We start from the raw sequence: 56733 nt of genomic DNA on the forward strand, positions 1-56733 counted from the left end.
CCGCCGCTGGAGCGGGCGCTGCGGCTGTCCGGTCGCGATCCCCTCTGGCGGCCGTGACGCGGACGCCGGTGCGACGAGCGGCTACCCGCCCGTGCCCGATCGGCATCAGGCCGGAGACGACCAGGACCTCGTCCCCCTCGGCCTGCTGACCGGTACGGGGTCGGCTCTGCCGGCGGACTCGCGCTCGCGTGGTGCACCGGGGTGCTCGTCGTCTCGGTCGGCGGCCTCCTGGGTGTTCCGGCACCGCACCCGGCGCAGCTGACGGCGCGTCCTCAGGCGAGCCGGTCGAACGGCCCCTCCACGAGGAAGGTGCACCCCGGGCCCTGCACGTTGGCGAACAGTGCGCGGCCGTCGGGAGCGAAGACGGGGCCGCAGAACTCGGTCCGCTCCCCCGCGACGTCACAGCGCGCCAGCGGGTACACCTCGCCGGCCTCGGTGGCGCCGAGCAGGTGGACGGCGCCCAGCCCGTCCTCGGCGATCAGCACCCCGCCGTGCGGCGAGAGCGTGATGTTGTCGGGCCCCTCGCCCGGGGCGTCGGCGTCCACCGCCCGGGCAAAACGCAGGCGGAGGGTCAGCGTCCCGGCGCGGGGGTCGAGGAACCACACCTGGCCGTCGTGCTCGGTCGCGCTGCCGTCGTCGGCGCGGGCGTAGGACGACACGACGTACGCCCCGCCGTCGGCCCACCAGGCGCCCTCCAGCTTGTGGGCGCGGGTGATCCGGTCGTCGGCGAGCTGCCGCCGGACCGGGGTGGTCACCGCGTCCCGGTCGGGCACCGGCACCCACTCGACCCGGTAGGCGGTGCCCGGCTCCGTGGCGGCGGAGAGGTCGGGCACGTGCCGCCCGTCGTCCGTGGTGGCGCGCAGCGCCTCCAGCACCCCGGCGTCGGGCGCCAGCCGCCGCAGCGAGCCGCGCCCGAGGGGCCGGGCGTCGGCCGGCGCCACCCAGCGGTAGAGCGATCCGTTGGGCTCGACGGCGTCCTCGGTGAGATAGAGGACGTCGGCCTCGGGGTCGACGACGACGGCCTCGTGCGCGAACCGACCGAGCGCGGCGACCGGCCGCGGGTCGCGGTTCGCCGCCGGGTCGAAGGGATCGACCTCGAACACGTAGCCGTGCGGCTTCCCCAGGATCTCCTCGGTCTCCTCGCAGCTGAGCCACGTCTCCCAGGGGGTCCGGCCGCCCGCGCAGTTGGTGCGGGTGCCGGCCAGGCTCACCGTGTGCGATCGGACCTCGCCGTCCGGGCCGAGCAGCATCGTCGTCGTCCCGCCGTAGGCCGCCTCGTCGTAGACCAGCCCCGCGACGTGCGGCACGGGGTGCGGCTCGTCGCCGCCGACCTCGTGGTTCACCACCAGCACGGTCCCCTCCCCGTCGGAAGCCGCGAAGGCGGCCGCGCCGTCGGGGTCCGAGGGGGCGGGCTCGCCGGTGTCCAGGCGGGTCTCGCCCTCCCGGGCCAGGACCCGGTAGCGGAACCCGGCGGGCAGCGCCAGCAGGCCGCGGGGGTCCTCGACGAGCGGCCCGTACCCCGGTGCCGCCGCTCCCCCGGTCGCCGCTTCCCCGGTGGCCGCCGACGAGGTCGCTGCCCGGCCCGGGTCGCGCGACGCGCCGCAGCCGACCAGCAGGACCCCGGCGCCGGCCGCCGCTCCGGCCAGGAAGGACCGCCGCGACAGCGCCGGGCCGGTGGCGTCGGACGACCGGGACACGGCACCTCCGTCAGCTCAGCGACCGCGGCGGCGAGGGTAGCCCGGTCCGGTCGGTGCGGGGGTTGGTCCGTCGTCGCTGGTTCTTGGCAGCGGCTCGTGCCGCGACAGTCTTGGGGATAACGGTTACTGCTTGCGCGGCGACGGGAACCGGTCTGGGACCCTGGGCAGCGACCAGAGCCGGCGTCCGGAGGGAGAACCGACCGTGGAGGTCCTCGGCCGGTTCTGGGCCCGCGTCACCACGCCGGTGGACGAGCTGCCCCCGGAGTGGGTGCTGCTCGCCGCAGCGCTCGCCCTGCTCGTCGTCCTCTCCCCCGCGCTCTGGCGTCCGGCCCGCGGCGTGCTGACGATCGCCCACGAGGGCGCGCACGGCCTGGTCGCGCTCGTCGTCGGCCGACGGCTGGCCGGGATCCGGCTGCACTCCGACACCTCCGGGCTGACCGTCTCCGCCGGGCGGCCGTCGGGGCCGGGCATGGTGGCGACCTGCGCCGCCGGCTACACCGGCCCGGCGCTGTTCGGCCTCGGCGCCGCCGCGCTGCTCGCTGCCGGGCACGCCGTCGGGCTGCTCTGGGCGCTGCTGGCCCTGCTCGGGCTCCTGTTGGTGCAGATCCGCAACTGGTACGGGCTGTGGTCGGTCCTCGCCACCGGCGCGGCGGTGTTCGCGGCGACCTGGTGGCTGCCGCCGGCCGGGCAGGCCGTCTTCGCCGCGGCCCTGACGTGGTTCCTGCTGCTGGGCGCGCCGAAGGCCGTGCTCGAGCTGCAGCGCACCCGGCGGCGGCGGGGCGCCCGGGACTCCGACGCCGACCAGCTGGCCCGCCTCACCGGCCTGCCGGCCCTGGCGTGGGTCGGGGTGCTGCTCGTCGTGGACCTCGCCTGCCTCGCCCTCGGCGCCTGGTGGCTGCTCCGCTGAGGGCAATTCCGCGCTTCCGCCCCGGGGCAATTCCGCGCTTCCGCCCCGGGGCAATTTCGCGCTTCCGCCCCGGGGCAATTTCGCGCTTCTGCCCAGCTTGGCGCCGTCGCGCCCCTCGGGTCAGGCGCGCGCGCGGCGGCGGGGGGCCGCGCCGGGCGGCTGGCGTACCGGCGTCACCTCGGGCGCCGGCGGGATGTCCAGGACGCAGTCGCCGTCGCCGATGGTGATCCGCCGTCCGTGGTGGTGGACGTCGAGCGGCTCGCCCTCCACCAGCCGGTAGCTGGTCTTCTCCGTGCCGACCTCCACCTCGAGGATCCGGCCCTGGTAGACCACCCGGAACCGCAGCCGGGTCAGCCGGGGTGGCAGCCGCGGGGCGAACAGCAGCCGCCCGTCGTGGTCGCGCATCCCCCCGAAGCCGGCGACGGCGACGGTCCACCCGCCGGCCATCGAGGCGATGTGCAGGCCGTGCCCGGAGTTGCCGTGCAGGTTCTGGACGTCGGTGAGGGTGGCCTCGGCCCAGTAGTCGTAGGCGAGCTCGAGGTGCCCGGTCTCGGCCGCCACCACCGCCTGCTGCGCCGCCGACAGCGACGAGTCGCGGACGGTCCGCGCCTCGTAGTAGGCGAAGTCGGCGGCCTTCTCCTCCTGGGTGAAGGCGTCCCCGCGCAGGTGCAGGGCCATCACCAGGTCGGCCTGCTTGATCACCTGCTTGCGGTAGATCTCGAAGTACGGGTAGTTCAGCAGCAGCGGGTAGCTCGACGCCGGGGTGGTCTCGAAGTCCCACTCCTCGTGGTGGGTGAAGGCGTCCGACTGCATGTGCACGCCGAGGCGGGCGTCGAAGGGGATGCGCATCAGCCGGGCGGCCCGCTCCCAGACCGCCACCTCGTCGTCGGTGACCTCCAGCCGGCCGGCGACGTCGGGCTGCCGGGCCACCGCCTTGGCCGCCTCCCGCAGGTTCCGCTGCGCCATGAGGTTCGTGTAGACGTTGTTGTCCACGACCGCCGTGTACTCGTCGGGCCCGGTGACCCCGTCGATGCGGAAGCCGTCCTCGCTGTCGAAGTGCCCGAGCGAGGCCCACAGCCGGGCCGTCTCGATGAGCAGCTCGGCCCCGAAGTCGCGGTCGAACTCCTCGTCCCCGGTGGCGTGCCAGTACCGGACGACGGCGTCGGCGATGTCGGCGTTGATGTGGAAGGCCGCCGTCCCGGCCGGCCAGTAGCCGGAGGTCTCCTCTCCCCGGATGGTCCGCCACGGGAACGCCGCGCCGTGGCGACCGAGCACCCGGGCCCGCTCGCGGGCCAGTTCCAGGGTCGAGTGCCGCCAGCGCAGCGCGTCCCGGGCGGCGTGCGGCGCGGTGTAGGTCAGCACCGGCAGCACGTAGGTCTCGGTGTCCCAGAACGTGTGCCCGTCGTAGCCGGGCCCGGTGAGGCCCTTGGCGGGGATGGGCTGCCGCTCGGCGCGCAACCCCGCCTGGAGGACGTGGAACATGCCCACGCGCACCGCCTGCTGCAGCTCGTCGTCGCCCTCCACCTCGACGTCGGCCTGCGCCCAGTACTCGTCGAGCACCTGCTTCTGCTCGCTCAGCAGGCGCTCGAAGCCGGCCAGCTTCGCCGTCGCCAGCGCGCCCTCGACCTGGTCGCGCAGCGCCGGGGCCGAGCGCCGCGAGGACCACCCGTAGGCGAGGTACTTCACCAGCTTGAGCCCGCGGCCCTGCGGCAGGCGGGCGGCGAGGGTGAACCGGGCCAGGTCCTCCCCCGCCTCCATGTCCTCGGTCGCGGTGTCGGGGACGTCGACGACGTGGTCCATGCCGGCGGCCATCCGCAGCCCGCTGCGCGAGGTCCGGTGCACCAGCACCGCGCGCTGACCGCGGCCCACCGCCAGCTCCGAGACCAGCGGCCGGCGCAGGGCCGCGGCGGCCCGCGGGTCCTCGCCCTCGGAGCCGCTGTCGACCGGCTCGTTGGCCAGCAGGTCCGACTGCAGCGCCACGTACAGGTCGCCCCGGTCGTCGGTGCACTCGACCGCGTACTCGATGGCCGCGATGGACCGCCGGCTCAGCGACACCAGCCGGGTGCTCGTGACCTTCACGGTGCGCCCGTTGGGCGAGCGCCACTCGGTGACCCGGCGCAGCACCCCGCGGCGCAGGTCGAGGGTCCGGCGGTGGTCGACGATCGTGCCGTAGGCCAGGTCCAGCGGGGTGTCGCCGACCAGCAGCCGGATCAGCTTGCCGTCGGTCACGTTGACCACGGTCTGGCCCTGCTCCGGAAAGCCGTAGCCGGCCTCGGCGTAGGGCAGGGGACGCTCCTCGAAGAAGCCGTTCAGGTAGGTGCCCGGGACGACGACGGGCTCGCCCTCCTCGAACGACCCGCGCATCCCGATGTGCCCGTTGGCCAGCGCGAACACCGACTCGTGCGTGGCCAGCGAGGCGTGGTCGAGACCGATCTCGGTCAGCGCCCACGGCTCGATCGGGAAGGTGGCCCGGCCCTCGGTCACGTGCGGTCCTCCGTCATGGCCGGTCCTCCGTCGGTTCCGTCGAGCAGGTCGGCGAGATCCTGGACGACGACGTCGGCGCCGCCCCGCCGCAGCGCCTCGGCCTGCCCGACGCGGTCCACCCCCACCACGTACCCGAAGGCCCCCGCGCGGCCCGCGGCGACCCCGGCCAGGGCGTCCTCGAAGACGACCGCCTGCGCCGGTTCCACCCCCAGCGCCCGCGCGCCGGCGAGGAAGGTGTCCGGGGCCGGCTTGCCGCGCAGCCCCTCGGCCGCCGCGACCACGCCGTCCACCCGCGCGTCGATCAGGGGACCGAAGCCACCGGCCGCCACGACCTGCTCGCCGTTGGCCGACGCGGTGACGACGGCGGTCGCCAGGCCCGCGGCCCGCGCGGCCTCGAGGAAACGCAGGGAGCCGGGATAGACGTCGACGCCGTGCTCGTCGAGCTCGCGCAGCAGGAGCACGTTCTTGCGCTGGCCGACGCCGTGCACCGTGGCGGCGTCCGGGCCGTCGTCCGCCGTGCCCTCGGGCAGCGTGATGCCCCGGCCGGCGAGGAAGTCGCGGACGCCGTCGGCGCGCGGCTTGCCGTCGACGAAGCGGTTGTAGTCGTCCTGGCTGAACTCCCGCGCGCCCGGATCCCGGGCTCTCAGGAACTCGTCGAACGTGCGCTTCCACGCGGCCATGTGGACGGTCGCGGTCCTGGTCAGGACGCCGTCCATGTCGAAGAGGCAGGCCCTGATGCCGTCCGGGAGTCCGAGCACGCTGCGACGCTACCGGCGCGCCCGACCGCGTGGCGGGTCGAACCGATCCGACCGCGACGCGACGACGCGCGCGCGGGCTCCCGGCTCCCTATCGTCGGCCGGGGACGACCCGGCCGATCCCGGCGTCCGCACGCCGACCTGCGAGGAGAGGACCCCCATGCCCGACCGCCCCGTGCCGCCCAGCCCCTACGACTTCCTGCCGGCGGTGCCGTCGTTCCAGGTGACGAGCACCGACGTCCGCGACGGGGAGTCCCTGGCGATGCCGCAGGTCAGCGGCGTGATGGGCGCCGGTGGCGAGGACCGGTCCCCCCAGCTGTCGTGGTCGGGCTTCCCCGAGGGGACCCGCGGGTTCGCCGTCACCGTCTTCGACCCCGACGCCCCGACCGTCAGCGGCTTCTGGCACTGGATCGTCACCGCGATCCCCGCCTCGGTGACCTCGCTGCCCTCGGGCGCCGGCAGCCAGGACGGCGCCGGTCTGCCCGCCGGCGCGTACCAGCTGCGCAACGACGCGGGCTTCCGCTGCTACGTCGGAGCCGCTCCCCCGGCCGGCCACGGGCCGCACCGCTATTTCGTCGTGGTGCACGCGCTGGACACCGAGGACCTGGGCGTGCCGGCCGACGCCTCACCGGCCTTCCACGGGTTCACCCTGTTCAGCCACACCCTGGCCCGCGCCACGCTCGTCGCGACCTACGAGCAGTGACGGGCCCCGCCTAGAGAGGCAGGTCGGCGACGCCGGTCGTGCCGACCCACGCGAAGCCGACCCGCTCGTAGACCCGGGCCACGTCGTCATCGCCGGCGGTGAGGAACACCAGGTCTGCGGTCTCGCGGGCGTGCTCGGCCAGCGCCGACGTCAGCCCCGCGCCGAGCCCGCGGCCGCGCAGCCGGGGCAGCGTGGCCACCCCGGTGATCTCGCTGGTCTCGGTGCCGTCGAGGTCCAGCGGGTGGTGCGAGCCGACGGCCACCGGCTCGCCGCCCTCGACGGCGACCATCATCACGGTGCGGCCGGTGGCGATCCGCTCGCGCAGCACGTCGGTGCGCGGGTTGGCCTCGACGCGCTCCTCCACGACCGTGGCGCCGCCGGACGCCGAGGCCGGGGTGGCGAAGGCGAGCTCGGCCAGGCGCTGGTAGCGCGGCAGCTGCGGGTCCTCGGCGCCGACCAGGTACAGCCGGACGCCGTGCGGCAGCAGCAGCTCCACCGGGTCGTCGAGCACCAGCAGCGGCAGGTACTCGACGGTGAGGCCGGCGCCGCGGGCGGCAGCGGCCGTCCCGGCGGACCGCTCCCAGATCCACTCCAGGGCCACCGGCAGCCCCGACTCCGCCTGGAGCGCCATCGCCGCGCGGACGTCGTCGACGGTCACCGCTCCCCCGCCGGGCCGCGGGCGCGCCGGGTAGGGCCACGTGGGGCCGACGACCGGGACGTCGAGCCCGCCCACCGCCTCGATCCGCCCGTCGTGCAGCGGCGCGGCGGCGTGGTACTGCTCGATGCAGTCGACCAGCCCGGAGCTCCGCACGCGGCCGACAGTAGACGCCGGGGCGCGCGCCGGGGCCGGTCCGCACCCGTCCGTGCGCGCGGCCCCACCCCCGTCGGGTGACCCGGCGCGCGGGTCCCCCACCGGCGGACGGCACGATGAGTGGCGTGACGGCAGGAACGCGGGCCATCTCGCCCTACGCGGTGTTCGACCGCGCCTCGTGGCGAGCGCTGGCCGCAGGCTCGGCGCTCCCCCTCGACGAGCGCGAGCTCGCCTCCCTCAAGAGCCTCGGCGACCGGATCGACCTCGACGAGGTGGCGACCGTCTACCTGCCGCTGGCGGGGCTGCTGAACCTGCACGTGGAGGCCAGCCGCGGGCTGTGGGAGGCCCGCAACCGGTTCCTCGGCGACGCCAGCGCCAAGGTGCCCTACGTCATCGCGGTGGCCGGCAGCGTCGCGGTGGGCAAGAGCACCACCGCCCGGCTGCTGCAGACCCTCCTGGCCGCCGGGCCCGGCGCCCCCCGGGTCGACCTGGTCACCACCGACGGCTTCCTGCTGCCCAACGCCGTCCTGGAGGCCCGCGGGCTGCTGGGCCGCAAGGGCTTTCCCGAGAGCTACGACCGGCGCGCGCTGATCCGCTTCCTCTCCGAGGTGAAGAGCGGTCGCGGCCGGGTGAGCGCGCCGCTGTACTCGCACTCCTCCTACGACGTCGTGGACGACGCCACCCAGGACGTCGACCGGCCCGACATCCTCGTGCTCGAGGGGCTCAACGTGCTCCAGGCGGGCCGCCGCGCCGACGGCCGGGCCCCGGAGGTCTTCCTCTCCGACTTCTTCGACTTCTCCGTCTACGTCGACGCGGCCGAGAGCGACATCCAGGAGTGGTACGTCGAGCGGTTCCTCGCGCTGCGCCGGACCGCGTTCGCCGACACCAGCGCCTACTTCCACCGCTTCGCCGACCTCAGCGACGAGCAGGCCCGGCAGACCGCGCTGGAGATCTGGCGGTCGGTCAACGTGCCGAACCTGCGGGAGAACATCGTGCCGACCCGGTCCCGGGCGCGCGCGGTGCTGCAGAAGGCCGCCGACCACTCGGTGCGCCGGGTCCTGCTGCGCAAGATCTGAGCGGCCGCACCGCCGTCGCGGCCCTCCCGCCGTCCCGGCCGTCCCGCCGTCCCCACCGCCTTGCCGGTGTTCTCCGGTCGTTGCGGGCGCCGCAGGACCCGCAACGACCGGAAGGCACCGGCAGGGTCCCGCGTCGGCGCCTCCCTCCTCCACGTTTCCGGAGCCGCCGGCCGCTCCGCGGCGACACTGTTGGGGATAACGGTCGACCACCGGGCGCACGGCGGCCCCGCGGCATGGTCCGCGTGTTCCGCCGCGTCGCGCCATGGCAGGTGTCGACGACTCGGACGGGTGACTCCGTCGGCGCGCTCCCGTCCCTCCGAGAGTGATCGAGGGCACACTCATCCGTGTTCGGTCACCGACCGGACACGAATCGTCACCACCGGCCCCACGGGCCGCTGACCGGGAGTGCCTCCCCATGTGCCATCACGTATCTCCCTGCCCCGACGCCGCCAGCGACGACCGCGACCTCGCCGCGGTGGTCAGCAGCCACCCCGAGCAGGGCTGGAACCTGCTGTGCAACGGCGTCGTCCTGTTCGACGACGACGGCGAGCTGCTGCCCGACGGTCGTGCCGTCGCCCACCACCGCGACTTCGTGCCGGTGCTGGCCGCCGCGGGCTGAGCCCTGCGGACCGGCCCGGGCGGTCGCCGAGCACCGCGGGCCGGACGACGCCGTCTCCGGGTGGGACGGCCGACCCCGGCCGCCCCACCGCACGGGACCCGGAGTCAGGCCCGGGCGGCGCCGACGACGTCCTCGGTGGTGCCGAGGTCGTCCGGGGCGCCCTCGCCGCGGCCCGGCACGCGGCCGACCGGGGCCGACGGCGGCTCGGGCTCGGCGAACGCCTCCGGTGACGGGCAGGAGCAGACCAGGTTGCGGTCGCCGTAGGCCTGGTCGATGCGCCGCACCGGGCTGAGGTAGCCGCGGCCGGCCAGCCCCGGAACCGGGTACACCGCCGTCGACCGGGGATACGGCCGGCCCCACTCCCCCGCCACCATCGCGAGGGTGTGCGGCGCGTTGCGCAGCGGGTTGTCCTCGCGGTCGTACTCGCCGGACGCGACCTTGTCGATCTCCGCGCGGATGGCGACCATCGCCTCGACGAACCGGTCGAGCTCGCGCTTGTCCTCGCTCTCGGTGGGCTCGACCATCAGCGTCCCGGCCACCGGGAAGCTCATCGTCGGGGCGTGGAAACCGAAGTCGACCAGCCGCTTGGCGATGTCGTCGTTGGTGACGCCGGTGGCCTTGGTGAGCGGCCGGATGTCGAGGATGCACTCGTGGGCGACCAGCCCGTCGCGACCGGTGTAGAGCACCGGGAAGTGCTCGCGCAGCCGCGCGGCGAGGTAGTTGGCGCCGAGGATCGCGTGCTCGGTGGCGCGCTGGAGCCCGTCCGGGCCCATCAGCCGCAGGTAGGCCCAGGAGATCGGCAGGATGCCCGCCGAGCCCCACGGGGCGGCCGACACGGCCGGTCCCTGCGCGCCGGTGTCGACCAGCGGGTGGCCGGGGAGGAACGGCACCAGGTGCTCGCGGACGCCGATCGGCCCCACGCCCGGGCCGCCACCGCCGTGCGGGATGCAGAAGGTCTTGTGCAGGTTCAGGTGGCTGACGTCGGAGCCGAACCGGCCGGGCCGGGCGAGCCCGACCATCGCGTTGAGGTTGGCGCCGTCGACGTAGACCTGGCCGCCGGCGTCGTGCACCGCGGCGCAGATCTCCTGCACCTCGGTCTCGAACACCCCGTGCGTCGACGGGTAGGTGATCATGATGGCGGCGAGCCGGTCGGCGTGCCGCTCCACCTTGGCGCGCAGGTCGGCCAGGTCGACGTTGCCTGCCTCGTCGCAGGCCACGACGACGACGCGCATGCCGGCCATGACCGCGCTGGCGGCGTTGGTGCCGTGCGCGGAGCTGGGGATCAGGCAGACGTCGCGGAAGGCCTCTCCGCGGGCGTGGTGGTAGCCGCGGATGGCCATCAGCCCGGCGAACTCGCCCTGCGATCCGGCGTTGGGCTGCACGCTGACCGCGGCGTAGCCGGTGATCTCGGCCAGACCCTCGCAGAGCTCGTCGATGAGCCGGCGGTACCCGGCGGTCTGCCCGGCCGGGGCGAAGGGGTGGATGCCGGCGAACTCGGGCCAGGTGATGGCGGCCATCTCGACGGCCGAGTTGAGCTTCATGGTGCACGAGCCCAGCGGGATCATCGTGCGGTCCAGCGCCAGGTCCTTGTCCGACAGCGAGCGCAGGTAGCGCATCAGCGCGGTCTCCGAGCGGTGCGCGGAGAAGACCGGATGGGTCAGGAACGGGGTGCGGCGGCGGAGCCCGGCCGGCAGGGCGTCCGCGCCGTCGTCGTCCCGCGCGGCGTCCGGGTCGCCCGGTACCCCGAAGGCCTCGGCGACCAGCGCCAGGATCTCCGGCGTCGTCGTCTCGTCGCAGGCGACGGCGACGGTGTCGGCGTCCACCAGGCGCAGGTTGATCCGCCGCTGCGCGGCGGCGGCGACCACGTCGGCGGCCCGGCCCGGGACCGCGACGGTCAGCGTGTCGAAGAACGCCTCGTGCGCGACCTCGAGGCCACCAGCCCGCAACCAGCCGGCGAGGACGACGGCGCTGCGGTGCACCCGCGCCGCGATCGCCGTCAGGCCGTCCGGGCCGTGGTAGACGGCGTAGGCGCCGGCCATCACGGCCAGCAGCACCTGGGCGGTGCAGATGTTGCTGGTCGCCTTCTCCCGGCGGATGTGCTGCTCGCGGGTCTGCAGGGCCAGGCGGTAGGCGACGGCGCCGTCGGCGTCGACCGAGACGCCCACCAGCCGCCCGGGCAGCTGCCGGGCCAGGCCCTCGCGGACCGACAGGTAGCCCGCGTGCGGCCCGCCGAAGCCGAGCGGGACGCCGAAGCGCTGGGTGCTGCCGCAGGCGACGTCGGCTCCCCACTCCCCCGGCGCCTCGAGCAGGGTCAGGGCCAGCAGGTCGGCGGCCACGACGACGGCGGCCCCGGCCTCGTGCGCCGCGGCGGCCAGGGCCCGGTGGTCGCGGACGGCGCCGCCGGCGCCCGGGAAGGAGAGCAGGACGCCGAAGGCGCCGGCCTCGGGCAGGTCGTCGGGCCAGCCGCCGGAGAGGTCGGCCACGTGCAGCCCGATGCCCAGCGGCTCGGCGCGGGTGCGCAGCACGGCGAGGGTCTGCGGCAGGGTGTCGGCGTCCACGACGAAGACCGCGTCCGCCTTCGCCCGGCCGGCCCGGCGCACCAGGGTCATCGCCTCGGCCGCGGCCGTGGCCTCGTCGAGCATCGAGGCGCCCGCGACCGGCAGCCCGGTGAGGTCGGCGACCATCGTCTGGAAGTTCAGCAGCGCCTCGAGCCGGCCCTGGCTGATCTCGGGCTGGTAGGGCGTGTAGGCGGTGTACCAGGCCGGGTTCTCGAGGATGACCCGCTGGATGACCGCAGGCGTCACCGTGCCCGAGTAACCGAGGCCGATCATCGAGCTGAAGACCTCGTTGGCCTCGGCCCGCTCGCGCAGTGCCGCGAGGACGGCGGACTCGTCGGCCGCGGCCGGGAGGTCCAGCGGCCGGCGGTCGCGGACGCCCTCGGGAACGGTGGCGTCGACCAGCGACCGCAGCGAGTCGTGGCCGATGGTGGCGAGCATCTCGGCGGTCTCGGCCGGGCGCGGGCCGATGTGCCGCGCGGCGAACGAGCCGGCCGGGCTCAGCGCCCGGAGCGTTGGGAGGGGGCCAGGAGCAGCGTCCGCCATTGCAGCGACGCTACCAGCGGCCGGTCGTCGTCCCACGGCGCTGCGGAGCGTCCTCCCACGGCGCTGCGGAGCGTCCTCCCTCACCGGGGCGCGTCCTCCCCCACCGCAGGACGTGAGGGAGGAGGCGCGGGGATCAGGTCACCTGATCCCCGGGGGAAACGGGTTCTTCCCTACCCCGCGGCGCGGCGACGGCGGCGCAGGGACAGCTCGTCGTCGGAGCTCATCGGCGCGCCGTCGAGCCGCTCGGCCGGGAGCTCGGCGAGCTCGCCGGACAGCTCCCGCAGCGCACCGGAGACGGCGATGCCGAAGACGCCCTGACCGCCGGCGAGCAGGTCGACGACCTCCTCGGCGGAGGTGCACTCGTACACGGTGGCGCCGTCGGAGAAGAGGGTGACGTTGGCCAGGTCCTTGATCCCGCGGTTGCGCAGGTGGTCGACGGCCTTGCGGATGTTCTGCAGGGAGACCCCGGTGTCCAGCAGCCGCTTGACGACCTTGAGCACGAGGATGTCGCGGAAGGAGTAGAGCCGCTGCGTGCCCGAGCCGGTGGCGCTGCGCACCGAGGGAGCGACCAGGCCGGTGCGGGCCCAGTAGTCCAGCTGGCGGTAGGTGATCCCCGCGGCGGCGCAGGCGGTCGGGCCCCGGTAGCCGACGAGGTCGGTGTCGACCTCGTCGTAGGAGGGGGCGCCCACCGCGGCGTCACTGAAGAGCTGACCCTGGGAGCCGTTGCTCTGGTCGCTCACGTCGGCGTCCCTCCTCCGTGTCCCGCCCCCGGTCGGGGCGGCGACCCCGGCGCTGCACCCACTGACCTCAGGTGTCACACCGGTGTTGTTCGTGCAACGTAAGCCGGGCCCTGGGGCGGGTCAACTGAGCGGGGCGGCGTGTCGCCCCGCAAGACCCGGAAGGAGGGTATCGGCGCCCGGGCGTCGGCACTCAAGCCGTCGCGGGACTCCTGTGACCGGCGGGAAGACTGAGGCGCACGAGGTCCCACGGGCCCCGTCCGGCGACTCGCGCCCGGCGTGCGGGGCGAGGCGTACCCGGTCGGTCAGCCGCCGGAGCCGGAACCGGCCCCGAAGTCCTCCGGCGAGATCTGGTCGAGGAACTCGCGGAACTTCTCGACCTCGTCCTCCTGCTCGTCGGGGATCTCGATGCCGACCTCGTCGAGCAAGGACTCGGCGCCGAAGATCGGCGCACCGGTCCGCACCGCGAGCGCGACCGCGTCCGACGGGCGGGCGCTGACGACCCGGTCCTCGCCGAGGACGAGCTCGGCGATGTAGATCCCGTCCCGCATCTCGGTGATGTTGACGGCCTCCAGCGTCGCGCCGAGCGCGCGGACGACGTCGCGGAGCAGGTCGTGGGTCATGGGCCGCGCCGGCCGGACCCCCTGCTGCTCGAACGCGATGGCGGCGGCCTCGACCGCCCCGATCCAGATCGGGAGGTACCGCTCCCCCTGCGTCTCCTTGAGCAGCAGGATCGGCTGGTTGCCGGGCAGCTCGACCCGGACCCCGACGACACGCAGTTCCTGCACGGAGACTCCTCGGCTGCTGTACGGCTGGATGTCGGCTCCCGGCAGGGCAGTCGGGTCGGCGCGATCCGGCGGCGCCCCGGGGATCCGGTGCGTCCACCGTACGCCCGACCTACGGGCGGAGGAGGTCCCGGAGTCGCGACTCCAGCAGGGCGGTGTGCAGCTGCGCCGACAGCCCCGCCAGCTCGCGCAGCTTCTCCGTGGCACGGCCCCGCGCATCGTCCGAGCGCGCCCGCAGCACGGGCGTGACCAGCTGCTCGACCAGGCCGGCCTCCCGCTCCGCCGCGGTCCGGTACACCCGCAGGTGCCGCGGCTCGAGGCCGTGCCGGGCCAGCCCCGCGGCGGCCCGGGCCACCGCCAGGTCCGCGGCGGGGTGCCGCCCCTCGGCGTCGGTGGTGAGCAGGCCGAACTGCACGCAGTCGGCGAGCTGGTCCAGGCCCATCCCCGCGGCCTCGGCGAACTCCTCGGGGCCCATCGTGCCGTCGCCGTTGCCGGCGACGGCGGACTGCGCCGCCTCCGCGGCCTCGGCGACCGGCCCGGGGCCGCCGGGCAGCGGAAGCCCGCTGTCCAGCGCCGCCAGGTGCTCCTTGATGACCCGCAGCGGCAGGTACTGGTCCCGCTGCGCGGCCAGCACGTACCGCAGCCGGGCGACGTCGGCCGTGGAGAACTTGCGGTACCCCGACGCCGTCCGCTCGGGGTGCACCAGGTCCTCGGACTCCAGGTAGCGGATCTTGCTGATCGTCACGTCGGGGAAGTCGTCGCGCAGGACGCTCAACACCTCCCCGATGGTGAGCCGGGGGGTGTGCTCGTCGGCGGCGTTCCCGGACGCGTGCCGGCGCGCTCCGGGCACGGGTCAGCGGGCGGCGGGCTCGCCGGTGCGCGGGCCGGCGAGGTAGACCAGCCGGAACTTGCCGATCTGCACCTCGTCCCCGCCGGCGAGGGTGGCGACGTCGACCGGCTCGCGGTTGACGTACGTGCCGTTGAGGCTGCCGACGTCGTGCACGGAGAAGCCGCCGCCCTCGCGGTGGAACTCCACGTGCCGGCGGCTGACCGTGACGTCGTCCAGGAAGATGTCGCTGTCGGGGTGCCGACCGGCGGTGGTCACGTCCTGGTCGAGCAGGAAGCGGCTGCCCGCGTTCGGGCCGCGCTTGACGACGAGCAGGGCCGAGCCGTCCGGGAGCGACTCGACGGCACCGGCGTGCGCGTCGGCGGCGCTGTCGACGGCGACCTCGGCCACCTCGCCCGAGTCCTCACCGCCGACCTTGGGGATGACGCTGGTGGACTCCCCGATCCGCTCGGGTGCCAGGGCCGAGCCGCACTGCGCGCAGAAGCGACTGCCCTCGGGGTTGTTGTGTCCACAACGAGTGCAGTGCACGTCTGTCTCCTCCGGTGCAGGGGGCACCGCCGCGGGCCTCGGGAGGTGGCCACGGCGGCCGGCGGACGACGGACCGGTCAGTCCGTCGCTGGTCGGCCGCCGCGCAGGGCACGGCGGGCCGTTGGTCATGGAACCAGCGGTGGACCCGAGGGTCAACCGGAGGTCCAGGGTCACGAGCGCGGCCGCCGGAGGTCCCGGCGGTGCGTCGTGGGTCGAGCATAGTGAGCCGCCGGGCGGATGGGCGCGGCTCCCCGGGCCGGGGCGCGGCGCGTGCCGCCGCCGGTCGGATCAGCCCCCGGCCGGGGGGATCAGCTCCCGTCGACCAGCGCCCGGTAGGCAGCGGCGTCGAGCAGGGCGGCCGTGGGGTCGCCGGAACCGCCGTCCACCCGGATGTCGACGAGCCATCCCTCGCCGTAGGGGTCGGCGTTGACCGTCTCGGGCGTGGCCTCCAGCGCACCGTTGACGGCGACGACGACACCGGCCACGGGCGCGTAGACGTCGGAGACGGACTTGGTCGACTCGACCTCCCCCATCGGGTCACCGGCGGCGAGCTCGGCGCCCACGTCGGGCAGCTGCACGAACACGATGTCGCCCAGCGCGTCCTGCGCGTGGTCGGTGATGCCGACCCGGACGACGGGAGCCCCTTCGTCGCCGTCCCGCACGAGCGTCCACTCGTGCTGGTCGGTGTAGCGGCGGTCGTCGGGGATGGCCATGCGGCAGGTCTCCAGGAGGTTGCAGGCCCCGTCCTCCGCACGCCCCGCGAGCTCGGCGCGAACCTCCGGACGGGCCCGGAAGGGCTAGTTGTCGGGCTCAGCGTATTGAGGCGTCTCCAGCGGTCGCAACGCGTCCACCAGGACGCGGTCGGACTGCGCGATGACCACCGCGCCGCCGCGGCGGTTGATGCTGTCCACGACCCCGCCGGGGATGTTCATCGCCGTCTCCAGGTCCTGCGGCGAGCCGATGACCACGATCTCGTACGGGCTGGTGATCGGTTGGTCGTCGATGCGCAGGGCACCCGGCTGGCCGGTGACGGCGGAGCTCACCCCGATGCGGATGCCGTCGACCTGCATCGTCTCCGCACCCGCGCCGCGCAGTTCCTGGATGGCGCCGAGCACGTCGGCCACGCGGACCTCGCCCTCGGGATCGCGCACGGTCATCAGCAGCCCGGGCCCCTCGGCGGCGACGGTGCCGTTGAGGATGGCGAGGGCGTCGGCCTGCTCCCGGGCCGCCTCGAGGGCCGCGTCGGCGCGACTGTCGGAGTCGTTGAGGTCACGCAGCGCCGCGCGCTGGTCGGCGAGCTGGCCGCGCAGCCGCTCCTCCTCCGCCTCCAGCTCGTCGAGGATCCGGACCAGGTCCTCCTCCCGGGCGCCGGTGAGCGCCTGGTCGGTGTCGGTGACCCGGACCTGGACGGCGAAGGCGAAGCCGAGCAGGAGCGTGAGGACGCCGATCAGCGCCGCGGCGACGGGGTCGCGGCGGCGCCGGCGCCCGGGCGGTGCGGGCTGCTCGTCCGGGGCGTTCGCCTCCCCCGCCGCCGACGCGGCCGGCTCCCGGGCCTCGAGCTCCTCGGCCGCCGGGGCCCCCTCGGCCGCCGGCTCGGTGGCGACCCCGGCGGCTCTCGGCTCGGCCGGCGGGGTCGGCTCCGCGGCCGCCTCCCCCGGCGCCGGGTCCGGCACGGGGTCGGGCGTCGGATCCGGCACGGGATGAGGCGCCGGGTCCGGCATGGGGTCGGGCATCGGATCCGGCACGGGGTCCGGCGCCGGGTCCGGGTGCGGGTCGCCGGTCATGCCCGGAACACGTGCCGGCGGATGGCCGCGGCGTTGCCGAAGATCCGGATCCCGAGGACGACGACCACCGCGGTGGACAGCTGCGCGCCGACGCCGAGCTGGTCGCCGAGGAACACGATCAGCGCCGCGACGACGACGTTGGACACGAAGGAGATGACGAACACCCGGGCGTCGAAGACCCGGTCCAGGCGCGCCCGTGCCCCGCCGAACACCGCGTCGAGCGCCGCCACGACGGCGATCGGCAGGTACGGCTGCAGCGACAGCGGGACGGTCGGCTCGAAGACCAGCCCGAGGACCACCCCGACGACCAGCCCGAGAACGGGGATCACGGGTCGGCCTCCGGGGTCGGTCGAGGGGTGCCGCCGGTCGGGCCGGCACCGGGATCGGCGGGCAGCTCGGTGCCCGGCGGGACGGTGCCCGGCACGGGGGTGCTCCCGGCCGGGGCGCCGTCGGGAACGGCCGTCGCCGAGCGCAGCTCGGGCGTGCGCCCCGCGGGCAGGGACAGCGACTCCCGTTCGCCGAAGTCGAAGCGCAGCCCGAAGGAGTCCGACGCGCCGGCGAGGGCGATGACCTCGGGCACCGTGAGGAAGCGCGAGCGCAGCGTGTCGGGATCGCCGATGGCGCTGATCTCGTAGGGGTTGGTGACGGGGCGGAAGTCGACGAGCACCGCCTCGCCGGCGAACCGGATCGCGGTCGTGGGGCTCAGCCGCTGCCCGTTGATGCTCACCGCCTCGGCACCGGCGACCCACAGGGCGTTCACCACGACCTGGATGTCGTCGTCCCGGATCCGGTTGCGGGGGTCGGGCTCGGCGTCGCCGCCGACCGGGTCGTCCTCCGCGTCGGCCTCGGCGTCGGCGAGCGTGACCAGCAGCCCGGGGCCGGTGACCGGCACGGTGCCGGCCATCTGCTCGGCCTCGTCCAGCGCCCGCAGCGCCTCCTGCCCCTCGTCGGAGGCCGCGAGCGCCGCCTCCCGGGCGCTGTCGACGTCGGCGCGCGCCTGCTCGAGGTCGGCGACGAGCGCGTCGCTGACGTCCTCGGCGTCGCCGATGTCGTCGACCAGCGCGGCGCGGATCTCCTGCCGCCCCTCGGCCCCGGCCGCCGTCAGGTGGTAGGTCACCGCGGCGAGCAGGCCGGCGGCCACCATGACCAGCGCGACCGCGACCTGGCCCGCCCTGCGCCGGCCGGGCCCGGGCTCCGGGCGGCCCTCCCGCTCGCGGGCGGCGCGGGTGTAGGCGGGGTCGAGCGTCTCGGCCAGCACCTGGTCGAGCAGGGAGGCACCCGCCGACCGCAGCCCGCCGCTGCCCGGGGTGGCGGTGGTCACCGTGCTGCCCGCGGGGCCGCCCGGCGCTCGGCGGCGACGATGCCGAGCACCTGGACGACGTACAGCAGCCCGGCCACGACGTAGAGGACGCCGCCCCAGATGGTGAGCGCCCAGGCGATGGGCTGGCACACCGCCGCGAGCGTGCCGTCGCCGTCGGCCAGCAGGAGGCCGGGGAAGGCGTACAGCAGGATGAACGTGGCGGCCTTGCCCAGGTAGTGCACCTGCAGCGGCGGATAGCCGTAGTGGCGCAGCACCAGCAGCATGACGCCCAGCACGAGCTCCCGGCCGACCAGGACCGCGACCACCCAGAGCGGGACGACGTCGCGCAGCACGAAGGCCACGAGCGTGGCCACGATGTAGAGCCGGTCGGCCGCCGGGTCCAGCAGCGCACCGAGGCGGCTGTACTGCCCGAGCTTGCGGGCGAGCGCTCCGTCGGCCCAGTCGGTGACGCCGGAGAGCATGAGGACGACGACCGCCCAGCCGTCAGCCTCGGGCCCCAGCAGCAGCCACAGGAACAGCGGGACGCCGAGCAGCCGCAGCACCGACAGCGCGTTGGGCAGCGTCCACACCCGGTCGGGCAGCTCGTTGCGGTCGACGGCACGGTCCACGGCCGGCACCGGGGACGACGACCCGTGCGACGACGTCACCGAACCCTCCCCCGACAGCGCGCTGGACACCCTGCCCGAGGCTAGTCGACCGGCCGCCGGCCCCCTCACCGCTCGCGCGCTCTGCGGCGAGCTACCGACCGAAGACCGACGACGCGACAGATCCGGGAACGGCTACGCGGGAACCGCCACCAGGGAGGCCGGCGCCGGCTCGTAGCCCAGCGGGGCCCGGGTGAACGAGCCCGTGCCGTGCGAGACCGACCGCAGCGCCCCGGCGTAGGTCAGCAGCTCGACCTCGGGCACCTCCGCGCGGACGGTCGTCGCGTCCCGGTCGGGATCGGCGTCGGTGCCGGTCACCCGGGCACGACGCGCCGACAGGTCGCTCATCACCGCGCCGACGTACTCGCCGGGCACCACGACGGCGACCTCGCACCAGGGCTCGAGCACCTTCGTGCCGGCCGTGGCCGCGGCCTCGCGCAGCGCCAGCGCGCCGGCGGACTGGAAGGCGGCGTCGGAGGAGTCCACCGAGTGCGCCTTCCCGTCGACGAGGGTGACGTGCACGTCGACCAGGGGCCGGTCGCCGGAGACGCCGCGGGCCGCCTGCGTGCGGATGCCCTTCTCCACGCTGCCGTGGAACTGGCCGGGCACCGTGCCGCCCACGATGCGCTGGTCGAAGACGATGCCCGTGCCGGGGGGCGCGGGCTCGGCCTCGACCACGACCACCGCGTACTGGCCGTGCCCGCCGGACTGCTTGACCAGCCGGCCGGTGACCCGCGCCGGACCGGCGAGCGTCTCCACCAGCGGCACCCGGACCGGGGCGGTGGTGACGGCGACGCCGTGCCGGCTGCGCAGCCGGTCCAGCAGCACCTCCGCGTGCCCCTCCCCCACGCACCAGAGCAGCAGCTGCCCGGTGTCGGGCCGGCGGTCGACGCGCACGGTCGGGTCCTCGGCGGCCAGCCGGGCCAGTGCGGTGGCCAGCCGGTCCTCGTCGGCCCGGGAGGCCGCCTCGACCGCGACCGGCAGCTGCGGCACCGGGAGCTCCCACGAGGCCATCAGGTACGGGTCCTCGCAGGCCGACAGCGTGTCGCCGGTCTCGGCCGAGGTGAGCCGCGGCACGGCGCAGACGTCCCCCGCCGGGCACGCGGCCACCGGGCGCAGCACCGCACCCAGGGGGCTGGAGAGGGCCCCGATCCGCTCGTCGACGTCGTGGTCGGGGTGCCCGCGGTCGGCGCCGCCGTGGCCGGAGACGTGCACCGGCGTGTCCGGCCGCAGCGTGCCGGAGAAGACGCGCACCAGGGAGACCCGGCCCAGGTAGGGGTCGGTGGTGGTCTTGACGACCTCGGCGACCAGCGGCCCGTCGGGATCGCAGGTCAGCGCGGGTGCGGGGCGGCCGTCGGGGCGGGTCACCGGCGGGCAGCCGTGCTCCCGGGGGCAGGGGAAGGCGGCGACGAGCAGGTCGAGCAGCTCGGGGACGCCGATCCCGGTCAGCGGCGCCACGCACAGCACCGGGTGGAAGTGGCCGCGCGCGACCGCGGTCTCCAGGTCCGCCACCAGGTCGGCCACGACCAGCTCCTCGCCGGCGAGATAGCGGTCCATGAGCGTCTCGTCCTCGCTCTCGCCGATCACCGCCTCGATGAGCTCGGCGCGCAGCCGGTCGGCCTCGGCCACGCCGGCCGCCTCGGGGTGCGGCTCCAGCAGGGACACCAGCCCGCTCACGCCGCCGTCGGGGGCGCGCTGCACCAGGTGCAGCGGGAACACCCCCTCCCCCAGCATGGTCTGGCAGGCGCGCACGGTGTCGTCGACGTCGGCGCGCGAGCGGTCGAGCTGGGTGAGGACGACGGCGCGCGGCAGCCCGACGGCCGCGCACTCCTCCCACAGCTGCACGGTGGCGGCGTCGACCCCGCCGGCGGCCGAGACCACGAACAGGGCGGCGTCGGCGGCGCGCAGCCCGGCCCGCAGCTCGCCGACGAAGTCCGGTGAGCCGGGGGTGTCCAGCAGGGTGATCCGGTGCCCGGCGTGCTCGACGGTGGCGACGCCGAGACCCACCGAGCGCTGCTGGCGGACCTCGACCTCCTCGCTGTCCAGGTTGGTCGTGCCGTCCTCGACCCGGCCGGCGCGCGGCAGCGCGCCGGTGGCCACGAGGAGGGCTTCCGCGAGGGTCGTCTTGCCCGCGCCGGCGTGGCCGACGAGGGCGACGTTGCGCACCCGCTCGGCGGCTCGCGGCTCCGGCGCCGGGACGGTGTCCTTGGCCATGTCGCGGCCTCAGTCGTGCTCGTGGACGACGGTGGCGGTGCCCGCGGGATAGAACAGGCCGGTGTGGCCGTCCGGTTCCCACTGCACCCGGTAGGGCGGTCCTCCGTCGGGTTCGTGGCACTCGAGCACGCGGCCGGTGCGTTCCGGCTCTCCCGTGTGCGTGGAACGGACGACGATCCGGTCTCCGACGTGTGCCTCCACGGCTGCCTCCGGCGCTGTTCGGCTCGCGAGTGGTGTGCGTCACACCCTGCCCGCAGCCGGATCGCCGGACAAGACCCCAGCCCCCCCGTCCCCGGAACGCACCGCGCCGCCGGACCCGGGTGGGTCCGGCGGCGCAGGTGGTCGAGCGGTGGGCGGCTGGAGGGGTCCTCAGTCGACGACGCGGGGGCCGTTGCCGCTGTCGCGCAGCGGCAGGCCGATGGCCTTGATCTCCAGGTACTCCTCGAAGCCCCAGTGGCCGTTGCGCCGGCCGAGGCCGCTCTGCTTGTAGCCGCCGAGCGGGGTCTTGAGGCCGAAGTACGAGCCGCCGTTGACGACCATCGTGCCCGCGCGCATCTGCAGCGCGACCGCGAGGGCACGCTCCTCGTCGGCGCTGGCGACCTCGCCGGAGAGGCCGTAGATGGTGTCGTTGGAGATGGCGATGGCCTCCTCCTCGGTGTCGTACGGGGTCACCGTGAGGACCGGCCCGAAGATCTCCTCCTGGCCGATCCGCGACGTGGGGTCGACGTCGACGAGCAGCGTCGGCTGGGTGAAGTAGCCGGGCAGGCCGTCGGGGGCCTTGCCGCCGGTGACCAGCCGCGCGCCGGACTCGACGCCGGCCTGGATGAGGCCCAGCACCTTCTCCTGCTGCGTGCGGCTGATCTGCGCACCCTGGATGTTGTTCACGTTCCACGGGTCGCCGAACGGCATCATCTCCATGGCGCCCTTGAGGATCGCGATGCCCTCCTCGTACCGCGAGCGCGGGAGCAGGATGCGGCTGGCCAGGGTGCAGCTCTGGCCGGAGTTGAAGCAGGCGGTGCCGGCGGCCACGGGCAGGACCGACATCAGGTCGGCGTCGTCGAGCACGATCAGGCTGGACTTGCCGCCGAGCTCGAGCATCACCTTCTTCACCGTCGAGGCGCCGGCGGCGAGGATCGACCGGCCGACCGCCGTGGAGCCGGTGAAGGTGACCATGTCGACGTCGGGGTGGGCCGCGAGCGCGCCGCCGACCTCGTTGGACTCGCCGACGACGACGTTGAAGATGCCCGGGGGGATGTCGGTCTTCTCGGCGATGATGCGGCCGAGCTCGGTGCCCATCCACGGGGTGAGCTGCGCGGGCTTGAGCACCACGGCGTTGCCGGCCATCAGCGGCGGCACGGACTCGGCGATGTTGAGGTACAGGGGCGTGTTCCACGGGGTGATCGCCGCGACGACGCCGATGGGGTCGTACTGCACGATCCGGCGGGAGGACATGCCCATGGCCGAGTCGACGCCGAGCTCGCGCAGGTACTCGAAGTTCCGGCCGAACTCCGGCCAGTGGGCCGACTCCTCGACCGGGTGCGCGATCTGGATGCCGTAGGTGGCGGCCAGCGGCGTGCCGGTCTCGGTGACGACGATCCGGCGCAGCCGCTCCTGCTCCTCCTTCAGCGCCTCGTGCAGCTGCATCAGGCAGTGGTGGCGGAACTCGACGTCGCGCCGCCAGTTGGTCTGCTCGAAGGCGCGGCGGGCGGCCTTGACGGCGCGGTCGACGTCCTCGACCGTGCCGTCGGTGCACCGGCCGGCGACCTCGCCGAGGGCGGGGTTCTCCACGTCGAAGAAGGCCCCGCTGGCCGTGTGCTGCAGCTCCCCGTCGATGAGGATCCGGTCGTCGCCGGCCAGGACGCCGGTCTCGCTGTCCACCGCTGTCATCTACTAGCTCCCACAGATCGAGACGCGGGGCCGGTCGGGTCGCGACGCTCGACGCGCCGACGGACCGTGGTCGGCTCCGCGCTGCCGAGCCGCGCCGGGGGTCCCGGGCCGCGATCCGTCGACAGTTCGGCAAGTCTGTAACAGTGATCACAGGGTGACAAGGGGAGTCCCCGTTCTCGGTCCGGTGCGACCGCGCGGGGTCGGGGCACGCACCGCGTCGTCCTCACGCGGGCTCCCCCGGGACGGCGCAGGGGCCGCCCCGGGAATCCGGAGCGGCCCCTGACGTGCCTGGTCGTCGGGTCAGACGTGCACGTCCTCCACGTCCTCACCGTTGACGACGTCGGTGATCCAGTCGATGAGCAGGGTGCCCCCGACCTCGGCCTCGTAGAGCTCGTCGCGGGCGGTGACCACGTGCGTCGTCCCCGCGCCGACCCACGTGTCGAGCTCGACCCCCGCGGACTCGATCTGCGCGGTGTTGCCGTCGATCAGCTCGACGAGGGGGGTGCCGGAGAAGCCGATGAGGTCGGCGAAGCGCCGCTGCACCTCGTCGTCGGCGGTGTTGATCGTCGCCAGCCGGATGCCGGGGACGTGCTCGGCGGTCTGGACGAACAGCCCGGGTAGGGACCACGCGGTGGGCGGGTCGCCCGCGGCCTCCGGCCAGTCCGGCAGGCCCGCGGCGATGCCCCACAGACCGCCGACCACCGTCGTCAGCGCCTCGTCGCCGGGGTAGGCGGCGGACGCGTCGGCGAGCACGGTCACTTGCGCGTCGGGGAACCGGTCGGCGGCGAGGCCGCCGTAGAGCGCGGCCGAGGCCGACCCGGCGCTCTGCCCGAGCACGATGACCTCCGAGGCGTCGGGGAACTCCTCGGCCAGGGTGTCCAGGGCGGTGGTCGCGTTGACGCTGCCCTTGTGCTGGACGACGACGCCGTTGCCGTAGTCGTGGCTGGTCGTGCCCAGGTGCAGGTCGCCGGTGCAGTAGGGGACGTAGACGACGCTGGCCCCGGCGAGCGGGTTGTCGGGGTTGTCGAGGTCGAGCAGCCCGCCGTCGACCACGCTGCCGTTGGCGCCGGGCCCGTCGGGCGAGTCGTCGGCGAGGGACGTGCTGTAGGTCGCCGACTCGCCGGGGGCGCAGGTCTCGGCGCTGAAGCAGGCGCCGCCGCCCTCGAGGAAGAACACCACGCGGTCGGTGTCGCCCTGGTGGATCCAGTAGTGGTACTCCGACGCGTCGCTGCACTGGCACTCGGCGGGGGCGGTCACCTTCTCCCAGGTGATCTCCTCGGCCTGCCCGGCCTCGGTCTCCGCCGCCGAGGACGACGCGGAGCCGTCGCCGTCCGCGGAATCGGAGCCGGAGTCGTCATCGGAACAGGCCGCGAGCCCGGACAGGGCGAGGGCGGCGACCACGGGGGTCAGCAGGCTGCGACGGAACATGGCGGGATCGTAGGGCTGTGCCCGGCCTTCCGCGCGAAGTCGTGACCCGCCGGTAACTTCGCCGTGATCCCCGGGTGTCTAGAAGAGGTTCTCCCGCTGGAGCAGGAAGGTCGCCCACCGGCCGGGTGCGCCCTCGAGGGTGAGGACGGCGGTCACGAGCGAGCCGTCGACGCGGACGTCGGGGTCGCCGAGCAGGTCGGCCCAGGGCCGCCCGGTCGCCACGCTCTCGCCGGAGGTGACGAGCTCCTCCACCGACGAGGCGAGCGCCTGCGCGTCGGACCCCGAGTCCGTCGACCAGGCCAGCACCACCCGCGCGGCGCCGTCCCAGGCGAGGCCGATGCCGACGGCCTCGTAGGTCAGGTCGCTGCCCTCCGGGCGGGGGGTCAGCTGGGCGGCGAGGACGTCCTCGGCGTCGAGGGCGCCGGCGACCGCGGCGAGGTCCTCGTCGTCGGCCAGGCTCTCCCCGCCCCGCGCGGCGTCCGCGAGGGCCTCGATGCCGTCGTCGTCGGTGGCGTAGAGCAGGGTCTCCTCGTCGGGCAGGCCGAGCCGGCCGGCGCTGCCGATCGGCGACAGCGCGGTGACCTGGTCGAAGTCCGTCTCGTGGTCCTCCCGCCAGCGCAGCACCGGGACGCCGCCGACCTCGACCTCCTCGACGTCGACGGCCACCGGGCCCGACCGCGTGGCCTCCCCGATGGCGTCGACGTCGAAGTCCCCGCGGGCGGCGGACACCACCTGCGGCGGCAGGCCGGCGCTGACGTCGGCGGCGACCGCCTGCGGGGCGAAGCCGAACTCCTCCTGGGTCGACGCGCTCGCGGCGGTGCGCAGGTCCAGCAGGGCGCTGGCCGGGGCCAGTCCGCCGTCGCCGGTACTGAGGGCCACCAGGTAGTCCAGGACGGCGTCGCGGTCGGCACCCGCGGGCGGCACCGGCACGCCGTAGGCCTCCGCGGCGGCGTGCCACCGGCTCACCGTGACGATGCCGATCTCGTCGTCGTCCATCGGTGGGAGCAGCGCCAGCATCCCGGCGACGGAGTCGTCGGCCGCGGCGCCGCCCGGCGCGGTCGGCAGGCCGCCGCCGTCGTCGCCGTCCGCGCCGCATCCGGAGACCAGCAGCGTCGTCGCCACGACGACGGCGGGCAGCGACCGGGTGGCACGGCAGAGGGAAGGCATGGGGCGGGATCCTGCCGGATGCGCGACGGTTCCACGCCTGCGCCCCGGAGCGCTGGCCTCACTCGCCGGGGAACCGGTACCCGCATCCCCGCAGGACCAGGTCGACCACCCCGTCGACGTAGTCCGAGGACTCGGCCAGCATGCGCTCGCGCAGGACGGATGGCGTGACCAGCACGTGCATCACGATCGCGCCGAGGATCGCTTCGATGACCTGCGTCGGGGACGTCGTCGCGGGAAGCCGGCCCGCCGCCATCGCGTCGCGGATGACCGAGCGCATCCGGTGCAGGCCGGCCACGGAGCGCAGGCGGTGCGAGGCCCCGGTGAGCTCCGGGTTGTCCGGGGCCTCGATGAACAGCCGCAGCGAGCCGCGCCCGGTGCCCTCGGCGAAGTCATGGAAGTACACGGTGGCGACGGCGACCAGGTACTCGCGGAGGTCGGCGCCGGGCGCCACCGCCGTCTGCTCCGCGAAGGTCCGCTCCATGGCGGACAGCAGGAGGTCGACCCGGCTGGTGTAGCGCCGGTAGATCGCGTCCTTGCTGACCCCCGCCTCCCGCGCGACGACGTCGAAGTTGAACCCCGCCCAGCCGCGTGCGGCATAGACCGCCCGGGCGGCGCGGTGGATCCGGTCGTCGACCGCCGCGTCCCGGGGGCGGCCCCGCCGCGGGGACGGGGCCGGCTCGTCGTCCCTCACCGGTCCGGCCCGGTCAGCGGCCGGCGAGCACCGTCGCGCCCGACGCCAGTCCGGCCATGAAGCCCGCGTCCACCTGCACGTCCTGGCCGATGACCCAGCCGAAGCCCGCTCCGCAGACGGCGTCGATCACGGGGACGACGTCCGCCGTGGTGGCGTGCCGGCCGACGGCGGCGCGCACGCCGTCCAGCACGTCCTTGCCCATCGACTGCTCGAAGTCGCCGAGGATCGGCGTCTCCACCGGGCCGGGACTGACGGTGTTCAGCCGCACCCGTCCCTCGCGCCAGGCCGCCACCGACCGCCGGGCGACGAAGGCGATGGCCGCCTCCTTCGACAGGTTGTAGACCGGGTAGCCGGCGGGGGTGTCGGACAGCCAGGCGAGCCCGGCGGCCACGGAGTCCGTGGCCAGCAGCGGCTCCAGCGCCGGCAGGCGGGCCCGCCACGCCCCTCCGGCGGTGGAGGCCACCACGGTCACCGCCCCGCCGGGGACCACCTTGGGCAGCACCAACTCGACCAGGTGACGCATGCCGAGGAAGTTGACGGCGAGCACGTCGTCCGCCGGACGGGTGCCGGGGACGCCGGCGACGTGGGCCACGGCGTCGAGGCCGTCGGGCAGCGCCCGGACCGCGGACTCGATGCTCGCCGGGTCGCGGAGGTCGCACGCGATCGACGCGGCGTCGGCGCCGCCGACCGCGACGTGGTCCAGGACGTGGACCTCGTCCCCGCGCTCGACCCACCGCGCGAGCAGGTCCGCCCCGATGCCGGAGGCCGCCCCCACCACGGCGACCCGTCTGGTCTCCCCCATCGCGCACTCCCTCGGTGGACTCGGACTCGTGCCGGCCGACGCTAATACCGACGCATTCCGTCGGCAAGGCGTTGACGGCGGGCGGCCGGTCCGGAACAGTATTCGACGTCGGAATCAGAGTGGCGGAGTGGACGGCCACCGATCCGGCCTCCACGCCACCGGCCCTGAGGGAGATCCTCGTGACGCTGCCCAGCACCCCCCCGGCGAGCCCCCGGCCCTACTCCGAGGTCGACCTCTCGAGCCGCGCGTTCTGGGACCGGACGTTCGACGAGCGCGAGCAGTCCTTCGCCGCCCTGCGCCGGGGCGAGCTGAGCTGGCACCAGCCCTTCGACGCCCCCTTCCCGCACGCCGAGACGGGCTTCTGGGCGGCCACCCGGCTGGAGGACATCACCTTCGTCAGCCGGCGGCCGGAGATCTTCTCGTCGGCGGAGGGCATCGCGATCAGCCCGCTGCCCAAGCAGATCCAGGAGATGACGGCCTTCTTCCTGATGATGGACCCGCCGGAGCACACCACGTTCCGGCGGCTGATCAGCGAGGCGTTCACCCCGCGGCAGGTCGCGCGCGTCCAGTCGCAGATCGCGGCGGGCGCCGAGGAGATCGTCGACGGACTCGTCGGCGCGGGCTCGGTCGACTTCGTCACCGCCTGCTCGGGCATCCTGCCGATGCGCACGGTGTCGGACATGATCGGCATCGCCCCCGGCGACCGGGAGGCCGTCCGGCACGCGGCCGAGGCGTTGTTCGCCGGCCCGAGTCCGGCCGAGCGCGCGGCCGGCGTCGACCCGCTGGGCTTCATGCTCAGCCAGATCGAGCTGCTCAGGACCGCGGCCATCGAGATCGCCAGGCACCGGCGGGAGCACCCCGCCGACGACCTGATGACCAACATCGTCCAGGCCGAGGTCGACGGGCACCGCCTCACCGACGAGCAGATCGGTGCCTTCATGATCCTGCTGTCCTCGGCGGGCAACGACACCACCAAGCAGACGACCTCGCACACGATCCTCGCGCTGTCCCGGCACCCCGAGCAGAAGCAGTGGCTGATGGCCGACTGGGACGGCCGCATCGGCCGGGCGGTCGAGGAGTTCGTGCGCTGGGGCACCCCGGTCATGGACTTCGCCCGGACCGCCGTCGTCGACACCGAGATCCGGGGCACGCCCGTCCTCGCCGGGGAGAAGGTGGCGCTCTTCTACTGCTCGGGCAACCGGGACGAGACGGTCTTCGAGCGGCCCCACGACTTCGACCTGGCCCGGACGCCGAACCCGCACGTGGGCTTCGGTGGCGGCGGGGTGCACTACTGCCTCGGCCACTCGGTCGCGAAGTCGCAGCTGCGCAACCTGTTCCAGCAGCTGCTCACCCGCATCCCCGACATCGAGATCGGTGAGCCCGAGTGGCTCCCCAACACCTTCGTGCACGGCATCGAGCGGCTGCCTGCCTACATCCCCTGACCGCGCTCCCCCGGCTCCCACCCACGAGAGGCTCCCGGATGCCCCCCAGCAGCACCGTCGCTGCCGCCGGCTTCTACGCCGTCGCCGCCAGGCACCCCGACCGGATCGCCGTCGTGGAGCCCGACGGGGCGACGGTGTCGTTCGGGGCGCTGCTCCGCCGGGTCAACGCGCTCTCGCACGCCTTCCGCGCGCTGGGGCTGGGCGCGGGCGACGCGGTCGCCGGTGTGCTGCACAACGGGCGCGAGTACCTGGAGGTGCTGCTCGCCACCGGGCAGCTCGGCCTGTACTTCGTGCCGGTCAACTACCGCCTGGCCCCCGACGAGATCGCCTACATCGTGCAGGACTCCGGCGCCCGGATCGTCGTGGCCGACGCGGAACAGGCGCCCGCGCTCCCGCTCACCGGCCTGCCGGCCGCCCGCTTCGTCGTCGGCGGCGCGGCCGACGGCTGGGAGCCGTTCGACGACCTCGGCAGCGACCGGCCCACCCACGCGCCGGAGGACCGGCGGTCCGGGACCTTCATGGGCTACACCTCCGGCACGACCGGCCGGCCCAAGGGCGTCCGGGTGCGCCAGCGCGACTGGGCCCCCGAGCAGTACGCCGAGCTGCTCATCGGCAACATCGTCGAGGCGTACGGCCTCGCGGCCGGTGAGGGGGTGCACCTCGTCTGCTCGCCCCTGTACCACTCCGCCCCGGGCAGCCACGCGCTCGCCTTCCTGCACGCCGGCCACACCCTGGTCGTGCACGCCGGCTTCGATGCGGCGGCGGCACTGCGCGCCGTCGAGGTCCACCGCGTCACGAGCACCCACATGGTGCCCACGCACTTCCACCGGCTGCTGGCCCTGCCCGAGCAGGTGCGGGCGCAGGCCGACGTGTCCAGCCTCCAGGCCGTCGTCCACGCCGGGGCGCCGTGCCCGGTCTCGGTGAAGCGGCGCATGATCGAGTGGCTGGGGCCGATCGTGTGGGAGTACCTGGGCTCCACCGAGGGCTCGCTGACCCGCGTCAGCTCGGCGGAGTGGCTGGCCCGGCCGGGCACGGTGGGCCGCCCGATCCCCGGGCTGACGCTGCAGATCCTCGACGACGACGGGCAGCCGGTGCCCGCCGGCGGTTCCGGCACCATCTGGTTCGGCACGACGGGGCGCCCGCCCACCTTCGAGTACCACGGCGACCCGGAGAAGACCGCCCGGGCGCGGCGGGGTGACCTGGTCACGGCCGGCGACGTCGGCTACGTCGACCGGGACGGCTACCTGTTCCTGCAGGACCGGCGGACCGACCTCATCATCTCCGGCGGGGTCAACGTGTACCCGGCGGAGGTGGAGAACCACCTCATCGGCCACCCGTCCGTGGCCGACGTCGCGGTGATCGGCGTGCCCGACGCCGAGTGGGGCGCCCGGGTGGTGGCGGTCGTCGAGCCCGCACCGGGTGCGACCGCCGACGCGGCGCTCGCCGACGAGCTCGACCGCTTCTGCCGCGCGGGCCTGGCCGGATTCAAGTGCCCCCGGCACATCGAGTTCCACGAGCACCTGCCGCGGACGCCGGCGGGCAAGCTCTCGCGCCGCGCGGTGCGCGACGCCTACGACCGGGACCACCCCCAGCCCGCGGCCACGCCGGCGGGCGAGCACGACGAGGAGCGAGCGGGATGAGCGGGATCTGCGAGGGCCGCGTGGCCGTGGTGACGGGCGCGGGGCGGGGCATCGGCCGCGTGTACGCCCTCGACCTGGCGCGGGAGGGCGCCCGCGTGGTGGTCAACGACCTCGGCGGCAGCAACGACGGGAGCGGCGCCGACACCGGCGCCGCGCAGTCGGTGGTGGACGAGATCGTCGCCGCCGGCGGCACGGCGGTGGCCAACCACGACGACGTCTCCGACTGGGACGGCGCCCGGCGCCTGGTCGACCAGGCCGTCACGACGTTCGGCGGGCTGGACGTGCTGGTCAACAACGCCGGCATCCTCCGGGACAGGACGCTGGCATCGATGTCGGCCGAGGAGTGGGACGCGGTCATCCGCGTGCACCTGCGCGGCACCTTCGCCCCGTCGCACTTCGCCGCCCAGTACTGGCGCGCCCGGCACAAGGAGACCGGCGCGCCCACCGGCGCCCGGCTGATCAACACCACCTCGGCGTCCGGGCTCTACGGCGCGTTCGGCCAGAGCAACTACGGCGCGGCGAAGGCAGGCATCGCCTCCTTCACCCTCATCACCGCGATGGAGTTGGCCCGGCACGGCGTGACGGTGAACGCCGTCGCCCCGGTGGCGAGCACCCGGCTCACGGAGGACGTGATGTCCGAGGGCCTGCGCGCGACGCTGGTCCCCGAGCACGTCGCCCCCCTCGTCGTCTGGCTCGCCGGCGCCGAGAGCGCGGGGGTGACCGGCCGCGTGTTCGACGTCGGCGGAGGCCGGATCAGCGTGGTCGAGTCCTGGCGCCTCGGCCCCGAGGTGACCCGCGCCGACGGCGTCTGGGATCCCGCCGAGCTCGGCGCGATCATCCCCGGCCTGGTCGCCGACGCCGCGCCCAACCCCGACCGCACCGGCCGCGTCCCGGCCCCGAGGCCGTGACGCTCGCGCGGGAGCTCGTCGGCCAGGAGTGGGACGGCGGAGAGTCGAGCTGGACGTCGGCGGACGCGCTCCGCTACGCGCTCGGGGTGGGCGCCGGTGCCCAGGACCCGCACCGGGAGCTCGAGTTCACCACCGAGAACTCGCACGACACCGCCCAGCGGGTGCTGCCGACGTTCGCGGTCGTCGCCGGAACCGTCGGCGGGGCGCGCCCGGGACCGCGCCTGGGCGACTTCGACCTCGCGCAGATCCTGCACGCGGAGCAGTCGGTCACCCTCCACCGCGAGCTGCCGCCCGACGCGACCGTCCGCACCACCTCCGGCGTCGTCGGCATGTACGACAAGGGCCGCGATGCGCTGGTGGTGCTGCAGTCGCGCGCCGTGGACGCCGCCACCGGGGAGCCGCTGTACGACACCCGGTCGGGGATCTTCGTCCGCGGCGAGGGCGGCTTCGGCGGCGACCGCGGGCCCGCCGAGCCCTGGCAGCTGCCGGACCGCCCGGCCGACTCCGTCGTCTCCTACCCCACCCGGCCCGACCAGGCGCTGCTCTATCGCCTGTCCGGCGACCGCAACCCGCTGCACTCCGATCCCTGGTTCGCGCGCAGCGCGGGTCTCGAGCGCCCGATCCTGCACGGCCTGTGCACCTACGGGTTCACCGGACGGGCCCTGCTGCACGCGGCCTGCGGGTCCGATCCCGCCCGCTTCGGCCACATGTCCGCGCGCTTCTCGGCGCCGGTCCTCCCCGGGCAGACGCTCGACGTGCACGTGTGGGAGGACGACGACGGCGTCCTGTTCCAGACCCTGGCCGACGGCCGCCCCGTCCTGACCCGCGGAACGCTGACCCGGAGAGAGCCGTGAGCGACTTCCTGACCCCGAAGGCCACCCCGGAGACGGCCCCCTTCTGGGCCGGAGCCGCCGAGGGCGTGCTGCGCATCCAGCAGTGCGACGCCTGCGGGCGGCACTACTTCTATCCCCGCCGCTTCTGCCGCTACTGCCACTCCACCGACGTCCGGTGGACGACGGTGAGCGGTCGCGCCCGGCTGGACTCCTACACGATCAACCACCGGCCGCTGCGGGGCACCGAGTCGCTGTCGCCGGTCATCGCCCTGGTCCAGCTCGAGGAGGGGCCGCGGATGCTGACCAACATCGTCGGGGTCGAGCCCGATCCCGCGAACCTGGTGCTGGACATGCCGCTGACCGTCGACTTCGAGCCCCGCGGGGACATGACGGTCCCGGTGTTCCGGCCGGCGAGCACCGGGTCGGCGGAGGGCACGCGATGACGAGCATGCACGGCGGCGACATCGCCGTCATCGGCGCCGCCGAGACCGACGAGCTGGGCGTCCTGCCCGACATCTCGATGATCGAGCTGCACGCCCAGGCGGCGCTCAACGCCCTGCGCGACGCCGGCGTGGCACCCGCCGATGTGGACGGGCTCGCGACCGCCGGCCCGCTGGGCATCGAGGTGGCCCACCACCTGGGTCTCACGCCCCGGTGGGTGGACGGCACCAGCGTCGGCGGGTCCAGCTTCCTGCTGCACGTGCGGCACGCCGCCGCCGCCATCGCCGCGGGCGCGGCCGACGTCGTGCTGATCACCCACGGCGAGTCCGGGCGCTCCGGCACCGGCGCCCGCGCCTACGCCCGCGGCCCCGCGTCGCTGACCGGCCAGTTCGAGGTGCCCTACGGCGCCCTGGCGCCCTACTCGACGTTCACCGTGCCCGCGCTGCGCTTCCTGCACGACCGGGGCATGGACGCGACCGACCTGGCCGAGGTCGTCGTCGCGCAGCGCGAGTGGTCCAGCCGGACGCCACGCGCCATGCGCCGGGAGCTGGTGACCGCGGACCAGGTCCTGGCCGCCCCGATGGTCGCCTACCCGTTCACCAAGGACATGTGCTGCGTGGTGACCGACGGCGGCGGCGCCCTCGTGCTCACGCGCAGCGACCGGGCGGCCGACTTCGCCGGGGGCGAGCGAGCGATCTACCTGCTGGGCTCCGGGGAGTCCAACGAGGCGACGCTGGTCTCGCAGATGGAGGAGACGACCCGCTTCCGGGCCTTCCAGCGGTCCAGCGCCGAGGCCTTCGCCACCTCCGGGCTGACGCACGCCGACATCGACCACCTCATGTTCTACGACGCCTTCGCCCACCTGCCGCTGTACATGCTGGAGGACGTCGGCTTCGTCGGGCACGGCGAGTCCGGTGCCTTCGTCCGGGAGGGGCACACGCGGCCGGGCGGCCGGCTCCCGATGAACACCAACGGTGGCGGTCTGGCCTACACCCACACCGGCATGTACGGCATGTTCGCCATCCAGGAGGCCATCCGGCAGCTGCGCGGCGAGGCCGCCGCCCAGGTGCCCGGGCTCACCACCAGCTTCGTCCAGGGAGTCGGCATGTTCTTCGCCGCGTCGGCCAGCCTCGTCCTCGCCAACCGCCGTCCGTGAGCACCGCACCCGGGCCCGGCGGCGGAACCGCCGGCTCGCCCACCGACGCGGCGCCGCTCGGCGAGCTCGGCTTCTACACGCTGGCCGGGCACAGCGACTCGCCGCGGGACCTCGTCCGCGAGGTGCAGGAGGCCGAGGCGCTGGGGCTCGGCTCGGCGTTCGTCTCCGAGCGGCTGGCGCTCAAGGAGGCGGCCACCCTGTGCGGCGCCGCGGCGGCGGTCACCAGCACGCTCGGCATCGCCACGGCCGCCACCAACCACAACACCCGCCACCCGCTGGTGACCGCGAGCATCGCGTCGACGATGCACCGGCTCACCGGCGGCCGGTTCACCCTCGGCCTCGGCCGCGGGGTGGCGCCCATGCACGCGGCCATGGGTCTGTCGACGGTGACCAACGCCCAGCTCGAGGACGTCACCGGCATCCTGCGGACCCTGTGGCGCGGCGGGGCCGTGGTCGACCACGACGGGCCCGCCGGGACGTTCCCGAACCTCCGCCAGGACGCCACGTTCGACGAGGACATCCCGCTGCTGCTGGTGGCGATCGGCCCGAGGTCGGCGGAGCTCGCGGGCCGGGTCATGGACGCTCTGGTCCTGCACACCTTCTACAGCGACGAGGCGCTCACCAACGCGGTGGCGGCTGCCCGCCGCGGCGCCGAGCAGGCCGGCCGCGACCCGGCCGGCGTGCGCGTCTGGTCGGTCCTCGCCACCGTCGGTGACCACGTGCCCGAGGACCTGCGGCTGAAGAAGACGGTCGGCCGGCTCGCGTCCTACCTGCGCGGGTACGGCGACGTGCTGGTCGCCGCCAACGGGTGGGACCCGGCCGTCCTGGAGCGGTTCCGGGCCGATCCCTTCGTGCGGGGCTTCGTCGGCGCGTTCGACGCGCGGGCCACCCAGGACGAGCTGGAGTACCTGGCCGCGCTGATGCCGGACGAGTGGCTGGCGGTCACCGCGTCCGGCAGCCCGGAGCAGTGCGCAGCGGCCGTGGTGCGCCAGCTCGACCTCGGCGCGGACAGCGTCATCCTGCACGGGGCGACGCCCTCCGAGCTCGCGCCGATCCTTCCCGCCTACCGGGCCGTCCGGCCCGCGGGGCTGGCGGGCATGCCGCTCAATCCCGGACGGAGCGGCCCGTGAGCGCTCCGGTCGACGTCGACGACCTGACCGCCGGGTGGCTGGCGGAGGTCCTCGGCACCGACGTGCGGTCGCTGCGGGCCGAGGCCATCGGCACGGGCCAGACCGCGGCGAGCTACCGGCTCACGATCGACGGAGCCGGCGGGCCCGCGACCCTGGTCGCCAAGGTCGCCACCGGTGCCGACGACGTCCGCCGCGCCGTCGCCGCCGGATTCCGCCGGGAGGTCGGGCTCTACGCCGATCTGGCCGGCACCCTCGACGTCCGCGTCCCGCGCTGCTGGCACGCGGTGATCACCGACGACGCGCTCCGGTTCACGCTGCTGCTCGAGGACCTCGCACCGCGCCGGCCCGGGGCGCAGGCGGACGGATGCAGTCCCGCGCGCGCCCGTGCCGCCGTCGCCAACCTGGCCGGCCTGCACGCCTCGCGGTGGAACGACCCGTCGCTGGTGGACCTGCCGTACCTGGACCCGCCCGCGGCGCGGGCGTCGTTCATGGGGGGTCTGACGGTGCGGTGCGCCGAGGTGTTCCTCGAGCGGTACGGCGACCACCTCGACGGAGGCGACGTCGAGACGCTGCGCGCCGCCGCGGCCGCCGTCGAGGGCTGGTACCCGGGCGGCTCGGAGCCCTTCGCGCTCCTGCACGGCGACTACCGCCTGGACAACCTCATGTTCGGCGACGACGAGGACGACGTCGTGGCGATCGACTGGCAGACGCTGGCGGTCGGACCGCCGGAGCGGGACCTCGCCTACTTCGTCGCCAACAGCCTTCCGGTGGAGGCGCGCCGCGCCGCGGAGGACGACCTGATCGCCGGGTACCACGCGGCGCTGCTCGCGCGGGGCGTCGAGCACCACACCCTCGCCGACTGCCGCCGGGGCTACCGGTTGGGCCAGCTGCAGGCACCCATGATCACGATGATCGGCGCCGCACTGTCGACGGCGGAGCGCACCCCGGCCGCGGACGCGATGTTCCTGTCGATGACCCGCCGTGGCTGCGCCGCCGTCCGCGACCTCGGCACGCTGGACCTCCTCTGACCGCGACGCGCGCCGGGAACCTCCGTCGGGACCGGGAGAGGGGCACAGCAGCATGAGCAGGACGAGGATCGTCGTGGACCACGGGCTCTGCGAGGCGAACGGCGTGTGCGCGGGGGTCGCGCCCGAGGTGTTCGCGCTCGACGAGGACGACCGGTTGCAGGTGCTGCAGGAGTTCCCGCCCGCGGAGCTGCTCGGCCGGGTCCGGGAGGCTGTTCAGGGCTGCCCCAAGGGCGCACTTGGCCTGCGGCCCGGGACCGAGGCCGGCCCTCAGCCGACCTGACGTCCGGCGCCGCCCCAGTACCGCCCGCGGAGCACCTTCTTGTCGGGCTTGCCGACGGCGGTCAGCGGGATGCTGTCGACGACGTCCACGCTCTTCGGCGCGTGGTGCGGGCCCTTGCGCTCCCGGACCAGCGCGATCAGCTCCTCGACCGCGACGTCGGCGCCCGGCCGGAGGACGACGACGGCCTTCACCGCCTCGCCCCACGTCTCGTCCGGCACGCCGATCACCGCGGCCGCGGCGACCGCGGGGTGGGTGGACAGGACGTCCTCGATCTCGCGCGGGAAGACGTTGAACCCGCCGGTGACGATCATGTCCTTCGTGCGGTCGACGATGGTGAAGAAACCCTGCTCGTCCTCCCGTGCCACGTCGCCGGTGTGCAGCCAGCCGCCGGCGAGGGCGGCGGCGGTCTCCTCCGGCTTGTTCCAGTAGCCCTTCATGACCAGCGGGCCGCGCACGCAGATCTCCCCCGGCTCCCCCCGCCGCACCGCGCGTCCCTGGTCGTCGAGGAGGGCGACGTGCACCCAGGGAACCGGCCGCCCGCAGCTGGCGAGCCGGGCCAGGTCGTCGGGGTCGTGCTCCTCCTTGCGCATGACGAACAGCGTCTGCGGCGCCTCGGTCTGGCCGTAGAACTGGAAGAACACCGGGCCGATCGCCCGGATGGCCTCCTGCAGGCGCGTCGGCGAGATCGGCGAGGCCCCGTAGAACACCGTCTCCAGGCTGGAGAGGTCCGTGTCGGCGAACCGCGGGTGGTCCAGCAGCGCGTAGAGCATCGACGGCACCAGGAACACCGAGGTGATCCGGTGCGCCTCGATGGCCTCGAGCACCGCTCCGGCGTCGAACTTCGGCAGGACGACGAGCGAGCCGCCCCGCAGCAGCACCGGGATGTAGAAGGTGGCCCCGGCGTGGCTGAGCGGTGTGCAGATCAGGTGCCGCAGCGGGTCGGGCCACTGCCACTCGGTGCTCATGATCTGCACCATCGCGGCGCTGCTCCGGTACGTGCCGATCACGCCCTTGGGCGCACCGGTCGTGCCGCCGGTGTAGCCGATCGACGAGGGACTCTCGGCGTCGAGTTCCGGGGCGACGAGGGGCCGCGGCCGGAACGTCGACGCCAGCGCGACCAGGTCCTCCCCCACCGCGCACGGCCCGAAGGACAGCAGCCGCCGCAGCGTCGGCACCCGCTCCTGCAGCTGCGCGGCCCGCTCGGCGAACCCCGGGTCGAACACCAGGGTCTCGATGCCGGCGTCGGCGAGGACGTAGGCGTGGTCGTCGAGCGACCCGAGCGGGTGCAGCGACGTGTTGCGCGCGCCGACCGTCATGTACGCGCCCATGGCGTACAGCACCTCGGGGCGGTTGACCGACAGCATGGCCACCCCGCTGCCGGGCGTCACCCCCCGCGACTCGTAGGCCTGCGCGTAGCGGCTGGTCCGCTCGGCCAGCTGCCCGGCGGTCAGGACCTCGTCGCCCAGGTACACCGCCGGGCGGTTCGGGTCCCGGCCGAGCGCCGTGACGAGCAGGTCGGGCAGGAACGCCCCGCGGTGCAGCGCGGTCACGTGGCCGGAAACCGCTGGGCGGCGTCGAGGCGGATGTTCTCCCCGTTGAGATAGGGATTGCGCACGATGGACTCCACCAGCAGCGCGAACTCGTGCGGGCGGCCCATGCGGTGCGGGAAGACGATGGTCGCCAGCAGGGGCTCGAGGATCGACGACCGCGCACCGAGCATGAGGTCGGTGCCCATCGTCCCGGGGGCGATCGCGCAGACGCGGATGCCCAGCGGGGCGAGGTCACGGGCCAGCGGCAGGCTCATCCCGAGGATCGCGGCCTTGGCCGCGGCATAGGGCACCTGCCCGACCTGCCCCTCGTACCCGGCGACCGACCCCGTGTTGACGACGACGCCGCGCTGCCCGTCCTCGTCCGGCTGGTTGCCCGCCATCGCGGCGGCGGCCAGGCGGGTGACGTTGAAGGTCCCGAAGGTGTTGACGGCGACCGTGTCGACGAACACCCCCATGTCGTGCGGCGTCCCGTCCCGGCCCACGGTCCGGGCCGGCGTGCGCCCGCCGCCGGCGACGTTGACGACGATCGAGAGGGTGCCGACCGACCCCGCCGCCTCGATCGCACCCCGGACGTCGGAGTCGTCGGTCACGTCCCCCGCGACGGCGACCGCGCCGTCCCCGAGCTCGCCGGCCAGCGCGTGCGCGCCGTCGCCGTGCCGGTCGAACACGGCGACGCCGACACCCAGGGAGTGCAGGTGCCGCGCCGTCGCCCCGCCGAGGCCGCCGGCGCCCCCGGTCACGATGGCCGATCGCCCGGTCAGGTCCATCCGGCCTCCGCTCGGTTCGGGGAGCCCACCGCGGCCGTCATGCCGTGGTGGGGGTGAAGCGGATGCGGATGCGGTCGTAGGCCCGGGCGAAGGTCGCCGGCAGGATCCGGGGCTCGGCCGGGTCGACCAGCTCCCAGTCCGGCATCCGGCGCAGCAGCTCCTCGAACATCACGCGGATCTCGAGCCGGGCGACGTGCGCGCCGAGGCAGACGTGCGTCCCGAAGCCGAAGGCCACGTGCCGGTTGCCGGGCCGGGTCACGTCGAGCACGTCGGGGTCGTCGAACGCGCGCGGGTCGCGGTTCGCGGCCGGGTACAGCAGCAGCAGCTCGTCACCGGCGCGGATCCGTTGCCCGTGCAGCTCGCGGTCGACCGTCGCGGTGCGGCTCATGTTGAGCACCGGGGAGACCCAGCGGATGAACTCCTCGACCGCGGTGTCCTGCAGCAGCTCCGGCCGCTCGGCGAGCAGCCGCCGCTGGTCGGGCCGGAGCGCGAGCTCGCGGATCATCGTCCCGATGACCGTGCGGGTGGTCTCCGCGCCGCCGTTGAGGACGAGGATCGTCTCGTCGAGCACCCGCTTGGTGTCCCAGCCCTCGGCGTGCACCCACAGGGAGATCAGGTCGTCCCGGGGGTCGGCCCGGCGCTGTTCCACCAGCGCCCGCGTGACCTCGAAGAAGTCGGTCAGCACCGGCACCAGGCCGGGGTGGGAGACGTGCGGTGGGCCGGTGGGCGAGGTCTGCCCGGCCAGGTGCATGACCTGCTCCGACCAGTGCCGGACCTTCTCCCACTGCTCACGCGGATAGCCGAGCAGGTCCCCGATGAGGATCGCCGGCAGCCGTGACGCGATCGCCTCGATCGCCTCGCACTCCCCCAGCGGCGCCACGGCGTCCAGGATCTCGGTGACGATCTCGCGGACGTGCTGCTCGTGGCTGCGCACGGCACGCGGCGTGAACCGCGGGACCACGAGGCCGCGCTGCTGCTGGTGGTCGGGGTCGTCGAGGTTGATCATCGAGACGTCGGCGCGGAGGTCGACGTGCGGCCGCGAGCCCCGGAACGACGAGAAGTGCTCCGTGTCCTTCTCGACCAGCCGGACGTCGTCGTAGCGCGAGATCACCCACAGCTGCTGGACCGCGTCCCAGTACACGGGCGCCTCGTCGCGGAGCCAGCGGTAGGCGTCCCACGGGTCGACGTAGAAGTCGGGATCGAGCACGTTCACGACCGGATCGACGGCCACCTGGGACATGCGCGACCTCGTTCCCATAGGACTTGACGTCGACGTCGACTATAACGATGCGGTGACCTCGGAGGAAGCAGTTCCGGGGCCTACCGAGGGAGCGGACATGGCAGGCGACGTCGACGGTCCGGCGGTCCTCGTCACCGGAGGGGGAACCGGCATCGGTGCCGGGATCACCGCCCGGCTGGCGCGGGACGGTGCGTGGGTCACCATCTGCGGGCGGACCGGGTCGTCCCTGCGCGACACCGCGGAGGCGGTCAACGCGGAGGTGGGCCGCGACGCGGTGCGCTGGCAGGTCGCCGACGTGACCGTCCCCGAGGACGTCGCCCGCGTGGTCGCCGACGCCGCGGCCTGGCAGGGTCGGCTCGACGGGGTCGTGGCCAACGCCGGCGGCGGCGCACCGCTGGCTCCCCTGCACCTGCAGGACGTGGCGAACTTCGAGCGCGTGCTCCGGCTCAACGTCATCGGCACGCTGCTGCTCGCGCAGTCGGCCGTCCCGGTGTTCGCCCGCGCCGGCGGCGGCTCCTTCGTGGCGATCTCCTCGGTCGCCGGCAACCTCACGCACCCGTTCTTCGGCGCCTACCCCGTGGCCAAGGCGGCCGTCGAGGAACTCGTCCGCAACGCCGCCGACGAGTACGGCGCGGCGAACATCCGCTTCAACGCCGTCCGCCCCGGACTCACGCTGACCGAGAGCATGGCCTTCCTGGCGCCCGGGTCGCCGACCTACCGCAGCTACGACGACAACACCCCGCTCGGCGGTCCCCAGGACGTCGACGCCGTCGCCCGGGTGGTGGCCTTCCTGCTGTCGCCCGGTGCGAGCCGGATGACGGGCCAGATCGTCGACGTCGACGGCGGCCAGCACCTGCGGCGGGGGCCCGACTACTGGCCCATGGTCGAGCCCCGCGTGGGCAGCCGCGACGTCGCGCTCGGCCGCTCCGACCCGCCGGCCCGGGACTGAGGTCCGGCCTCAGGCGAGGCCGGGGAGCGCCGTCCCGACCGGGACGGTGATGGTGCGCGACTCCTGGTAGGCGGCCAGGCCCTCCGGTCCCAGCTCCCGGCCGAGGCCGGACTGCTTGACCCCGCCGAACGGCGCCGCGGGGTCCAGCGACAGCCCGTTGACCGAGTACGTCCCGGTGCGGACCCGGCGGGCGATCTCGACGCCGTGGGCGACGTCGGGCGTCCAGACCGTCCCGTGCAGGCCGAAGTCGCTGTCGTTGGCGATCGCGACCGCGTCGTCCTCGTCGTCGTAGGGCAGGAGCGCCACCACCGGCCCGAAGATCTCCTCCTGCGCGATGCGCATGCCGGGCGTGACGTCGCGGAACACCGTGGGCGCGACGTACCACCCGCGGTCCAGGCCCTCGGGCACCCCGCCCCCGGTGACCACGACGGCCCCCTCCGCGCGCCCGATCTCGATGTAGCCGAGGATCCGGTCGCGCTGCCGCTCGGAGATGACGGGGCCGATGAAGGTGGCGGGGTCGGCCGGGTCGCCCACCGGCAGCTTCTCGACGGCCGCCGCGAAGAGCTCCACGGCCTCGTCGTAGCGGTCGCGCGGAACCAGCACGCGCGACTGGGCGATGCAGAACTGCCCGCTCAGCGACATCGTCACCCCGACGAGCCGCGGCATGGTCGTCGTGAGGTCGGCGTCGGCCAGCACGATCGCGGCCGACTTGCCGCCGAGCTCCAGCGTCACCCGCTTGAGCTGCGCGGCGGCCAGCCCGGCGATGCGCTTGCCGACCGCGGTGCTCCCGGTGAAGGCGACCTTGTCGACGTCGGCATGGGTGACGAGGCGCTCGCTCGACTCGGGGCCGGCGGCGAGCACGTTGAGCACCCCGGCCGGCACGCCGGCCGCATGCGCGGCCTCGGCGAGCAGGTAGGCGTTGAGCGGCGTCTCCGGTGCGGCCTTGAGCACCAGCGTGCAGCCCGCCGCCATCGCCGGCGCCACCTTCATCATCGTGAGGAAGAACGGCACGTTCCACGGCACGACCGCGGCGACGACGCCGACGGGGTCCGTGCGCACCAGCGCCGGGGAGTACCGGCCCGCCCGCGGGGTCTCCGTCTCCAGCGACGCGGCCACCTCGGCGTAGTAGCGCAGCACGTCGAGCGCGTTGTCGACCTGGCCCGGCCCGATCAGCATCGCCGGGGTGCCGTTCTCGGCCATGATCGTGCGCGCCATCTCGTCGGAACGCGCCGACAGCTCGGTGAGCAGGGCCTGCATGACCTCGGCGCGCTCGGCAGGGGCCATGGCCGGCCACGGACCGGTGTCGAACGCGCGCCGCGCGGCAGCGACCGCCGCATCGACGTCGGCGGCGCCGGCGTCCGGAACGCGCCCCACGGGCTCCCCCGTCGCCGGGGAACGGACCACGATCTCCCGCTCGGAGGTCGAGGGCGTCCATGTCCCGCCGATGTAGACGTCCGTCCTGGTGGTCACGGTGCTCCTCGTCAGTCGAACCGGATGACGCCGCGGATGTTCCGGCCGGCGTGCATGTCCTCGTAGCCCTGGGCCACCTGGTCCAGGGTGTAGGTGGTGGTGATCAGCTCGTCGAGCCGGAGCCGGCCGGAGCGGTAGAGCTCCACCTGCAGCGGCACGTCGACGGTGGCCGAGCAGCCGCCGAACAGCGACCCCTGGATCCGCTTCTGGAAGAGGGTCAGCTGCCACAGCGGTATCGAGGCGTGCTCGGCGACGTTCCCGATGCCGGTGACCACGAGCGTCCCGCCCTTGCGGATCGAGGCGAAGCCCTCGGCCACGTGCTCGCCGGTCGTGACGCCGACGGCCACGATCGTGGAGTCCGCGCCCTGGCCGTCGGTGGACGACCGGGCCAGCTCGGCCGCCTCGGCGATGGTGGCCACCGCATGCGTGGCGCCGAGCCGCGAGGCCACCTCGCGCTTGAACGGCACCGGGTCGACCGCGATGACGGCGCCCGCCCCGGCGCAGGCCGCACCCTGGACGGCGTTGACGCCGATCCCGCCCACGCCCATCACGATCACCGTGTCGCCGACGCGGACGCCGGCGGAGTTCACCGCGGAGCCCCAGCCGGTGCCGACGGCGCAGCCCAGCAGGCACACCTTGTCCAGCGGGGCGTCGTCGGGCACCTTCACGCAGCTGCGGGCGTCGACGAGCGTGTGCTCGGCGAAGGCGCCCAGACCCGAGTACTGCCCCACCCGGGCGCCGTCCAGGGACACCCGGAAGCTCGTCGGGTCCTCCGGCCGCGACCCCGTGAGGATCGTCGCCCCCAGCCGGCACAGGTTCTGCTGGCCCCGGGCGCAGAACCGGCACCTGCCACACGCCGGCATGAAGGAGAAGACGACGTGGTCCCCGGGAACGAGGTGCCGGACCCCGGAACCGACACGCTGCACGACGCCGGCTCCCTCGTGGCCGCCGATGACGGGGTAGACCTCCACGGGCATGTCGCCGGTGCAGATGTGGTCGTCGGAGTGGCACAGGCCCGCCGCGACCATCTGCACCAGCACCTCGTTGTCCCGGGGCTCGTCGTCGAGGTCGACGTCCACGACCTCGAACGTGCCGGGGGTACTCCGCAGGATCGCGGCACGCGTCTTCACAGGTTCGCCTCCGTGGGGGTCAGCGGGCTGTCTCCGATCGCCGCCATGACGTCGTTCGGCTGCCCGGGACGGCCGAGCGGGATCGAGTCCAGGAACGCGCGACGGGCCGAGGGGCCGGTGGGGGCGGCCATGGCCTCCCCGGGGTGGCGGCCGTAGCTCGACGTGAGGTTGACGATCGCTCCCCCGCCGCGTGCCAGCATCGCCTGCGCCTCGTGCTTGACGGCGAGGAAGACGCCGGTGAGGGACTCGTCCAGAACGGCCCGCCGGTCGGCCCGCGGATGCTGGTGCACCGGTGCGGCGGTCCCGATGCCGGCGGCGTTGACGCCGACGTCCAGCCCCCCGAACCGCTCGGTGGCCGTCCGGACCGCGCGCTCGACGTCCTCCTCCCGGGCGACGTCGACCACGGCGGCGACGCACCGCTCGGCGCCGGTGACCAGCGCGACCCGGCCCCCCAGCCGGTCGGTCACGAGCTTCCCCGGCGGCGGCCGTCGCCCGGACCCGACTCGCGGCAGGACGTCTCGTCCGACGTCACGGGGCACCTCCTCGCCGGCCTGCTGGGATGGCTGAAGTTCTACACTGACGTCGACGTCACATCCAGGGGTGGACCTGCCGGAACTGTTCGGCCCGTGCGCACCGATGCCGCTCCGGAGGAGCCATGGTCCCCGAGGTCCGCGCCCGGTTCGGTCGGTTCGGCGTCTGGCACATGGGCGCTCCGTCCCCCGAGCTCGCCCAGGTCCTCGAGCGGCTCGGCTACGGCGCGTTGTGGGTGGGCGGGTCACCGGCCGGCGACCTGCGGGCGGTCGAGGACCTCCTCGACGCCACGACGACGCTGACCCTCGCGACGGGGATCGTCAACGTCTGGGACACCGACGCCGGGGAGGTCGCGCGCTCGTTCGACCGGATCGAGTCCCGCCATCCCGGCCGCTTCGTGCTCGGCGTCGGCATTGGTCACCGCGAGGCGAATCGCGAGTACCGGTCGCCGTTCGAGACGCTGTCCTCCTACGTCGACTCGCTGCGCGCCTCGGGGGTGCCGGCCGACCGGCTCGTCCTCGCGGCCCTCGGGTCGAGGGCGCTGCGACTGGCCGCGGAGCGGAGCGCCGGCGCCCACCCGTACTTCGTGCCCATCGAGCACACGCGCGGCGCCCGGGACGTGGTGGGCCCCACGGCGCTGCTCGCGCCGGAGCACAAGGTCGTCGTCGACCCGGACCCCGAGCGCGCCCGCGCGGTCGCCCGGCGGCTCGTGACCGGGTACTCCCGGCTGGCGAACTACCGGAACAACCTGCGCCGCCTGGGCTGGTCGGAGGAGGACCTCGCTGCCGTCAGCGACGAACTCGTCGACGCGCTCGTGGCGCACGGCTCACCCGACGACGTCGCGCGGCGGCTGGCCGGCCACCTCGACGCGGGCGCCGACCACGTGGCGCTCCACCTCCTCACCCACGAGGGCGAGGACCCGCTGGACACGTACACGCTCCTGGCGGGCGCCCTGGGGCTCAGCCGCGGGTGACGACGGTCTCCGGGCGCTGCCGCGGCGCCCCCTGCTGGCGCGCGGCCGCGATGCCGGACCGCTTGCACGAGGAACGCGAGAGGCGGGCCGCCCCTCTCGGGCGACCCGCCTGCGTCCTGCGACATCACACTGTCGGGCTGACAGGATTTGAACCTGCGACCCCTTGACCCCCAGTCAAGTGCGCTACCAAGCTGCGCTACAGCCCGAGCGGCGGGTGGCTCGCACGCACCCGATCGCTGCCTGAGCAGGTTACCGCACGGGCTCCCCCGCTCCGCGCCGGGTCGGTGCCGCGACGGAGGCGGGTCGGTGCCGGGACTCGGGCGGGGTCAGCCGCCGACCGGGGTCTCCCGGAGCATCCCGACGCCGAGGATCTCGCGCAGTCGCGCGGCGAACGCCTCCGCGTCGGCCGGCTCCCCGTGACCGGTGTCGAGGAAGCTCCCGTGATCGCCGGGGAAGACCACGGCGGGCGTGCCCAGGGCGTCGGCGAGGCCCTCCCCGCCCCGGTGTGCCAGCTGCCCGGCCGACCCCGCCCCGACGGCCGGGACGATCCGCGTCGACGCCCGGCGCAGCGCGTCCAGGTCGAGCTCGTACACGGGGTTGGTGCTCATGTTCTGGCCGAGCAGGACGTCGTCGCGCGATCCGTCGTCCTCCGTCGGCAGGCCGAACATCGCCGGGTCGGCCGGGTGCTCGGCGAAGTCGGCAGGGATCGGCCCGGCGTGCATGACCAGCCGGATGAACTCGGCCATGCCGGCGCCGAACCCGGCCCGCCGATAGGTCTCGGCCACGTGCCGCCAGGCGGCCTCGGCCTCGGCGCGGTCCGGCAGCAGCGGCAGCGAGGGCGGCTCGTGGGCGACCAGGGTGCGGACCAGCTCCGGGCGCCGGGAGACCAGCACGAGGGCGTTCACCGCTCCCCCGCTGGTGGCCATCATGTCGACCGGCCCGCCGCCCGCGGCCCCGATCACCCGCGCGAGGTCGTCGGCGTGCTCCTCCGGCGAGGTCACCGGGGCCCCGTCGGTGCGGCGGCTGCGCTCGGCGCCGCGCGGGTCGTAGGTCACCACGGTGCGGTCGGGGAACCGCCCGGCGAGCGTGCCGAACCCGGACGCCGCCATCGGCGAGCCGAACAGGAGCAGCGGCGGCTCCGACGACGACCCGTCCCCGGGCCGGACGTCGTAGGTCAGCACCGCGCCCGGGACGTCGAGCGTGTGGGTCTGCACTGCGGTCATGGCTGCCTCCGGAGGTGCGTCGGTGGGTCTCGACGTACTCGACCCGCCCCGGAGGCAGAAGTCATCGCTGGCCGCCGGTGCCCTTCCGGCGCTCGCTCTCCCGGCCCTCGCGGACCTTCACCGAGATCTCGATCGGCGTTCCGTCGAAGCCCCACCGCTCGCGCAGCTTGCGCTCCAGGAACCGCCGGTAGCCGGCCTCCAGGAAGCCCGTGGAGAAGACGACGAACCGCGGCGGCCGGACGTCGGCCTGGGTCACGTACTTGATCTTCGGCGCGCGCCCGCCGCGGGCCGGTGGCGGCGTCTCCTGCACCAGCGTGCGGATGTACTGGTTCAGCTCGGCGGTCGGGATCCGGCTCTCCCACGAGGCCAGCGCGGCGCGCAGGTGGTCGGCGAGCTTGCCGACGCCGCGGCCCCCCTTGGCCGAGATGTTGACCCGGCTGGCCCACTTGATCCGGGCGAGGTCCCGATCCACCTCCCGCTCCAGCTGCATGTGCCGGTCCTCGTCGAGCAGGTCCCACTTGTTGATCGCGATGACCAGCGCCCGGCCGGCCTCGATGACCTGGGTGATGACCCGCTGGTCCTGCTCGCTGATCACCTCGTCGGCCGCGAGCAGCACGACGGCGACCTCGGCGGCCTGGATCGCGGCCTCGGTGCGCAGGCTGGCGTAGTACTCCATGCCGCTGGCGGTGTTGACCTTCCGGCGCAGCCCGGCGGTGTCGACGAACCGCCAGTCCTCGCCGCCGAGGGTGATGATCGAGTCGACCGGGTCGACGGTCGTGCCGGCCACCGAGTCGACGACCGACCGCTCCTCCTTGGCCAGCCGGTTGAGCAGGCTGGACTTGCCCACGTTCGGCCGCCCGACCAGGGCCACCCGGCGCGGGCCGGTCTCGCCCTCCTGCTCGCGCGGCGCCTCCGGCATCGAGTCGAGGATGAGGTCCAGCAGGTCGCCGGCGCCGCGGCCGTGCAGCGCGCTGATCGGCTGCGGCTCCCCCAGCCCGAGCGACCACAGCTCGGACGCACCGGCCTCGCTGCGCTCGTCGTCGACCTTGTTGGCCACGAGGATCACCGGGCGGTCGCTGCGCCGCAGGATCCGGGCCGCGGCCAGATCGGTGTCGGTCGCGCCGACCTGGCTGTCGACGACGAGCACGATCACGTCGGCGGTCTTCATCGCGAACTCCGCCTGGCGGGTGATCGCGGCGCCCAGCCCCGCCGCCTTCGGGTCCCAGCCGCCGGTGTCGGTGACGGTGAACCGCCGGCCGTTCCACAGCGCCTCGTAGGAGATGCGGTCGCGGGTCACGCCCGGCACGTCCTGGACGACGGCCGCGCGGCGCCCCAGAACGCGGTTGACCAGCGTCGACTTGCCCACGTTCGGCCTGCCGACCACCGCGACGACCGGCAACGGGCCGGTGCCCTCTTCCGTCATCGTCGTGCTCCCAGGGATTCGTGCGCCAGCTCGACGACCCGGTCGACGACCTGGTCCCGGTCCAGCGCGGTGCTGTCGACGACGACCGCGTCCGCGGCCGGCCGCAGCGGGCTGTCCGCGCGGCTGCTGTCGTAGGTGTCGCGGCGGCGGAGGTCGGCGGCGATCGCGGCGATCTCCGCCACGTCGCGCACCCCCAGCTGCGCGGCCCGCCGCTGCGCGCGGGCCTCCGGCGCGGCGGTCAGGTAGATCTTGCAGGTCGCCCCGGGCAGGACGACGGTGCCGATGTCGCGCCCCTCGACGACGACGGCGTCGGCGGCCTCGACCAGCGCGCGCTGCTGGTCGACCAGCTGCCGGCGCACCGCGGGCACGGCGGACACCGCCGAGACCGCGCGGGTGACCTCGGCGCCGCGGATCCGCACCGCGACGTCGACGCCGTCCACGCGCACCAGCTCGACGTCGGCCGCCGTCCCCACCTCGATGCGCGCGCCCGCCACCACGGCCGCCACCGCCTCGGCGTCCTCCGGGTCGACCCCGGCGTCGAGCACGGCGACGGTGGCGGCCCGGTACATGGCACCGGTGTCGAGGTACGCGGCGCCCAGCCGGGCGGCCGCGGCGCGGGCGACGCTGGACTTGCCGGTGCCCGACGGCCCGTCGAGGGTCACCTGGCCGCGAAAGCCGGCCACCGGGTACTCGCTCACTGTGCGATGTCCCGTCGGAGCGCGACCGCCCCGCGCAGGTACACGTGGGCGATCTCCGAGCGGGGCACGTCGGTCTCGACGTGCGCCATCAGGCGCAGCACCCGCGGCAGGGCGTGCGGGACGTCGATCTCGCTGGCGCACATCAGCGGCACGTCGCCGAGGCCGAGCTCGCGCGCGGCCAGGGCGGGGAACTCCGACACCAGGTCCGGCGTGGCGGTGAACAGGATGCTGATCAGCTGCTCGGTGTCGAGGGCGTTGCGCTCGATCACCGTGCTCACCAGCTCGCGGGTCGCCGCCAGCACCTCGTCCCGGTCGTCGGCGTCGACCTGCGTCGCACCCCGGATGGCTCGGACGGCCATGCACACTCCTCATGTATCCACTGGCTCCCAGCGGACGGGGCCTCGTCGAGTCTAGTTAACGGACCTCCCTGCCCCCGTCCGATCGCAACCGGGACCGGGCCCTGCAGGCAGGCCGGGCGCGCTACAGCCCGACGAGCTCGTTGAGCTGGCCGACCTCGGCGCGGGTCAGCCGGCGGATCGACCCCAGGCGCATCCGGTCCAGCTTCACCGGGCCGATCGCGGTGCGGGTCAGTCGCGACACGGGCAGCCCGACGTGCGCCAGCAGCCGCCGGACGATGTGCTTGCGCCCCTCGTGCAGCACCACCTCGACGACCGACTGACCGGCGTGCGTGTCCACGAGCGTGAACGAGTGCACCCGCACCGGCCCGTCCTCGAGCTCGACGCCCTGGCGCAGCCGCCGGCCGAGGTCGCGCGGCACCGACCCCGACACCTGGGCCAGGTAGGTCTTCTTCACCTCGTAGGAGGGGTGGGCCAGCCGGTGGGCCAGCTCGCCGTCGTTGGTGACCAGGAGCAGCCCCTCGGTGTCCTGGTCGAGCCGGCCGACGTGCACCAGCCCCGGCGCGAGGTCGCCGACCATGTCGCCGACGGTGGGCCGGTTGCGGTCGTCGCTCATCGCGGTGATCACCCCGGCGGGCTTGTTCAGCGCGTAGGTGACGCGGTCGTCGCGCAGCTCCAGCCGGACGCCGTCGACGGAGATCTGGTCGGTGCCCGGGTGCACCCGCATGCCCTGCACCGCGACGACGGCGCCGTTCACGCTGATCCGGCCGGCGTCGATCATGTCCTCGCAGACGCGGCGGGAGCCGACGCCGGCGCGGGCCAGCACCTTCTGCAGCCGCTCCCCCTCGGGGTGCCCGGCCTCGGGCTCGGGAGCGCGCTCGGCCGGGTGGGCCGGGGCCAGCTCCATGTCCTCCGACCAGCCCTCTCCGCCCCGGGTCGTCGCGGACTCGTCGGGCTGGGGATCGGGGTTCTCGTCGGGCGGCGCGGTGTTCATCGCCCCCAGTCTCCCACCTCCGCGGCGGCCCCTCCGCCAGCGTGCGGGAGGATCGTCGCCATGCGGACGGAGCAGGTCATGGGGCTGGTGCTCGCGGCGATGGGCGTCGCGCTGGTGCTGCTGTCCCGCCGGCTGGTCTGGGAGCACTCCCCCGACAACCCCGCGGCCGTCCAGCGCGGTGCCGGTGCGGCGGGCGTCTGGTCCGACCGGGCGCGGAACTTCCACCTGTGGCGCGGCCGGATCGGTGGCGGCGTCTTCGTCGTCGTCGGCCTGCTGCTGGTGACCGGCGTCCTCCTCGGCGACTAGCCCCCCGGGGCAATTCCGCGCTTCCGCACCGGGGCAATTCCGCGCTTCCGCGCGGTGCAATTCCGCGCTTCTGCACGGTCAATTCCGCGCTTCCGCGCGGTGCAGAAGCGCGAAATTGCCCGGACGGGGGACGTCGCTCAGTGGGCGTCGGGGTGGTCCACCAGGAAGGACGCCGTCTCCGGCAGCAGCGGCCCGAGGCTGGGCAGGTCGGTCAGGCTCGCGAGCCCGAGCCGTTCGAGGAACAGCGGCGTCGTGCCGTACAGCCCGCCGCCGGAGTCCGGATCGCTGCCGACCTCGTGCACCAGGCCGCGGGCGAGCAGGGTCCGCATGACGCCGTCGACGCCGACCCCGCGGATCGCCGCGATCCGCGCCCGGGTGACCGGCTGGCGGTAGGCGATGACGGCGAGGGTCTCCAGCGCCGCCTGGGTGAGCCGGCTGCCGCGGCCGTGGCCGAGGTAGCGCTCGATCACCTCGGCGTGCTCGTCGCGGGTGTAGAGCCGCCACCCCTCCCCCACCCGGCGCAGCGTGATGCCGGCGCCACGGCGGTCGTAGTCCTCGGCCAGCTCGGCCAGCGCCTCCCGGGCGCGGTCCGGCGGGCAGCGCAGCGATGCGGCGAGGGTGTCCTCGTCGACGGGGCTGTCCAGCACGAACAGCAGCGCCTCCAGGCCGGCGCGCAACGTGGTCGGGTCGACGTCGGCCAGTGGCTCGGGCTCCGGCTCGGACTCGGGCTTGGGCTCGGGCTCCGCGGGCCCCGGCGGCGGCAGCTCGACCTCGGCGACCGGCACCGGGGCGGGCTCGTCGTCCGGGACGGCCGGCCGCTCGGCGACCCGCGCGGCCAGCTCCGCGGCGACGGCGTCCCAGACGGCGGGGTCGTCGTCGCGGTCGGCGGCCTCCTCGCGGGTCGCGGCCAGCTCGGCGGCCAGCGCGTCCCACGAGATCGGCCGGGACTCCTCGTCGCTCACCGGTACTCCTCCTCCACGGCCGCCGCGTCGGCGTCGCCGTCGGCCCCGTCGCCGTCCGCCCCGCCGTCCGCCCCGTCGCCGGCCGCGGGCAGCGGCCCGGCGGTCCACCGGACGTGCAGCTCCCCGAGCGGGGTGAGCTGGTCGAACACGACGCGCTGCTGACGGTAGAGCTCGAGCAGGGCGAGGAACCGGGCGACCACCTCGAGGGTGTGCTCGCAGTCGGCGGTCAGGGTCCGGAAGCTGATGGTCCCGGCCTCGGCCAGCCGGCCGCGCACCACGAGCAGCTGCTCGGCGACGCTGACGGCGGGGGCGTGCAGGTGGCTGACGCTCACCGTCGGCGGCAGCTTCGGCGCCAGCACCCGGGTGGCCAGGGCGGCGAACTGCTCCGGGGTGACGCCGAGCAGCACCTCGGGGATCTGCTCGGCAAACCGCGGATCGGGCCCGGCGTCGCGGCCGTAGCGCAGGGCGGCGCCGCCCTCGCGCTCGCGCAGGAACGCCGCGGCCTGCTTGTAGGCGCGGTACTGCAGCAGGCGGGCGAAGAGCAGGTCGCGGGCCTCGAGCAGCTCGAGGTCGTCCTCGTCCTCCACCTCGGCGGCCGGCAGCAGCCGGGCCGCCTTGAGGTCGAGCAGCGTGGCGGCGACGACCAGGAACTCGCTGGCCTGGTCGAGGTCGAGCTCGTCGCCGAGGGCCCGCAGGTGGGCGATGAACTCGTCGGTGACCTGCGAGAGCGCGATCTCGGTGACGTCGAGCTTGTGCTTGCCGATCAGCTGCAGCAGGAGGTCGAAGGGCCCCTCGAAGTTGACCAGCCGGACGGTGAAGCGCCCGTCCGCCCGAGCCTCGGTCACGACCCCCAGCCTATGGGTCAGCGGCCCTTCAGCCGCCGGACGAGCACCGAGTCCTCGCCGGACTCCGCCAGGTCGGCCAGCAGCACCGCGATCGCCTCGCGCACGATGCGCCCGCGGTCGGCGGCCACGCCGTGCTGCCCGCGCAGGGTGAGCCGGGCGCTCTCCAGCTCCAGCAGCTCGTCGGCGGAGATGTAGACGGTGATCTTCTCGTCGTGCTTGGTGCGCTCGGTGCGCACCGCCTTGCCGCGGGTGCGCGGCGGCTGCGGCGCCAGCGCCGGGGCCGCGGGGGGCGACGTCCGGTAGGCGGCGAGCGGGTCGGCGTCGGCACCGGCGGGCACCAGGGTCAGCCCGGGCATGGACTCCTCGACGCCGGGCACGGTGGCCGTCCGGCGCGGGGCCGCGGCCTGACCGCGCAGCGCGGGAGAGGTCGTGGTCGCCGCGACGCTGGGCAGCTCGGTGACCTCGGGCGCGGGCGGGGTGTCGGTGCGCCGGAACAGCTCGGAGGCACCCGGGAGGACGGGACGACGCGTCACGCGATCTCCTCGCCAGCGGTCGTCGGACGCGCTCCGCGGCGCCCGTCGTCCATCGGTGAACTCGCACGCTCGTTCACAGTGCGATGACCTCCTTCGCGAGGTCCCGGAAGGCCTGCGCGCCGGAGGACGTCGGCGCCCACGTGGTGATCGGCTGGCCGGCGACCGTGGTCTCGGGAAAGCGCACCGTGCGGTGGATGACGGTCTGGAACACGGTGTCCCCGAACGCCTCGACCACCCGGCTGAACACCTCGCGGCAGTGCACCGTGCGGGTGTCGTACATCGTGGCGAGGATCCCGGAGATCTCCAGGTCGGGGTTGAGCCGCTCCTTGACCTTCTCGATGGTGTCGACCAGCAGGGCGACGCCGCGCAGGGAGAAGAACTCGCACTCGAGCGGGATGATCACGCCCTGCGCCGCGGTCAGCGCGTTGACGGTCAGCAGGCCGAGGCTGGGCTGGCAGTCGATGAGGATGTAGTCGTACTCGTCGCGGACGTCGGCCAGCACGCGCAGCAGGGTCTGCTCGCGGGCGACCTCGCTGACCAGCTGCACCTCGGCGGCCGACAGGTCGATGTTGCTGGGCACCAGGTCCAGGCCGGGGATGTCGGTGGGCACCCGGACGTCGGCCAGCGTGGTGCGCCGCTCCATGAGGGCGTTGTAGATGGTGCGGTCCATGTTCTGGGCCGGCACGCCCAGCCCGACCGACAGGGCGCCCTGGGGGTCCAGGTCGATGAGCAGCACCTTGCGGCCCTGCTCGACCAGGGCCGCGCCCAGGTTGATGGTCGACGTCGTCTTGCCGACGCCGCCCTTCTGGTTGCACATGGCGATGACCTGCGCCGGCCCGTGCTGGGTCAGCGGCCGCGGCTCGGGCAGCGGGCGCTGCCGGGCGCGGGCGGGGTCCTGCTTCGAGGCCGCACCGCCCATCTGGGGCTCGTTCTCGCGCGGTCGCGCGACGGCAGGGGCCGCATCCCCTCGGATCGCCATGGTCGGTGTCGCCTCCAGCTCAGGCCCGGTCCGACGCGGCGCGTCGATGCGGTCTTCCCCACCGCTCGGGTCGACACGACGGTAGGGACTCGGTGAGCGATCACCCAGGAGGCACGCCGCGAGCGTGTCGCCGTCAGCTACACCTGCCAACACACCGGCAACATCAAGCGGAACCCGTAGGCAGAAGTAGCCGGAGCCGACCGCTTCCAACTGTCAGGTGAGCGCTCTCGGGTGACTGGTCGCGTACACCTCGCGGAGCCGGTCCACCGTCACCAGCGTGTAGACCTGCGTCGTCGTCACCGAGGCGTGCCCGAGCAACTCCTGCACGACGCGGACGTCCGCGCCGCCGTCGAGCAGGTGGGTGGCGAAGCTGTGCCGCAGCGTGTGCGGGGAGACGTCGTCCACCGAGACCTCCGCCGCCGACCCGGCGCGCTCGGCGGCCGCCCGCAGGATCGACCACGCGCTCTGCCGCGACAGCGGGCCGCCCCGGGCGTTGAGGAACAACGCGCCGGCGCGGCCCCTGGAGGAGCCGGCCGCCGCGAGCTCCGGGCGCGCCCGCACGAGGTAGTCCTCCACGGCGCGCAGCGCGTAGCTGCCGACCGGCACGATCCGCTGCTTGCCGCCCTTGCCCGCCAGCCGGACGACGGCCTGGCCGCGGTCGACGTCGTCCACGGTCAGCCCCACGGCCTCGGAGATGCGCGCCCCCGTGCCGTAGAGCACCTCGAGCAGCGCCCGGTCGCGCAGGCCGCGCGGGCCCTCCAGCGCCCCGGCACCCTCGATGAGCGCCACCACCGCCTCCACCGGCAGCGCCTTCGGCAGCCGCCGGGCGGCGGCGGGCGGGCGGACCTCGGCGGCGACGTCGTCGGTCACCAGCCCGTCCAGCGCGGCGAAGCGGTGCAGCCCGCGGACGGCGACCACGGCGCGGGCGGCCGAGGTGGCCGACAGCGGCGGGTGGACGTCGTCCCCGCGGCGCAGGGCGGCCAGGAACGCGGAGACGTCGGCCTCGGCCACCTCGCCCAGCCCGCGGACCCCGGCGGCGGCGAGGAACGCGGTGTAGCGGCGCAGGTCCCGCCGGTAGGAGGAGATCGTGTTGGCGGCCAGGCCGCGCTCGACGGTGAGGTGGTCGAGGTAGCCGCCGACGACGCGCTCCACGTCGGGCCCGGCGTCGGTGCTCGGCGTGCCGGTCAGGACAGGACCTCCTCGAGCGGGACCGCCGGCATGCCGTGCGCCTCCGCGACCTCGGGCAGCACCACCCGCCCGGCCGCCACGTTGACGCCGTGCGCCAGCGCCCGGTCGGCCCGCACCGCCGCCGCCGTGCCCCCGCCGGCCAGGGCCATGACGTAGGGCAGCGTGACGTTGGTCAGCGCGTGGGTCGAGGTGTTGGGCACCGCGCCCGGCATGTTCGCCACGCAGTAGAACACCGATCCGTGCACCCGGTAGGTCGGCTCGTCGTGCGTGGTGGGGCGCGTCCCCTCGAAGCAGCCGCCCTGGTCGACCGCCACGTCCACGAGCACCGACCCCGGCTTCATGCGGGCGACCAGGTCGTCGGTCACCAGCTTCGGCGCCCGCGCCCCCGGCACCAGCACCGCGCCGACGACCAGGTCGGCGTCGAGCACGGCGCGCTCCACCTCGTAGGCGTTGGAGGCCACGGTCTGCAGGTGGCCCTGGTAGATGCGGTCGGCGGCGCGCAGCTTGTCGACGTCGCGGTCCAGCACGATCACCTCGGCCTGCATCCCGAGCGCGATGGCCGCGGCGTTCATCCCGGCGACGCCCGCCCCGAGGACGACGACCTTCGCCGCGTAGACGCCCGGCGCCCCGCCCAGCAGCACCCCGCGCCCGCCGTGCGCCCGCTCCAGCGCGTGCGCCCCCACCTGTGGCGCCATCCGGCCGGCCACCTCCGACATCGGCGCCAGCAGTGGCAGCGCGCCGTCGGCGGTCTGCACCGTCTCGTAGGCGATCGCGGTGGTGCCCGAGGCGACCAGCGCCTCGGTGCACTCGCGCGAGGCCGCCAGGTGCAGGTAGGTGAACAGCGTCTGGCCCGCGCGCAGCCGGCGGTACTCCTCGGCGACGGGCTCCTTGACCTTGAGCAGCAGGTCGGCGTCGGCCCAGACGTCGTCGGCGTCGGCGAGGACGGTCGCGCCGGCGGCGACCAGGTCCGCGTCGGGGATGGAGGAGCCCTCCCCCGCCCCGCGCTCGACGAGCACCGCGTGCCCGGCCCGGGTCAGCTCGTGCACCCCGGCGGGGGTCAGCGCCACCCGGTACTCGTGGTTCTTGATCTCTCGGGGCACCCCGACGCGCACGGTCAGCTCCGGCTCCGGCCCGGCCCCGAGGTCGTCGGCGCGCGCGGCCTGCTCGCGGCGCCCCGGTCGGGGGCGCTCGGCGCGGAGTCTAGGAGCGGACGACGACGGCGGGCGGGGGCGCTCGGGCTGCCGGGTCGCCGCGGCTGGCCCACGATCAGCGGGGACCCCGACCGGAAGGAACCACCTGTGCGCCTGTACGCCGAGCGACCGGACACGAGGCTGGCCCAGGTGCTCGCCGACCTCGGCATGCTCGCGTGGACCGTGCTGTGGGTGCTGGTGGCGCGGGCGGTGCACGGTGCCGTGCTCACGCTGGCGGAGCCGGGCGAGGCGGTGGAGTCCCTGGGCGCCTCGGTCGCCGACAGCATGGGCGACGCGGCCGACGTCGCCGGGGACGTGCCGGTCGTCGGCGACGAGCTGGCCGGCCCGCTCGATGCCCTCGGGTCGGCCGGGGCCTCGGTAGGCGGCGCGGGCCAGGCGGCGCAGGACGGTGTCGCCACGCTCGCGTTCTGGCTGGCCGTCGTCCTCGTCGTCCTCCCGGTGGGCTGGCTGCTGCTGCGCTGGCTGCCCGCCCGGCTGGGCTGGTCGCGGGAGGCGACGGCGGCCTCCCGGCTGCTCGGCTCCGGCGCCCCGGGCCTGGACCTGCTCGCCACCCGGGCGATCGCGACGGCGCCGCTGCCCCGCCTGGCCGCGCTGCCGCCGGGCACCGGCGCGGCCTGGCGGGCCGGCGACCCGGCCGCGACGCGCCTGCTGGCCGGGCTGGAGGCCGCGCGGCTGGGCCTGCACCTGCCGGCACCGGACGGCGTCACGGCGCCCTCCTGAGCGCCGGACCGCCTATCCGGTGACCGCCGTCCGCTGCGCCAGCGCCTCGGCGACCGTCCGCTCGACGTCCTCGTCCTCCAGGAACCCCTCGTCGACCAGCCGCCGTGCCGCGGCCCGCCCCGCCGCCTCCACCGTGCCGGCGTCGGGCACCGGCCGCCCCGACTGCAGCGGCAGCCGGCTGCCGGCGAACTCGTAGAGCGCGTCCGGCAGGCCCGGCACCGGACGCCTCGGGTTCCAGCCGGTGTGCGCGGCCACCGCCGCCTCGACCGCGGGCAGCCGGACGCCGGCCACCTCGTTGCCGTCGTCGTCCACGGCGCTCACCAGCACCGGTAGGGGCTCCGCCTCGGTCAGCAGCCAGTCCGGGACCCCGGGGGCGACGACGGGCTGCTGCGGGAGCGCCCCGGGGTCCGGGCGGGCGGCGAGCGGGAAGCGGGCGAGCACCTGCTCCCTGGTCCAGGCCGTGCCGTCGGACCGGCGGGGCACCCGGCCGGCGGGCGGCTCCACCCCGTCGCACGCCCACGCGACCAGGCGGAGGAACAGCGCCCGGACGACCGGCGTGGCGTCGAGCGCGTTCGGCGGGTTGGCCAGCGGCAGCGCGTCCTTCATCGGGAACCGCCCCAGGTGGTCGACCCCGGCGAGGACGTAGGCGCGGGTGTCGGGGTCCTCGGGCAGGTCGGCGCCGGTGCGGGAGTCGGAGTGGATCAGCGCGCCGTCCCCGCGCCAGTACTCGCTCGCGCTGTTGGTGAGCAGCACCTTGGGCGCCGCCACCCCCGATGCCCGGTGCCGGGCCAGCACCCCCGCGCTGTCGTGGGGAGGCCCGCACTCCGGCGTCATCGGGT

General features: G+C 74.8%; 57 protein-coding genes and 1 tRNA gene (2 of these 58 running past the window's edge). 18 read left to right on the top strand and 40 right to left on the bottom strand.

Annotation, left to right across the window (positions count from 1 at the left end):
• On the top strand, positions 1 to 57 hold the end of the coding sequence (locus BMY88_RS10240; RefSeq protein ID WP_091942733.1) for a TIGR03086 family metal-binding protein. Its footprint begins 540 nt before the window's first position; only the last 57 of its 597 coding nucleotides appear in the window; its start codon lies off the left edge, out of view; it ends in the stop codon at positions 55 to 57.
• Positions 58 to 272: 215 nt separating this feature from the next.
• On the opposite strand, the gene BMY88_RS10245 is transcribed toward BMY88_RS10240, so the two are convergent.
• Positions 273 to 1697 carry an alkaline phosphatase PhoX gene (locus tag BMY88_RS10245; protein WP_091942735.1) on the bottom strand — a complete coding sequence of 475 codons (1425 nt, stop codon included), beginning with the start codon at positions 1695 to 1697 and terminating at the stop codon, positions 273 to 275.
• 202 nt (positions 1698 to 1899) lie between these two features.
• Between BMY88_RS10245 and BMY88_RS10250 the strand changes: the two genes are divergently transcribed.
• Entirely contained in the window at positions 1900 to 2604 is a 705-nt protein-coding gene (locus BMY88_RS10250) for a M50 family metallopeptidase (RefSeq protein WP_091942737.1), read from the top strand.
• Positions 2605 to 2724: 120 nt separating this feature from the next.
• On the opposite strand, the gene BMY88_RS10255 is transcribed toward BMY88_RS10250, so the two are convergent.
• Together BMY88_RS10255 and BMY88_RS10260 are read right to left on the bottom strand one after the other, a co-directional pair.
• Positions 2725 to 5088, bottom strand: coding sequence for a glycoside hydrolase family 65 protein (locus BMY88_RS10255; RefSeq protein WP_091942739.1), 2364 nt, complete (start codon positions 5086 to 5088; stop codon positions 2725 to 2727).
• The gene (locus BMY88_RS10260) at positions 5085 to 5846 is read right to left on the bottom strand and encodes a beta-phosphoglucomutase family hydrolase (RefSeq protein ID WP_091942741.1); all 762 of its coding nucleotides are present in this window, start codon (positions 5844 to 5846) and stop codon (positions 5085 to 5087) included. The genes BMY88_RS10255 and BMY88_RS10260 overlap by 4 nt, the downstream gene beginning before the upstream one ends.
• 157 nt (positions 5847 to 6003) lie before the next feature.
• Between BMY88_RS10260 and BMY88_RS10265 the strand changes: the two genes are divergently transcribed.
• Complete coding sequence (locus BMY88_RS10265; protein ID WP_091942743.1) at positions 6004 to 6546, top strand: YbhB/YbcL family Raf kinase inhibitor-like protein; 543 nt, start codon at positions 6004 to 6006, stop codon at positions 6544 to 6546.
• Positions 6547 to 6556: 10 nt separating this feature from the next.
• Here BMY88_RS10265 and BMY88_RS10270 read toward each other — a convergent pair whose 3' ends face one another.
• On the bottom strand, positions 6557 to 7357 hold the full coding sequence (locus BMY88_RS10270) for a GNAT family N-acetyltransferase (protein WP_091942745.1): 801 nt from the start codon (positions 7355 to 7357) through the stop codon (positions 6557 to 6559).
• A gap of 116 nt (positions 7358 to 7473) precedes the next feature.
• On the opposite strand from BMY88_RS10270, the gene coaA reads away from it, so the two are divergent.
• Positions 7474 to 8433: a type I pantothenate kinase gene (coaA, locus tag BMY88_RS10275; RefSeq protein ID WP_091942747.1), complete on the top strand. Its 960-nt coding sequence runs from the start codon at positions 7474 to 7476 to the stop codon at positions 8431 to 8433.
• Between the two features lie 415 nt (positions 8434 to 8848).
• Positions 8849 to 9052, top strand: a complete 204-nt coding sequence (locus tag BMY88_RS10280) for a DUF5999 family protein (protein WP_091942749.1) — start codon at positions 8849 to 8851, stop codon at positions 9050 to 9052.
• Between the two features lie 104 nt (positions 9053 to 9156).
• On the opposite strand, the gene gcvP is transcribed toward BMY88_RS10280, so the two are convergent.
• The 17 genes from gcvP to BMY88_RS10365 all read right to left on the bottom strand — a co-directional run bounded on the left by gcvP (position 9157) and on the right by BMY88_RS10365 (position 26988).
• On the bottom strand, positions 9157 to 12153 hold the full coding sequence (gene gcvP, locus BMY88_RS10285) for an aminomethyl-transferring glycine dehydrogenase (protein WP_091942751.1): 2997 nt from the start codon (positions 12151 to 12153) through the stop codon (positions 9157 to 9159).
• A 170-nt stretch (positions 12154 to 12323) separates the two neighbouring features.
• A complete protein-coding gene (locus BMY88_RS10290; protein WP_091942753.1) occupies positions 12324 to 12893 on the bottom strand; it encodes a MerR family transcriptional regulator in 570 nt (189 codons plus the stop codon).
• Between the two features lie 302 nt (positions 12894 to 13195).
• A complete protein-coding gene (locus BMY88_RS10295) occupies positions 13196 to 13678 on the bottom strand; it encodes a bifunctional nuclease family protein (protein WP_091942755.1) in 483 nt (160 codons plus the stop codon).
• A gap of 109 nt (positions 13679 to 13787) precedes the next feature.
• Complete coding sequence (gene ftsR / locus BMY88_RS10300; RefSeq protein ID WP_244524575.1) at positions 13788 to 14453, bottom strand: transcriptional regulator FtsR; 666 nt, start codon at positions 14451 to 14453, stop codon at positions 13788 to 13790.
• Between the two features lie 75 nt (positions 14454 to 14528).
• A complete protein-coding gene (odhI, locus tag BMY88_RS10305; RefSeq protein WP_091942757.1) occupies positions 14529 to 15050 on the bottom strand; it encodes an oxoglutarate dehydrogenase inhibitor Odhl in 522 nt (173 codons plus the stop codon).
• Between the two features lie 308 nt (positions 15051 to 15358).
• The gene (gene gcvH, locus BMY88_RS10310) at positions 15359 to 15763 is read right to left on the bottom strand and encodes a glycine cleavage system protein GcvH (protein WP_091942758.1); all 405 of its coding nucleotides are present in this window, start codon (positions 15761 to 15763) and stop codon (positions 15359 to 15361) included.
• 84 nt (positions 15764 to 15847) lie between these two features.
• The gene (locus BMY88_RS10315) at positions 15848 to 16747 is read right to left on the bottom strand and encodes a DUF881 domain-containing protein (RefSeq protein ID WP_244524576.1); all 900 of its coding nucleotides are present in this window, start codon (positions 16745 to 16747) and stop codon (positions 15848 to 15850) included.
• Between the two features lie 83 nt (positions 16748 to 16830).
• Complete coding sequence (locus BMY88_RS10320; RefSeq protein WP_091942761.1) at positions 16831 to 17163, bottom strand: small basic family protein; 333 nt, start codon at positions 17161 to 17163, stop codon at positions 16831 to 16833.
• Entirely contained in the window at positions 17160 to 18155 is a 996-nt protein-coding gene (locus BMY88_RS10325) for a DUF881 domain-containing protein (protein ID WP_091942763.1), read from the bottom strand. Before BMY88_RS10325 ends, BMY88_RS10320 begins: the two co-directional genes overlap by 4 nt.
• Positions 18152 to 18832, bottom strand: a complete 681-nt coding sequence (gene clsA, locus BMY88_RS10330; protein WP_244524577.1) for a cardiolipin synthase ClsA — start codon at positions 18830 to 18832, stop codon at positions 18152 to 18154. Before clsA ends, BMY88_RS10325 begins: the two co-directional genes overlap by 4 nt.
• Positions 18833 to 18934: 102 nt before the next feature.
• Complete coding sequence (locus tag BMY88_RS10335) at positions 18935 to 21013, bottom strand: elongation factor G-like protein EF-G2 (protein ID WP_091942765.1); 2079 nt, start codon at positions 21011 to 21013, stop codon at positions 18935 to 18937.
• A gap of 9 nt (positions 21014 to 21022) precedes the next feature.
• Positions 21023 to 21214 (bottom strand): DUF1918 domain-containing protein, encoded by a 192-nt coding sequence (locus BMY88_RS10340; protein ID WP_091942767.1) that lies wholly within the window; start codon positions 21212 to 21214, stop codon positions 21023 to 21025.
• Positions 21215 to 21382: 168 nt separating this feature from the next.
• Positions 21383 to 22900, bottom strand: a complete 1518-nt coding sequence (locus tag BMY88_RS10345) for an aldehyde dehydrogenase family protein (protein ID WP_091942769.1) — start codon at positions 22898 to 22900, stop codon at positions 21383 to 21385.
• Positions 22901 to 23200: 300 nt separating this feature from the next.
• Positions 23201 to 24328 (bottom strand): pectin acetylesterase-family hydrolase, encoded by a 1128-nt coding sequence (locus BMY88_RS10350; RefSeq protein ID WP_091942771.1) that lies wholly within the window; start codon positions 24326 to 24328, stop codon positions 23201 to 23203.
• Between the two features lie 78 nt (positions 24329 to 24406).
• A complete protein-coding gene (locus tag BMY88_RS10355) occupies positions 24407 to 25495 on the bottom strand; it encodes a hypothetical protein (protein ID WP_091942773.1) in 1089 nt (362 codons plus the stop codon).
• 58 nt (positions 25496 to 25553) lie between these two features.
• Positions 25554 to 26186, bottom strand: coding sequence for a TetR/AcrR family transcriptional regulator (locus tag BMY88_RS10360; RefSeq protein ID WP_091942775.1), 633 nt, complete (start codon positions 26184 to 26186; stop codon positions 25554 to 25556).
• A 13-nt stretch (positions 26187 to 26199) separates the two neighbouring features.
• Entirely contained in the window at positions 26200 to 26988 is a 789-nt protein-coding gene (locus BMY88_RS10365) for an SDR family oxidoreductase (protein WP_091942777.1), read from the bottom strand.
• A 179-nt stretch (positions 26989 to 27167) separates the two neighbouring features.
• On the opposite strand from BMY88_RS10365, the gene BMY88_RS10370 reads away from it, so the two are divergent.
• Genes BMY88_RS10370 through BMY88_RS10410 form a run of 9 tightly spaced genes read left to right on the top strand, consistent with a single transcriptional unit; the run spans position 27168 to position 35846 of the window.
• Complete coding sequence (locus BMY88_RS10370; protein WP_091942929.1) at positions 27168 to 28430, top strand: cytochrome P450; 1263 nt, start codon at positions 27168 to 27170, stop codon at positions 28428 to 28430.
• A gap of 38 nt (positions 28431 to 28468) precedes the next feature.
• Positions 28469 to 30070, top strand: coding sequence for an AMP-binding protein (locus BMY88_RS10375; RefSeq protein ID WP_091942779.1), 1602 nt, complete (start codon positions 28469 to 28471; stop codon positions 30068 to 30070).
• Positions 30067 to 30978, top strand: coding sequence for an SDR family oxidoreductase (locus tag BMY88_RS10380; RefSeq protein ID WP_091942781.1), 912 nt, complete (start codon positions 30067 to 30069; stop codon positions 30976 to 30978). The genes BMY88_RS10375 and BMY88_RS10380 overlap by 4 nt, the downstream gene beginning before the upstream one ends.
• On the top strand, positions 30975 to 31832 hold the full coding sequence (locus BMY88_RS10385; protein ID WP_091942783.1) for a MaoC/PaaZ C-terminal domain-containing protein: 858 nt from the start codon (positions 30975 to 30977) through the stop codon (positions 31830 to 31832). Before BMY88_RS10380 ends, BMY88_RS10385 begins: the two co-directional genes overlap by 4 nt.
• Positions 31829 to 32254: a Zn-ribbon domain-containing OB-fold protein gene (locus BMY88_RS10390; RefSeq protein WP_211435589.1), complete on the top strand. Its 426-nt coding sequence runs from the start codon at positions 31829 to 31831 to the stop codon at positions 32252 to 32254. The genes BMY88_RS10385 and BMY88_RS10390 overlap by 4 nt, the downstream gene beginning before the upstream one ends.
• Positions 32251 to 33408, top strand: coding sequence for a thiolase C-terminal domain-containing protein (locus tag BMY88_RS10395; RefSeq protein ID WP_091942785.1), 1158 nt, complete (start codon positions 32251 to 32253; stop codon positions 33406 to 33408). Before BMY88_RS10390 ends, BMY88_RS10395 begins: the two co-directional genes overlap by 4 nt.
• Positions 33405 to 34538, top strand: coding sequence for a TIGR03857 family LLM class F420-dependent oxidoreductase (locus BMY88_RS10400; RefSeq protein WP_091942786.1), 1134 nt, complete (start codon positions 33405 to 33407; stop codon positions 34536 to 34538). Before BMY88_RS10395 ends, BMY88_RS10400 begins: the two co-directional genes overlap by 4 nt.
• Positions 34535 to 35566, top strand: a complete 1032-nt coding sequence (locus BMY88_RS10405) for a phosphotransferase family protein (protein ID WP_091942788.1) — start codon at positions 34535 to 34537, stop codon at positions 35564 to 35566. Before BMY88_RS10400 ends, BMY88_RS10405 begins: the two co-directional genes overlap by 4 nt.
• A gap of 52 nt (positions 35567 to 35618) precedes the next feature.
• Positions 35619 to 35846, top strand: coding sequence for a ferredoxin (locus BMY88_RS10410; RefSeq protein WP_091942790.1), 228 nt, complete (start codon positions 35619 to 35621; stop codon positions 35844 to 35846).
• Here the strand turns inward: BMY88_RS10410 and BMY88_RS10415 are convergent.
• Genes BMY88_RS10415 through BMY88_RS10425 form a run of 3 tightly spaced genes read right to left on the bottom strand, consistent with a single transcriptional unit; the run spans position 35834 to position 39403 of the window.
• On the bottom strand, positions 35834 to 37396 hold the full coding sequence (locus BMY88_RS10415) for an AMP-binding protein (protein ID WP_091942792.1): 1563 nt from the start codon (positions 37394 to 37396) through the stop codon (positions 35834 to 35836). The two genes, BMY88_RS10410 and BMY88_RS10415, sit on opposite strands and share 13 nt — an antisense overlap.
• Positions 37393 to 38163, bottom strand: coding sequence for an SDR family NAD(P)-dependent oxidoreductase (locus tag BMY88_RS10420; RefSeq protein ID WP_091942793.1), 771 nt, complete (start codon positions 38161 to 38163; stop codon positions 37393 to 37395). The genes BMY88_RS10415 and BMY88_RS10420 overlap by 4 nt, the downstream gene beginning before the upstream one ends.
• 37 nt (positions 38164 to 38200) lie before the next feature.
• A complete protein-coding gene (locus tag BMY88_RS10425) occupies positions 38201 to 39403 on the bottom strand; it encodes a cytochrome P450 (protein WP_091942795.1) in 1203 nt (400 codons plus the stop codon).
• A gap of 97 nt (positions 39404 to 39500) precedes the next feature.
• Between BMY88_RS10425 and BMY88_RS10430 the strand changes: the two genes are divergently transcribed.
• Positions 39501 to 40352, top strand: a complete 852-nt coding sequence (locus tag BMY88_RS10430; RefSeq protein ID WP_091942797.1) for an SDR family oxidoreductase — start codon at positions 39501 to 39503, stop codon at positions 40350 to 40352.
• Between the two features lie 9 nt (positions 40353 to 40361).
• Here BMY88_RS10430 and BMY88_RS10435 read toward each other — a convergent pair whose 3' ends face one another.
• Genes BMY88_RS10435 through BMY88_RS23815 form a run of 3 tightly spaced genes read right to left on the bottom strand, consistent with a single transcriptional unit; the run spans position 40362 to position 43419 of the window.
• Positions 40362 to 41822, bottom strand: coding sequence for an aldehyde dehydrogenase (locus tag BMY88_RS10435; RefSeq protein ID WP_091942799.1), 1461 nt, complete (start codon positions 41820 to 41822; stop codon positions 40362 to 40364).
• Between the two features lie 11 nt (positions 41823 to 41833).
• Positions 41834 to 42952 carry an NDMA-dependent alcohol dehydrogenase gene (locus BMY88_RS10440; protein WP_091942801.1) on the bottom strand — a complete coding sequence of 373 codons (1119 nt, stop codon included), beginning with the start codon at positions 42950 to 42952 and terminating at the stop codon, positions 41834 to 41836.
• Entirely contained in the window at positions 42949 to 43419 is a 471-nt protein-coding gene (locus BMY88_RS23815; protein ID WP_170861053.1) for an SDR family NAD(P)-dependent oxidoreductase, read from the bottom strand. Before BMY88_RS23815 ends, BMY88_RS10440 begins: the two co-directional genes overlap by 4 nt.
• 188 nt (positions 43420 to 43607) lie before the next feature.
• Between BMY88_RS23815 and BMY88_RS10450 the strand changes: the two genes are divergently transcribed.
• Positions 43608 to 44456 carry a TIGR03620 family F420-dependent LLM class oxidoreductase gene (locus BMY88_RS10450; RefSeq protein ID WP_091942803.1) on the top strand — a complete coding sequence of 283 codons (849 nt, stop codon included), beginning with the start codon at positions 43608 to 43610 and terminating at the stop codon, positions 44454 to 44456.
• 132 nt (positions 44457 to 44588) lie between these two features.
• Here BMY88_RS10450 and BMY88_RS10455 read toward each other — a convergent pair.
• The 6 genes from BMY88_RS10455 to BMY88_RS10480 all read right to left on the bottom strand — a co-directional run bounded on the left by BMY88_RS10455 (position 44589) and on the right by BMY88_RS10480 (position 49150).
• Positions 44589 to 44662, bottom strand: a tRNA-Pro gene (locus tag BMY88_RS10455).
• 120 nt (positions 44663 to 44782) lie between these two features.
• Complete coding sequence (locus BMY88_RS10460; protein ID WP_091942805.1) at positions 44783 to 45679, bottom strand: alpha/beta fold hydrolase; 897 nt, start codon at positions 45677 to 45679, stop codon at positions 44783 to 44785.
• 61 nt (positions 45680 to 45740) lie between these two features.
• Positions 45741 to 47102: a ribosome biogenesis GTPase Der gene (der, locus tag BMY88_RS10465; RefSeq protein ID WP_091942807.1), complete on the bottom strand. Its 1362-nt coding sequence runs from the start codon at positions 47100 to 47102 to the stop codon at positions 45741 to 45743.
• Positions 47099 to 47800 carry a (d)CMP kinase gene (cmk, locus tag BMY88_RS10470; RefSeq protein ID WP_244524578.1) on the bottom strand — a complete coding sequence of 234 codons (702 nt, stop codon included), beginning with the start codon at positions 47798 to 47800 and terminating at the stop codon, positions 47099 to 47101. The genes der and cmk overlap by 4 nt, the downstream gene beginning before the upstream one ends.
• Positions 47797 to 48159: a chorismate mutase gene (aroH, locus tag BMY88_RS10475; protein ID WP_091942809.1), complete on the bottom strand. Its 363-nt coding sequence runs from the start codon at positions 48157 to 48159 to the stop codon at positions 47797 to 47799. Before aroH ends, cmk begins: the two co-directional genes overlap by 4 nt.
• A gap of 121 nt (positions 48160 to 48280) precedes the next feature.
• The gene (locus BMY88_RS10480; protein WP_091942811.1) at positions 48281 to 49150 is read right to left on the bottom strand and encodes a pseudouridine synthase; all 870 of its coding nucleotides are present in this window, start codon (positions 49148 to 49150) and stop codon (positions 48281 to 48283) included.
• Positions 49151 to 49210: 60 nt separating this feature from the next.
• Here BMY88_RS10480 and BMY88_RS10485 point away from each other — a divergent pair, with 60 nt between their 5' ends.
• Positions 49211 to 49456 carry a hypothetical protein gene (locus tag BMY88_RS10485; RefSeq protein WP_091942813.1) on the top strand — a complete coding sequence of 82 codons (246 nt, stop codon included), beginning with the start codon at positions 49211 to 49213 and terminating at the stop codon, positions 49454 to 49456.
• A gap of 137 nt (positions 49457 to 49593) precedes the next feature.
• Here the strand turns inward: BMY88_RS10485 and scpB are convergent, their stop codons facing one another.
• From scpB to ald, 6 genes are all read right to left on the bottom strand, one after another.
• Positions 49594 to 50418, bottom strand: a complete 825-nt coding sequence (gene scpB / locus BMY88_RS10490) for an SMC-Scp complex subunit ScpB (RefSeq protein WP_091942815.1) — start codon at positions 50416 to 50418, stop codon at positions 49594 to 49596.
• Positions 50415 to 51263, bottom strand: coding sequence for a segregation and condensation protein A (locus BMY88_RS10495; RefSeq protein ID WP_244524579.1), 849 nt, complete (start codon positions 51261 to 51263; stop codon positions 50415 to 50417). Before BMY88_RS10495 ends, scpB begins: the two co-directional genes overlap by 4 nt.
• 17 nt (positions 51264 to 51280) lie before the next feature.
• Positions 51281 to 51796 carry a hypothetical protein gene (locus BMY88_RS10500; protein WP_091942817.1) on the bottom strand — a complete coding sequence of 172 codons (516 nt, stop codon included), beginning with the start codon at positions 51794 to 51796 and terminating at the stop codon, positions 51281 to 51283.
• Positions 51797 to 51869: 73 nt separating this feature from the next.
• Positions 51870 to 52715 carry a ParA family protein gene (locus BMY88_RS10505; protein ID WP_211435590.1) on the bottom strand — a complete coding sequence of 282 codons (846 nt, stop codon included), beginning with the start codon at positions 52713 to 52715 and terminating at the stop codon, positions 51870 to 51872.
• 273 nt (positions 52716 to 52988) lie between these two features.
• Positions 52989 to 53927 carry a site-specific tyrosine recombinase XerD gene (locus tag BMY88_RS10510; protein WP_244524580.1) on the bottom strand — a complete coding sequence of 313 codons (939 nt, stop codon included), beginning with the start codon at positions 53925 to 53927 and terminating at the stop codon, positions 52989 to 52991.
• 32 nt (positions 53928 to 53959) lie between these two features.
• Complete coding sequence (gene ald, locus BMY88_RS10515) at positions 53960 to 55063, bottom strand: alanine dehydrogenase (RefSeq protein ID WP_244524581.1); 1104 nt, start codon at positions 55061 to 55063, stop codon at positions 53960 to 53962.
• 198 nt (positions 55064 to 55261) lie between these two features.
• Between ald and BMY88_RS10520 the strand changes: the two genes are divergently transcribed.
• Positions 55262 to 55894: a hypothetical protein gene (locus BMY88_RS10520; protein ID WP_170861054.1), complete on the top strand. Its 633-nt coding sequence runs from the start codon at positions 55262 to 55264 to the stop codon at positions 55892 to 55894.
• 12 nt (positions 55895 to 55906) lie between these two features.
• On the opposite strand, the gene BMY88_RS23820 is transcribed toward BMY88_RS10520, so the two are convergent.
• Positions 55907 to 56733: the end of an alpha/beta hydrolase domain-containing protein gene (locus BMY88_RS23820; protein ID WP_091942824.1), read on the bottom strand. 931 nt of this gene lie beyond the right edge of the window; the window shows 827 of its 1758 coding nt (coding positions 932–1758); its start codon lies beyond the right edge, outside the window; the stop codon is at positions 55907 to 55909.

It is taken from the genome of Trujillonella endophytica (assembly GCF_900110555.1).
Lineage (GTDB): Bacteria > Actinomycetota > Actinomycetes > Mycobacteriales > Geodermatophilaceae > Trujillonella > Trujillonella endophytica.

Coding starts and splice junctions, on each gene's coding strand:
- BMY88_RS10265 (WP_091942743.1), top strand. CDS start 6,004: ATGCCCGACCGCCCCGTGCCGCCCAGCCCCTACGACTTCCTGCCGGCG.
- coaA (WP_091942747.1), top strand. CDS start 7,474: ATGAGTGGCGTGACGGCAGGAACGCGGGCCATCTCGCCCTACGCGGTG.
- BMY88_RS10280 (WP_091942749.1), top strand. CDS start 8,849: ATGTGCCATCACGTATCTCCCTGCCCCGACGCCGCCAGCGACGACCGC.
- gcvP (WP_091942751.1), bottom strand. CDS start 12,153: ATGGCGGACGCTGCTCCTGGCCCCCTCCCAACGCTCCGGGCGCTGAGC.
- gcvH (WP_091942758.1), bottom strand. CDS start 15,763: ATGGCCATCCCCGACGACCGCCGCTACACCGACCAGCACGAGTGGACG.
- BMY88_RS10335 (WP_091942765.1), bottom strand. CDS start 21,013: ATGGCCAAGGACACCGTCCCGGCGCCGGAGCCGCGAGCCGCCGAGCGG.
- BMY88_RS10345 (WP_091942769.1), bottom strand. CDS start 22,900: ATGACAGCGGTGGACAGCGAGACCGGCGTCCTGGCCGGCGACGACCGG.
- BMY88_RS10350 (WP_091942771.1), bottom strand. CDS start 24,328: ATGTTCCGTCGCAGCCTGCTGACCCCCGTGGTCGCCGCCCTCGCCCTG.
- BMY88_RS10355 (WP_091942773.1), bottom strand. CDS start 25,495: ATGCCTTCCCTCTGCCGTGCCACCCGGTCGCTGCCCGCCGTCGTCGTG.
- BMY88_RS10365 (WP_091942777.1), bottom strand. CDS start 26,988: ATGGGGGAGACCAGACGGGTCGCCGTGGTGGGGGCGGCCTCCGGCATC.
- BMY88_RS10375 (WP_091942779.1), top strand. CDS start 28,469: ATGCCCCCCAGCAGCACCGTCGCTGCCGCCGGCTTCTACGCCGTCGCC.
- BMY88_RS10380 (WP_091942781.1), top strand. CDS start 30,067: ATGAGCGGGATCTGCGAGGGCCGCGTGGCCGTGGTGACGGGCGCGGGG.
- BMY88_RS10395 (WP_091942785.1), top strand. CDS start 32,251: ATGACGAGCATGCACGGCGGCGACATCGCCGTCATCGGCGCCGCCGAG.
- BMY88_RS10410 (WP_091942790.1), top strand. CDS start 35,619: ATGAGCAGGACGAGGATCGTCGTGGACCACGGGCTCTGCGAGGCGAAC.
- BMY88_RS10420 (WP_091942793.1), bottom strand. CDS start 38,163: ATGGACCTGACCGGGCGATCGGCCATCGTGACCGGGGGCGCCGGCGGC.
- BMY88_RS10425 (WP_091942795.1), bottom strand. CDS start 39,403: ATGTCCCAGGTGGCCGTCGATCCGGTCGTGAACGTGCTCGATCCCGAC.
- BMY88_RS10430 (WP_091942797.1), top strand. CDS start 39,501: ATGGCAGGCGACGTCGACGGTCCGGCGGTCCTCGTCACCGGAGGGGGA.
- BMY88_RS10450 (WP_091942803.1), top strand. CDS start 43,608: ATGGTCCCCGAGGTCCGCGCCCGGTTCGGTCGGTTCGGCGTCTGGCAC.
- BMY88_RS10460 (WP_091942805.1), bottom strand. CDS start 45,679: ATGACCGCAGTGCAGACCCACACGCTCGACGTCCCGGGCGCGGTGCTG.
- der (WP_091942807.1), bottom strand. CDS start 47,102: ATGACGGAAGAGGGCACCGGCCCGTTGCCGGTCGTCGCGGTGGTCGGC.
- aroH (WP_091942809.1), bottom strand. CDS start 48,159: ATGGCCGTCCGAGCCATCCGGGGTGCGACGCAGGTCGACGCCGACGAC.
- BMY88_RS10480 (WP_091942811.1), bottom strand. CDS start 49,150: ATGAACACCGCGCCGCCCGACGAGAACCCCGATCCCCAGCCCGACGAG.
- BMY88_RS10485 (WP_091942813.1), top strand. CDS start 49,211: ATGCGGACGGAGCAGGTCATGGGGCTGGTGCTCGCGGCGATGGGCGTC.
- BMY88_RS10505 (WP_211435590.1), bottom strand. CDS start 52,715: ATGGGCGGTGCGGCCTCGAAGCAGGACCCCGCCCGCGCCCGGCAGCGC.